Source organism: Anaerobiospirillum sp. NML120511, from assembly GCF_023050955.1.
In the GTDB taxonomy this organism is placed as follows: domain Bacteria; phylum Pseudomonadota; class Gammaproteobacteria; order Enterobacterales; family Succinivibrionaceae; genus Anaerobiospirillum.
Genome location: NZ_JALKIK010000026.1, coordinates 1 through 57,671, shown reverse-complemented (window position 1 = coordinate 57,671; position 57,671 = coordinate 1). Strand labels below are relative to the sequence as shown.

General features: G+C 47.3%; 29 protein-coding genes. 10 read left to right on the top strand and 19 right to left on the bottom strand.

The window, feature by feature from the left end; genetic code table 11:
• Positions 1-1,375: 1,375 nt before the first annotated feature.
• Entirely contained in the window at positions 1,376-4,708 is a 3,333-nt protein-coding gene (locus MXE39_RS08355; protein WP_246978403.1) for a hypothetical protein, read from the top strand.
• Between the two features lie 487 nt (positions 4,709-5,195).
• Here the strand turns inward: MXE39_RS08355 and MXE39_RS13100 are convergent, their stop codons facing one another.
• Positions 5,196-6,410 (bottom strand): FkbM family methyltransferase, encoded by a 1,215-nt coding sequence (locus tag MXE39_RS13100; RefSeq protein WP_246978405.1) that lies wholly within the window; start codon positions 6,408-6,410, stop codon positions 5,196-5,198.
• Between the two features lie 2,951 nt (positions 6,411-9,361).
• Between MXE39_RS13100 and MXE39_RS08345 the strand changes: the two genes are divergently transcribed.
• From MXE39_RS08345 to MXE39_RS08325, 5 genes are all read left to right on the top strand, one after another.
• A complete protein-coding gene (locus MXE39_RS08345; RefSeq protein WP_246978407.1) occupies positions 9,362-11,452 on the top strand; it encodes a methyl-accepting chemotaxis protein in 2,091 nt (696 codons plus the stop codon).
• Positions 11,453-12,796: 1,344 nt separating this feature from the next.
• Positions 12,797-14,794, top strand: coding sequence for a methyl-accepting chemotaxis protein (locus tag MXE39_RS08340; protein WP_246978409.1), 1,998 nt, complete (start codon positions 12,797-12,799; stop codon positions 14,792-14,794).
• A 3,042-nt stretch (positions 14,795-17,836) separates the two neighbouring features.
• On the top strand, positions 17,837-19,840 hold the full coding sequence (locus MXE39_RS08335; RefSeq protein ID WP_246978410.1) for a methyl-accepting chemotaxis protein: 2,004 nt from the start codon (positions 17,837-17,839) through the stop codon (positions 19,838-19,840).
• 605 nt (positions 19,841-20,445) lie between these two features.
• Positions 20,446-20,592, top strand: coding sequence for a hypothetical protein (locus MXE39_RS08330; protein ID WP_246978412.1), 147 nt, complete (start codon positions 20,446-20,448; stop codon positions 20,590-20,592).
• 1,376 nt (positions 20,593-21,968) lie between these two features.
• Positions 21,969-27,917 (top strand): autotransporter outer membrane beta-barrel domain-containing protein, encoded by a 5,949-nt coding sequence (locus MXE39_RS08325; protein ID WP_246978414.1) that lies wholly within the window; start codon positions 21,969-21,971, stop codon positions 27,915-27,917.
• A gap of 301 nt (positions 27,918-28,218) precedes the next feature.
• On the opposite strand, the gene MXE39_RS08320 is transcribed toward MXE39_RS08325, so the two are convergent.
• The 5 genes from MXE39_RS08320 to MXE39_RS08300 form a co-directional block, all read right to left on the bottom strand.
• The gene (locus tag MXE39_RS08320; protein ID WP_247073972.1) at positions 28,219-28,425 is read right to left on the bottom strand and encodes a hypothetical protein; all 207 of its coding nucleotides are present in this window, start codon (positions 28,423-28,425) and stop codon (positions 28,219-28,221) included.
• Between the two features lie 263 nt (positions 28,426-28,688).
• Entirely contained in the window at positions 28,689-28,991 is a 303-nt protein-coding gene (locus MXE39_RS08315) for a hypothetical protein (RefSeq protein ID WP_247073970.1), read from the bottom strand.
• Between the two features lie 919 nt (positions 28,992-29,910).
• Positions 29,911-30,315: a hypothetical protein gene (locus MXE39_RS08310; RefSeq protein ID WP_246978416.1), complete on the bottom strand. Its 405-nt coding sequence runs from the start codon at positions 30,313-30,315 to the stop codon at positions 29,911-29,913.
• Positions 30,316-30,701: 386 nt separating this feature from the next.
• Positions 30,702-31,394 (bottom strand): response regulator, encoded by a 693-nt coding sequence (locus MXE39_RS08305; protein WP_246978417.1) that lies wholly within the window; start codon positions 31,392-31,394, stop codon positions 30,702-30,704.
• A gap of 611 nt (positions 31,395-32,005) precedes the next feature.
• Positions 32,006-35,395, bottom strand: coding sequence for an ATP-binding protein (locus MXE39_RS08300; protein ID WP_246978419.1), 3,390 nt, complete (start codon positions 35,393-35,395; stop codon positions 32,006-32,008).
• A gap of 3,281 nt (positions 35,396-38,676) precedes the next feature.
• Here MXE39_RS08300 and MXE39_RS08295 point away from each other — a divergent pair.
• The gene (locus MXE39_RS08295) at positions 38,677-39,003 is read left to right on the top strand and encodes a helix-turn-helix transcriptional regulator (RefSeq protein WP_247073968.1); all 327 of its coding nucleotides are present in this window, start codon (positions 38,677-38,679) and stop codon (positions 39,001-39,003) included.
• A gap of 162 nt (positions 39,004-39,165) precedes the next feature.
• A complete protein-coding gene (locus MXE39_RS08290) occupies positions 39,166-40,662 on the top strand; it encodes an integrase family protein (RefSeq protein ID WP_247073966.1) in 1,497 nt (498 codons plus the stop codon).
• Between the two features lie 317 nt (positions 40,663-40,979).
• Here the strand turns inward: MXE39_RS08290 and MXE39_RS08285 are convergent, their stop codons facing one another.
• Positions 40,980-42,578, bottom strand: coding sequence for a hypothetical protein (locus MXE39_RS08285; protein WP_247073964.1), 1,599 nt, complete (start codon positions 42,576-42,578; stop codon positions 40,980-40,982).
• A gap of 494 nt (positions 42,579-43,072) precedes the next feature.
• Between MXE39_RS08285 and MXE39_RS08280 the strand changes: the two genes are divergently transcribed.
• A complete protein-coding gene (locus tag MXE39_RS08280) occupies positions 43,073-43,396 on the top strand; it encodes a hypothetical protein (protein WP_247073962.1) in 324 nt (107 codons plus the stop codon).
• Between the two features lie 29 nt (positions 43,397-43,425).
• Positions 43,426-44,544: a zincin-like metallopeptidase domain-containing protein gene (locus tag MXE39_RS08275; protein ID WP_247073960.1), complete on the top strand. Its 1,119-nt coding sequence runs from the start codon at positions 43,426-43,428 to the stop codon at positions 44,542-44,544.
• 592 nt (positions 44,545-45,136) lie between these two features.
• Here the strand turns inward: MXE39_RS08275 and MXE39_RS08270 are convergent.
• The 12 genes from MXE39_RS08270 to MXE39_RS08215 form a co-directional block, all read right to left on the bottom strand.
• Positions 45,137-46,141 (bottom strand): hypothetical protein, encoded by a 1,005-nt coding sequence (locus MXE39_RS08270; protein ID WP_247073958.1) that lies wholly within the window; start codon positions 46,139-46,141, stop codon positions 45,137-45,139.
• A 69-nt stretch (positions 46,142-46,210) separates the two neighbouring features.
• Positions 46,211-46,537: a hypothetical protein gene (locus MXE39_RS08265; protein WP_247073956.1), complete on the bottom strand. Its 327-nt coding sequence runs from the start codon at positions 46,535-46,537 to the stop codon at positions 46,211-46,213.
• A gap of 86 nt (positions 46,538-46,623) precedes the next feature.
• A complete protein-coding gene (locus MXE39_RS08260; protein ID WP_247073954.1) occupies positions 46,624-48,774 on the bottom strand; it encodes a hypothetical protein in 2,151 nt (716 codons plus the stop codon).
• Between the two features lie 71 nt (positions 48,775-48,845).
• Complete coding sequence (locus tag MXE39_RS08255) at positions 48,846-49,262, bottom strand: hypothetical protein (RefSeq protein WP_247073952.1); 417 nt, start codon at positions 49,260-49,262, stop codon at positions 48,846-48,848.
• Positions 49,263-49,494: 232 nt separating this feature from the next.
• Positions 49,495-50,181 (bottom strand): hypothetical protein, encoded by a 687-nt coding sequence (locus MXE39_RS08250; protein ID WP_247073950.1) that lies wholly within the window; start codon positions 50,179-50,181, stop codon positions 49,495-49,497.
• A 105-nt stretch (positions 50,182-50,286) separates the two neighbouring features.
• On the bottom strand, positions 50,287-51,480 hold the full coding sequence (locus MXE39_RS08245) for a relaxase/mobilization nuclease domain-containing protein (protein WP_247073948.1): 1,194 nt from the start codon (positions 51,478-51,480) through the stop codon (positions 50,287-50,289).
• A gap of 16 nt (positions 51,481-51,496) precedes the next feature.
• On the bottom strand, positions 51,497-52,816 hold the full coding sequence (locus tag MXE39_RS08240; protein WP_247073946.1) for a hypothetical protein: 1,320 nt from the start codon (positions 52,814-52,816) through the stop codon (positions 51,497-51,499).
• Positions 52,817-52,885: 69 nt separating this feature from the next.
• Complete coding sequence (locus MXE39_RS08235) at positions 52,886-54,190, bottom strand: hypothetical protein (protein ID WP_247073944.1); 1,305 nt, start codon at positions 54,188-54,190, stop codon at positions 52,886-52,888.
• Positions 54,191-54,405: 215 nt separating this feature from the next.
• Positions 54,406-56,241: a DNA topoisomerase 3 gene (locus MXE39_RS08230; RefSeq protein WP_247073942.1), complete on the bottom strand. Its 1,836-nt coding sequence runs from the start codon at positions 56,239-56,241 to the stop codon at positions 54,406-54,408.
• Between the two features lie 12 nt (positions 56,242-56,253).
• Complete coding sequence (locus MXE39_RS08225; protein ID WP_247073940.1) at positions 56,254-56,829, bottom strand: hypothetical protein; 576 nt, start codon at positions 56,827-56,829, stop codon at positions 56,254-56,256.
• 11 nt (positions 56,830-56,840) lie between these two features.
• On the bottom strand, positions 56,841-57,260 hold the full coding sequence (locus MXE39_RS08220; protein ID WP_247073938.1) for a single-stranded DNA-binding protein: 420 nt from the start codon (positions 57,258-57,260) through the stop codon (positions 56,841-56,843).
• 74 nt (positions 57,261-57,334) lie between these two features.
• Positions 57,335-57,671, bottom strand: a 337-nt coding sequence (locus tag MXE39_RS08215; RefSeq protein WP_247073936.1) for a hypothetical protein, incomplete at its 5' end; no start/stop codon positions are given.

The window sequence follows — 57,671 nt, the reverse complement described above, 5'->3', positions numbered from 1 at the left end:
CATGCAGGCGACTGTTCCTTAAGAGAAACCTGTAGCTGACGCACCTCCATACACGTTACAAAACTTTAGATTGTAAACATCTCAAAGATCAGCAGTAACAGCTGCACTGCCCACTCACCTCTAAATCAAAGCCAAAGCCAAATCCACCCTTTGATCATGGGTTTAGGAACGTTTTAGGCTTGGAGTTGGGAGTTATGCCAGGGCAAAGAATCCGGGCAGAGCATCTGAGCTGATAACCAGGTCAGACCTCTGGTGCAATGCAGGCTTCAAGGCGTGTGCTTTTGCCGGTTCTGACTGTATTTTCTGTGTGCCTTTATAACATGTAAGAGACTTATGCGAGTCATGTGGTTAATAAGTCAGACTCAGCACTTTATGCAGTGAGCTCAGGCGTATGGAATTATGTTTCAATTCAAGTATGTCCTGCTCTACTCGTGCTCAGCAAAAAATACTGTCTAAAATATTTTATTATTAATTATTTCAGACCCTGCATGCTCTGTCAGATATGCTGGCGCAGCAGGGCCTGACTGTTTTTATGGTCCGGTATCAATCCAGCTCAAGTGATAACTTGCTGGCAAGTTCATCCTTGCATTGCCTTTCTTTGCTCTTATCAAACTGACCGAAATTTATTTTTCCAGCCCCAGCGACCTTCCAGCACTGATACTGACAGTCATCTGGAGCTGCTCTGTACAGAGCAGCACTGCACTTCATTTGCTGTATGTGCATGACATATGTGCTGGGCACTGCCCTTTGCTGCCCTGTTCGCGCATGCGTTTTGGCCTGTAGTGGCAGCGTAGTCGGATGGTGTTGAAGATGGGCACGTGGCGTGGGAGGGTTGCAACTAATGCAGTTATTTGCCACAAGAGGGGCTAAATTAAGGCCATGGCCATGGATATTGTGTACAATAATCATGTACCTGCTTATGCATGACCTGCACTGATATTGAGATACGGTAAAATTTAGCTCCTGACAGAGCAAGACTGCATGCAGTTGATGTCCCCGCAATGGGGAGGCTGTGTACTTATGCATCAGGTGCCGGGCAGATATCAGTTATGCTGATACCTGAAAAACTTTATAAAACTGCAGATAAAACACCTCGCCTGTTACTGATATGAACAAGGCTTCAGAACAGCAGGCGTACTGTAGCAGACAGTTGCTGCATACAGTTGTGGCAGACAGCTTTGGCTGACAGTTGCTACATACAGTTGTGGCTGACAGCTTTGGCTGACAGCAGTGCGGTGGTATACACTCACTTGCTGTACGAGAGCTGACGGCTTCTTTACCGGACAGCACTGCAGTGGCAAATGATAGAATTATTAATATCCAAGGCATATTTACAGGAAAGTCTGTAAAGGACTGACCTGTCATAACATTTGATATGACAACACTTACTTTCCCTATTAAGTCTTTCTGCTTTGTAGACAAAGTTGAAGACAGAAAGCTGATACTTACACGTGTTGCCGACCTGGTTGATGGCCAGTGGGTGGCACCTGATATCAATAACAATATCCCTCTCAGATACGAAAACAGAGTAAGCATCTTTGCCCGAAATCTTGGTGAACAGCCAGGAGATGCAGGTATCTGGGAATGGAGCTGTAAACCTTCCCCTGATGACTCACGCTTTGACCATGTAACATCAAACAGAATTTCCGGCAGCCCTGTTCAGATGATACTTGTAGACAGTAAGAGCGAACTGCAGGCCATGGTAGATCAGCTTAAGACAGGCATAAACATTAACACTCCTGTCTTTCGTCTCGATACTGTCTTTGCTGTCAGAACAGGAGGCGGCTACTCAACCGTTCTGGTAAGGGCCGGTGAATTTGAATACAACGGTTCAGCGGTCAGACTCAGCCCTGAGGCCAATGCCTATCTGCCTTGCTATACCTTCAGTGAAAAAGATGTTCTGACCATATACGATTTCTATAATTATCGTATGCTCAGAAAGGACGAACTGCCAGCGACAGATAAGACTATTGGCCTGTCTGATCCGGCTCCTGTAATCAGGGAAATGTTCCTCGATCGTCTGTCATGGTCATTTTTCCGTGATGTCGGACTGGGCAGCAAAAAAGACTGGGCCAATGTCAAATCCATTATGGAGAACATCCTGACTCCATCGCTTACCGATGAGGTCGCTACAAGTATTGGCTGCAGCAAAGAGACCTCAGCTCAGCTGATCAGAGACATGATCAGTAATGCTGACAAGGCCTTTGAAGCCAAGGACTTTGACATTGAGCTTCTTAACAATGTTATTGCCAATAACGACAGCATTCTGGAGATCTGCGCTCCGGCCCTGAAGAAGCGCTACAGCGAATTTGAAACCGCACTGCTTGATCATTCAGAGAACTCTCTGAAAAATATCTCTGCCAATATTGCCAGGATTGAGGAGCAACTGACCACCAGCCCTCCGGCTAATGCAGATGAACTCAGGAACAGCAAAGATGAAACCTCCCTGTGGTCATCACGTCTTGATGTGGCAAGACTTCTCAAAGAAGTCGATCAGAAGAAGGCTGCTCTTGAGTCTGAGCTTGAGGAAATCAGGAAAAATTCCGAGTCCATCAAAAACAGGGCATTAAAAGACAAGGCCGCCATGGAAGAGGCAGAGTCCGCCCGTAAAGAGCTGGACAGGCTTAAAAACGAGTATGACCGACTTTCAAAGGAGCATGACAGGCTCACAAAAGAGCTTGAAAAGCAGAAAAAGGATGCTGCCAGGGACCTCAAAGACAAGGATCAGGAAATCGCCAAAATTCAAAAGGAGAGGGACAGGCTGATCATTGAGAATACGTCTTTGCTCAACACGGCTAACGAGAATCATGACATCATTGAGAACGGTTTGCGTTATGCTCAAGAGACAAATGAAGAGAATCTTGAATTAATCAAAAAGTATAAGGCGAATTACCGCTCCCTTAGCGCTCTTCTTGTGGACTATCATAATTCCAACACCAGCGCAATTGACTTGATAATCGCTATATTTGAAACCAAACCAAAGCTCACCAAGTCAGAGCGTGATACGCTTAAACACCTCAAAGATCAAAAGGAAAAAATGACCAGGCTGGTCATGTTCCTTGAAGATGAAATTGAATGTTCAGAGCCAGACTCAGACTCACATATTGAGCTCAGTGAGGCAGCCACCGATACTGCCGGAGCCGTAACCGGCAAAGCTGACTCGAAGACAGCTGAGGAAGAGAACAGCCAAGCAGATATGGAGAGCGATGCCGAAGAAGGCAGCGAAGTTGCCACAGGCAAAGACAGAACCACAATGAGCTCACGCTCTTTATTCTCCAGTCTTCTCAATAAGGACTCCTCCGACAGCAGCAGTGCCGAAAGCAGAACTGCCGTCCCAGCCACAGCAGGAGGTGACAAATCATCCGCAAGTGATGGCTCAAGCAAGAGCAAGGTCAGTGGTAACCGCACTGTCAAAGCCGGCATTGCTGACACTGATGTCTGCGCAGCAGGATCTGTCTGTGATGACAGCGATGATGCCGCTCCGGCTGTTGCCCCTGGCGGAAGCGTAGCAGCGTCCCCTGCAGCGGTAGCCATGACCGGAAACACAGTAGCTAAGACCTCGCAGATTCAGGGACAGCATGTTCAGGAACAGCATTCTCAGGACAGCTTGTTTGGCTGCCGCTTTGCCCCGGCTGTTCCTGACAGCATGTGGTATATCGCTCCATCTGGCCTTACCTGTGAGCATGTTGCAGCCGGTACCTCAGAGCTGCTCGATGTTCTTCGTGAAAAAGTGGGCAGCGGTCAGGCAGACTTTGAGCTTCCTGCTGCAAGAGCTCTGGAGAAGCCACAGGACTTTATTGATGTTCTGCACAGCAATCTGAGCTCAGAGCCTTGCATGAACACCAGCACTGGCAGAAAGACAGTGCCTTTTGTCGAGAGCAAAATGGCTCTCATGCTCTCCTGCTGGCTGTTTGCCCACAGATTCAACAGATATCCTCTGCTGATCTGCGGTCAGGGATCCCGTGGTATTGCTCAGGCCTTTGCCCTGTCAGGCAACATGGACCTCATTGAGGTTACCCCGGGTCAAACCGGCAGCAGTACCGATCTGGCAGCAGCGCTTAGTTCACCTGCAGTACGAGACTCCTTGCCTGAGTCTGAGCTCTTTGTGAACAATCCATTCACCTCCCCTGAGTGGTACAACATGATGCTCTGGCTTAATGAGCACAACTGTACCAATGCCATCATCAGCGCCCCTCAGAGCGATGAGCTGGTCAACAATGCTCAGTCCATTATGAGCTGCTGCTGCCCTGTGCTCAGTGAGCTCTTTGTCAGTGACAGCGAAAACTGCTCTGCTTTCAACTGTGCAACCATGAAGGCTCCAGCAGACAGCACTGGCGAGTATGGTTCCCATATCTGGCAGACTGAGGAGTCAGAAGAGGACGGCAAACTGCTGTTTGCCGCCTCTGAAAAACTCAACCTCAGTCCGGCAGCACTGCGCAATATGCAGAACATGCTCTTCTGTGCCCGCCAGATGTACAAGCAGCAGAGAGGATCCATCAGCGTTGATGACGCCCGTATGATGGAGCTTCTGTTCTTTGTAGCACCTGCCGCCGCACTGACAGGTGATCACGAAGTGCTCGGTGAGTGCATGAGAGGACGTAAGGTTATGAGCATGCTGACACCGCAGGCCCGCCAGGCACTCAACCACCTGCACAGAACAGCAGAGCAGCGCGCCATGCGTGCCAAAGGACAGATATCACTGTTCTAGCATTATCTGCACAGCAGGGCTATCAGGCCAGGCTGCGCAGACCGCGCCACCCTGAAGGCCAGTAATGCAGGCAGCCCCCATGCAGCAGCATACAGGAGGCCATCACCGGCCATTGCATGCCGCCTGGCCAGCTCCTCATGGCAAGCAGCCCATCCATATGACAGGCGGCATGACCTGGCCGTGCTTTGACTGTTCCCTGCTCAGTGCCTGCACAAATGATCCATGGCTGGCAAGGGCGGCACAGGTTTGAGTGCACGGATGTGCAGATCGAAAAAAGGCAGATATCCTCGGATATCTGCCTTTTTCTTTCTCAACTGGCTGGCATTCAGACGCCATCTGAACTCCGCAGCCATATGCATTCAGACCCTGTCTAAGCTACTCAGCCATGTGCTTTCACGCGCCATCTGAGCTCCGCTGTCCTGTGCATTCAGACACCATGTGCTTCCAGCAGCCGGGAGCCAGGACTCAGACGGCGGCACTCATGGCGCTATTCCTGCCAGGCAATGAGCACCAGCTCGTAGAGCGGGTTGCCAAAGCAGGAGCGGCGCAGACGGAATTTGTAGCCCAGATTGAGGCTTTCAAGCCAGCCCTTGAGCTCATAGAACTCATGAGGATTGTGATAACAGGCAATTACCAGAAGAGGCTTCTGTTCAATAATTGTCTGACGGGCACCTTCTAAAATAGGCTCTTCGTAGCCCTCCACATCAAGCTTGAGCAGGCCCACTTCGAGATTTCTCTCCTTAACAAAGCTGTCGAGGGTAATAACCTCAATCTGCTCGTAGAGCTCATCTACCTGAAAGTCGCGGGTCAGAGTAGCCATGGAGTCACGCTCACCCTGAATCTTGCTCACGCGCAGGCTGCCTGGCTCAGCTCCCAGGCCTTTGTTAATTGCCTCTACGTGTCCTGCCTTAATATCGTCTTCAAAGGTTGTGGTCAGTTCTTTGAAATTGGCCCCTACCGGCTCAAAGCTGATGACATGAGACTCAGAGAAGAAGTGACGGAACACGGCAATGGTGTCGCCGATAAAGCCGCCACCATCGATGATGTTTTTGCCTTTGACGCGGTTGATTACTTCACCAGGCAAGTCGTACATGCCATACATGTTGGTGACAGATGAGCCCCACTCCAGATTCACGTTGTTGAGAAATGGGACAGTTCCGGAGTCGTACAGCTTCTGGTAGTGGTTGAGCAGAGCACGGTCAGCATCTGTCCAGGTAAGATCATTTTTGACCAGCACTGAGCTGCCACCGGCTGCAAGTTCACACAGCATCATATGCCTGTCTACATAAGCACAGGAAATACCGTCCATGCCCTCTTTGAGCTTAGCCAGAACCTCTTCCATATTGTGAGTCTGGTGATATTTGCGGAACTCAGCTGACCATCCGCTCTGAAGCACAGAGTAATTATCAAGCACATGCTGGCCAAATTCAGCCACATTCATGGCCTTTGCCTGTCCATTCTTATCAGAGAGCACAGCTACCGGCTTTGCAGAAACACTGACAGTAGCCTCTGCAACAGCTCCGGCGCCAGTGTCAGCACTGTCATCAGCACCTGCAGCAACAGTACCATGAGCAGCGGCTGCAGATGCAGCCTGCTCAGCAGCTGCCTGCTCTTCCTGCACAGCTGGAGACATATCTGACTTCGATGCCTTTGCAGCCTGATTTACGGAGCTGCTGTTCTTCTTCCTGTTTTTTGCTGCCACACTAAAATCCTCGCGCGCCTCGATACCAGGCGCCTCAATCTTCAACCTGCAGGCCCTCAAGCCCAAAAATCATGCTGTGCCATACCTGACCTGGTCAGTCCAGGCCAGTACAGACAAGGTCAGTCCAGGCCAGTACAGACAAGGTCAGTACAAGCCTGGCCATTACGGGCAGATCCGGCTTACGCCAGCCAATACTGATAAATCCTGTAAGGCCGGGGCTCAATCTCAGGAGCTTTCTGCTACCCTGTTGATGACACAGTGCCGCTTATCATAACCCAGCCTGCCCCTGCTTGCCATAATGGCCATTACATAAGGGATTGGCATACACCAAAATCCGGACGCCCAAAAGGTAAAGCAGCTTAAACAAGAGTGCAGGCAGACTATAGTGCTGCTCGAGGGCGGACCATGACATAAACTGCTACGGGCCCAGCAGATGTGCCAGGAGGCCGCATCTTCCACCTCCACGGTAGATTGGCAAAGGCAAAGTCGTTGGGGTATGCATGGTCCTGCAAGGCAATGAGGCTAACAGTATGAGTTCAACCATAGGCAAGAGCCTGAAAGGGCATGAATACACAGGTGTGCCAAAGGTCTCAGATACTGTACTGGCAGCCAAATTAAGTCGTTTGCTGCCTGCGCAGGAGCTCTGTTGACGACCTCCTGAGGATGTGGGCGACGTTCTGCGAGGGGATAAGGGCATTGGTCCGTTAAGGCTAATGGACCATGGTATGTGCAGGGCCGTGAGCATGTCATGGCTCGCAGGTTATGAGCATTTCATGGGGCGCAAAGCTGTGTACAGCCAGGCCTGACTGGCCTTCCCGGCAAAATGGTATGGGGTCTGACCTGCTCGCGTACATTACAGGAATCTATCCATGGTAGACAGGCAGCCATTCATGTTAGCAGTCAGCGTTATGAGCATACTTACACGCTTGCGAATACCTATGCCTTGTAAGGTTCAGAACGTGCTATTGCTCAGTAATGGCACGGCCTTAAAGAGGGATATGATGATGGAGATGGAACTTAGGAGTAATGTGGGGCGTGGCTATGAGCAGTCTGAGCAAATTGCAAGTTGGGTGCTATGGCTGATCTGATATGAGGCGCTACATGTTCAGAATAATAAATAGATGATTATTAACCTGTCGTACAGGCTGTATCGAGATGCTGTACCATGCGGGGTGGGCAGAGCACGCCTGAATTTAACAGCTGTTTTCTCTGTTTTGTAAGGCATTAAACGAGCATAAAAGCTGATATAAATCACATTTAATCATATGTTAAAGCCGGGGGTTCACACCATGAGCCTTGCACTGTTTCAGGGAATAGTCATATGCAAATGTATTCCGCAGTTATGCGTATTTTTTACTTTTTTACGCGTTAGACATTTCGTCAAATACCAATTGGCTGAATCCTGATTTTATGAGACTTGCAGCCATTTCCATAGTTACACCATTCCAAACATTATGCGATACTTTTACCATGACTGTTTGCTTTTTATACGCTCAATAAGATGCATACGAAAGTATAATACGGAATGCTCTGTGTTCACTTGTGCACTGCACGCTATTGCGATAATGCATGCCCTTCAGGCTTATAAACAGACTGACCTCAGGCGTGCCTGAAAGCTTTACTGGAGCCCCGGTCAAGCTTAATAATACTTTTTCACAAGTAAACACTGGCGCGATTTGCCCCTGCTATCAGTAGTGAATTATGCCCGTACCTCCATGCCACATGTTGTATAACGGGTATAAGCGACACTGACCATTCCTGCGCTTCTTTCCATGTCATGTTCATGTATGAAGGGCTGATGCACCAGTAAATGTAGCGGCATAAACTGTGTGATCGGCCTTACTCTGGTGATGCCCTGCCTGCCTGAATAATTCACATGCATCAGGGCTGTATGGCTCTGAATATTGGCTATAAGAACTGAGCATAAAGAGCAAAGGGACTGCCTGCAGCTTAAAAAGTCATGTTCATCAGGCCCCTGTTCAGTACCAGTACCTGATCATCTGTTGCTGACCACTCCGTCATTGCCTTACGAGAGCAATGAGTTTCAGACAAACAGTATTTTCAGACAACAGAAATTCTGACTAATAACATAAGCGCTCAGTCCTCACCTGGTCCTGATGGCTGTCCATAATCTTTGAAGACCACTACGGTTACCTGGGATTGCCTGTGTACCTGCCTTATGCTGTGCTGCAATCCCTCTGAATCCCAATACACGCTGTTACCAGCATTACAGCAGTGACAGCAGCAAAAGCCCAGCCCCTGCTCCTTTGACTCACATCGAGCACATGCTGTTCCTTATTCCTGTTAAGCCCGTTGAGCCTGTGCAGGCTTTATAACTTACGAAGCTCGTGAAGCTCATTAAGATCAAGGCCAGACAGAGCAGGCTGGCTAAGACTTCTGTCATGGTCATGGGGTTATGGAGCTGCACTCCTGCATACACGCAGTTATTTAATTAATCTGTGTGACTGTGAGGGTCATGTGTCCCTCCTCTGCACTGATTAAAAGCTTTTCTTTGCAGTATCCAATGCCGTACTTAACTCGGTCATTGCAACCTGTATGCAATGATTGACGCAGCACCGGCAAAGAACTGTTTCCTTTTAGTTTTGTCCTGGGTCTGCTGCATGATGCGGACCTTAATACAAGGTGTTATACAACCTTTACGCTGTGTAAGCTTATCTTCACCCTTTCCCCTTTTATGGCGCAGTCAGTGCGCCATGGCAGCACCATGCCAGTCAGGCATGGTACCAGTACTCAGCGCCATGCCAGTAAGGCACAGTGCCTGGGCTCAGCAATGCCTGGGCACAGCAGCGTCCGGCACAGGTGCTGCAACAGCATGAAGCCGGTCCGTTGTGCTGTCCGACTCCGTAAGGAGACGCCTGTTGCGGGCTGGCTGACTGTTTTTTGGAGAATGTGAAAGATAGGCACAGCATGTTCCTATGTGAGGAGCTGACATGTCAGCGCTTAATAACAATTTGTCATCAAGTGCCCCATCCTATGCTGCCGAGTCTGCAGGCAGCTCCGCCAGTGCCGGCAGTGCCGGCGGTGAGCATCGCAGTTCGCTGGTAAAGCGCATTGCTGCTATTTCTGTAGCTGCAGCTCTGCTGGCTTTTATTTCCATCACGGCTGTGTTCTACCGCATTTCATCGGCACTGATTGAAAATGAAATCATTATCAAGCAGCTTCCGGCTGAAACCAGTCTGATCGCCAGCAATATCCGCGCACAGATCGATCCTTATATCCATCTGTCCCGCTCCATGGCAGGCTCCGTATACACAATTGACTGGATGAAAAAAGGCGAACCTGATTCAGGTCAGGCTCTTTTTGAGTCCAACAGCCGTTCCCTGCGTGAACGCAACAATCTGTTCTCCACCTTCATGGCCTCTTTCGTAAACAATGTTTACTACTTCAATGGCAAGAGCAATGGCGCTCTTGATATTGACGGTCGTGACTCATGGCTAAAAGGTATCATGAACAGTCCTGATGAATTTGTTCTCAATATGGACAAAGACAGAAACACAGGCAATCTGGCACTGTTCGTCAACTACAAGATGTTTGATGACCAGGGCAAACTCATTGGTATTACCGGCGCTGCCGCACAGCTCAATATACTCAAGGAAATGATTGCCAGCCAGAAACTGGGCAAGACTGGTGAGTTCTTCTGCATTGACGAAAGTGGTCTGATTCAGCTGCATGCCAACCAGAGCTACATTCTCAATACCAATGTCAATGAGATTGAGCCGGGCATGTTAGAAGTCATCAAAAATACGGTAGACAATCCAGGTCACTCGTCTTTCTTTACCTCTCAGAAAGATGGCCAGGACTATATCATCGTAGCCATCAAAGACCCTGAGCTTGACTGGATTATCGTAGGACGTCTGCTTGAGTCAGAGGTTATGGCCCCGCTCAAGAACATTCTGATTCAGTCCACCATAGTCATTATGGTGATGATTGTGGCCCTGTTGATCTTCAATTCCTATATTTCCCGTATTCTCAACCGCAGACTCAATCTGCTGCAGCTTAATATCTCCAATTTCTCCGATTACTTTGAGCGCAAAACCGGTTCGCCAAATCTCAAGCGCGCCAGTACCAATGATGAAATTGGTGTAGCCGTCCAGACCCTGTGTAACATGGGTGACCGTATCGAGGCCGGCCTTAAGGACAATATGGCTGCCATGAATGCTGTACAGGAAACGATTGACAACGTAAATCAGGGCAATCTGCACTCCCAGGTAGGCTATCGCAGTCAGGATCAGTACATTTCCGTCCTTATTGACTCGCTCGATCACACCATTGCCACTGTGAATACCGTTATTACCGAGGCCTCCACTGTTCTTGGTTCCTATGCTCAGAACAACTTCACCGCCCGTGTTGAGAGCCATGGTTTTGAAGGTCAGTACCACAGCCTGATGAATGGCATTAACCGTCTGGGTGAGGCCATGTGTGAGCTGCTGCGTGACCACAAGGAGCTCTCAGATGATCTAAAGGTCAAATCAGGTCAGCAGACTGAGGCCGTATCCACAGTAGCTTCAGCTCTCAAGCAGCAGCTGTCCCTGATTGATGGTACTCTCAATGCTACCCGCACCATCACCGACTCCAATGTCGAGGTAGGACGCCGTACCAATGAGATTGAGGAAAATGCCTCCCGCATTCAGAATGTGGTAGCCACTATCCGTGAGGTAGCCGAGCAGACCAATCTGCTGGCCCTTAACGCCGCCATCGAGGCTGCCCGTGCCGGTGAACATGGCCGTGGCTTTGCCGTGGTAGCTGATGAAGTACGCTCTCTGGCTGGCGTTACCCAGAGCAGCCTCAATGACATTATCTCCATCTCGGAAAAGCTTATTGAGAACATCCATACTCTCAAGTCTTCAGTACAGACTCAGGCCCAGTCCATTGAGCTTATTGAGCACTCCTCTGATGAGCTGCGCAGCAACAGCCAGAACAACGCTACTCTGGTAAATGATGCCCAGAACATCACCCTTGAGCTCGACGCCATTGCCGAGCGCATCTCCCACGAGGTGTCCTCAAAGAAGTTTGAGGTCTGACGGCCCCACCGGCCACAGTTCAGCCATGGGCATGGCAATGCCCATGGCAATGACCATGGCCAAAGGCATGAGCACGCATGTCAGGTTGCAGCCCCACGGCCATATGATCCGAACCTGCCCCTGCCCCTGCCCCTGCCAGGGATTTAGCTTCAGGGCAGAGCAGATACAAAAAGAGCATTCCCGATGCGCCTGTATTGGGAATGCTCTTTTTTCATGCGTATATTTTTTGAACAGTTGTGCGCACAATGCTCATAAAAGTGTCAGACCTGCAGACGCCCCTGTTTTATATGCAGTCATAATCAGGCCTTAGCAGCACCTGTCTGATGGCTGTAATATTTGCTGTTCCCTGATCACAAATACGGAAAAGAAAAGTAGCTAAAATCGCCCGGACTAATATAATGCTTTGTTCAATTAGACAAACTGACATAAAGGCCAGACTGACCTGACGGTCAGCAAAGACCTGGACCAGCAACTGACCAGGCCACATACTTCATAAACCTTGCTGTTTAATCTCTGTGAAAATTCAGCAGGCAGCTCAGCTGTTATACACTGGTATCAGAACAGTCTGCTGGCAGTCATGACCGGTCTTACGCTGGCCTGACGTCCTTGCGCAGTGACCTGCGTGGACTGCAAAAGCACCCAACTATGGTTTTATCTTAGGGAGTCAGACTGATTCAGCTCATTAAGGTCAGCGGTCTGTACCTTAAAAAGAATCTTAACTGCAGGAAGCTCCGATCAGGTGCACTGCAGATTTTGCCTTTGTACTTTATTTTGCTCTTCGCTGCTTTGTAGTGCAGCGGGCATTTACCGTGATGCCATGTGCAGAGCCCCAAGCGGCCTGCATGACATGCTTTAAACTGTTTTCTATGCTGTTTGTAAAAGAGCTGGTGGCAAGCCATGCTCAACGCAGTTCTGTATGCAACATTCAAAAGGTTTTGTAACGCGGCTGCAGATGACACACTGTCAGTGGCCGTAATGAATTATTGTAGTTACCTTTCCAGTTTTTCCCTGCAGGCCCGTCCTGCTTTTGTTTTATTTACCCCGTACCACTGCTCCGGAGCTGCCTTGCTGCTCCTGCACTCATAATTTTAAGTACTGCAGTCGCAGGTGCAGCTTCAGCTGCGCATCGGCGGCATCGGCTGCGCATCGGGTGCGCAGGCAGCGTCATGTTAAGCATGCTGTCCGCATAATGCGTGATGCAGATGCCGGTCAGATACTGAAATTATGATGTCTCTTTTCTTCCTTTGTAAAGCGGCAGCATCTCAAGGCCATGTAACATGATGGAACATGGATGTGGTACGGATACATTCTTAACTCTTATATCTTCCATCTTCAGGAGCCGTCATGGTCAGAAATTCTCTGGTCCGTCGCATCGCCTTTTCCAGTGTCCTGTCGAGCCTGCTGGCAATTATAGCCATCACGGCCGTTTTCTATCAGATTTCGGTATCGCTTATCCGTCAGGAAATTCTCCGTGAGAAGCTTCCGGCTCAGGTAAGACTGGTGGGGGCCAATATCCACGCTGAGATCGATCCCTATATTCAGCTCTCCCGATCCATGGCCCGTTCCCGCTATGTCATCAACTGGATGCAAAACGGTCATGATGAGGCCGGCTGGAAACTCTATCAGGATGATGTGGATACCCTGAAAAAAGAGTATGGCCTGTATTCTACTTTCCTTGCTACCTTCACCAAAAATATCTACATCTACAATGGCCGCAGTGAGGGCCCTCTGCAGTTCCAGGGACGTGACGCCTGGCTCAATGAAACCTTGCAGAGCCCTGAGCGCTACGTAGTTAACACTGATGTGGATGATGTGACCAACGAGCTTGCCCTGTACATCAACTACAAGGTTTTTGATGACAATGGCAAGGTAATCGGTGTAGCCGGTGCATCAGCCAATATCAACGATCTCATTTCCATGATCTCCCGCATGAATCTCGGCGGTGGCGGTTCTACTTTCTGTATTGCTGACGATGGTGTTGTTCAGCTTCACTCCAATGCCAAATACATTCTCCAGGCAAAGACTGATGACATCTACCCTGGTCTTTACTCAATTGTCAGGGACATTGTTTCCAAAAAGAGCAAGCTCCCATATGCTGCCTACACAGATCCCAAGGATGGCCGGGAGTACATTGTTCAGGCTTACCGTGACAATGAGCTTGAGTGGACCATTATCGGCATGATTCCACGTGAGGAAGTTACTGCCCCTCTGCTTCTTATTATTGAGTCTGCAGGTGTGGTCGGTCTGCTCACCATCATCATGATCGCCATCTTCAACTTCTTCATCTTCAGACTGCTGCGTGGTCGTCTTGCCCTGCTCTCTTACAACATGAAGGCACTGTCTGACTTCTTTGACCGCAAGACCACTGCGCCTGATTTCCGCCGTGCCCGTGTCCCTGATGAAATCGGCGATACCATTGATACCATGTGCAGCATTGGTGAGCGAATGCAGGCTGGTATTACTGACAATGTCAAGTCCATTGACTCGGTACAGAAAGCCGTTGATGACGTAGGCTCAGGCCGTCTCAATACCAGAGTAGAATATACTCCTCAGGATGACTATGCCGCTGCCCTGGTAAGATCCTTTAACGGCACCATTGCCAGTGTAAACGATCTGCTCAGTGCTGTTATGGATCTGCTCCACCAGTTTGAAAACAATGACTTTCGTGGCCGTATGGACTCCTCATCTGCTCAGGGTACCTACAAGGAACTGATAGACGGTATTAACCGTGTGGGTGAGGCCATGAGCACAGTGCTGGCTGCCGACAGGGCCCTGTCAGACTCCCTGCGTCAGAAGTCCCAGCAGCAGACTGTTTCTGTACAGGCTATTGCCAAGTCCATTGAAGATCAGCTGCGCCTTATCGATAACACCATGGCCGCTGCCAGATCTATTACTGACTCCAACGAGGAAGTAGGTCACCGTACCAGAGAGATTGAGGATAATGCTGCCCGCATCCAGAACGTGGTGGCCTCCATCCGTGATGTGGCAGATCAGACCAATCTGCTGGCACTCAATGCTGCCATTGAGGCAGCCCGTGCCGGTGAGCATGGTCGTGGCTTTGCCGTAGTAGCTGATGAAGTACGAGCTCTGGCCGGTGTCACCCAGAACAGCCTTAATGACATCATCCAGATCTCAAGCCAGCTCATTGAAAACATCAACACCCTCAAGAGCTCAGTACAGTCTCAGGCTCACTCCATCACGATGATTGAGACATCATCCGAGGATCTGCGTGCCAACAGTCAGAGCAACTCCAACCTGATTGCCGACACTCAGAACATTACTCAGGAACTCGACGAGATTGCCGAGCAGATCAGCCAGGAAGTCTCCCACAAGACCTTCTAAGTACCGCGCCCACCCGGGCCACAGCACCGCCGCCCTGGCAACATGCCGGGCGGCCGCTACCAGGGCCACAGTGTTACCACTGTGGCCCTTTGTTTTGTCTGCAAAACCACTAATCAACGGCCCAGCATGCCGCCCTGCCAGCTGCCATGCCTGCTCTCATGCCGATGGTCATGCCGTCTGCACTGCCAGTTGCCCGTCAACCAGACTGACATCCCCTATACGACATAACGCTTTACAAAATTAATAATCTGTCTGTATTTTTTCAGCAGTTCATTATTATCTTTGCCCGCCAACCATGGCGGCATCATCACGTAACCTTTACAAAACGTATTACAGATTAATCTGTTCAACAGTACACGTTGAGCGATTGCGCAACTTAAGGCCACCGATATGAGCTCATACCATGCCTGTGGCATGTGTCATGCCACACCACAGCACACAATACCTGCCTCAGCGTGCCAGCCTCCTGCACCTGTCTTAATGCCTGAACCTTGCCATACAAATCCAGCCAGGCCAAGGCGTATGTCGAAATATTAGCGCCCTGCTATCCCCGTCTCAATGGCAATGTCTGGGGATTAGTGTTTTACTTTCAGCGCCCTGCAATATGGGCCATGCTATCCCTTGCCTGCCATGGAAGCACTGCGCTCCCGAACAAACAGGACATGGGCGCGAGAATACTGACATTACTGCCCAGCCTTTCTTAGCTCATATCAGTTTACATAATTAAAAGTAAAGCGTTTTTACAGCAACAGGCATTTTGGATTTCAGAAACAACTTGCGGCTCAGTCCCTATACTCAACTGCACTCCAGCAGCAGACTCCTGTAGAGGCAGCAACGCCGACTCGCATCGAAAACACAGGTACACAGCTCCCTCCCGCAGACACCTTAGCGGCTTTTGCAGCTGACGATGCTGATAGAGCTTCAGTTGCTGTTACAGTTGTATACGCATTTGAAGATGCTTCATAAATTAGCTTATGACCTTATGGCGGTCGGCAGCGCATCCAGTCACTGCTCTGCACATATGCAGGCAGCCGCCCTCATGTCATTAAATGGGATGCAATGCGCTGCAAGGCAGTGCGACGCCAGACAATGCGCTGCAAGGCAGTGCGACGCCAGACAATGCTATGCAATGCGCTGCAAGGCAATGCTGTGTCATGTCACCCCTTGCCACTGCAGATGAGTTAAGGATTTATCACCTGCTCATGCTGTCCTCACCGATAAAGGAGGGCACGGCAGTTCAATCCATGTCTGAAAATGATATACATGCGTGAGTGGCGGAGAATGTCAGATTAATCGGCAAGCCGTTCATTTAGGGGGTTTTGGTGCTGTCTGGCAAGGTGTAGCCGCTTCAGAAGCGTTGGCCAGTGCCAGCCACGCAGCGCAGCTTTCAGATAGATGGCTGAGTGATTCCGCACATACAGAGGTGATTCAGGTAAGGCACCTGCACATGGTGTGAGTACGGGACAACAGCCGGTCAGGAGCAGATGCAGATGCAGATGCAGATGCAGATTGGGCAGATGGGAGCGTGGCGTGCTGAGAGCAGGTTAAGCGGGGCGGTAATGCTTCATATGGGTATGCCGCGTTGCCTGGTGCTGTTATGGCTGAATCATATGGTCATTCATCTGACTTGCGGGATGCTCTCTGGTCTGTTTGAGAAAGGAGAACGCAGAGACTCTATGGCCTGAAATTATGGCAGCAAAAGATGGAAGTATGTTTCGTATTTTGGGCTGGATCTTTACGCACATGTATTCAAGTACTTTTGGAAAAAAAACGGTCGGTTTTATGTATCAAGAGCACTTGTAGTACAAGATATTAATGGCATGATTTTATGAATGGCGCAATTGGCCTTTATATGCGCAAAAGGCATAGTTATCAGCTTTATTAGGTAATATCTATATTGTGACCAGTACTTGTACGGCAGTTTTGAATGCCTAGATATAAACTTTTTGTTGAAAATGTGCCCTGATACGTACTTTAGGGTTTGATTTGGCGTTATCATATGCTCCGCCAGTTAGCGAAAATTATTTTCATTTTTTTACTCTGAGGATCTCATTTCTCAGAGCTGATTACAGGCTAAATGCTGCCGCAAAATGTTGCACTGCTGCCGGAGCTGTCCAAAATATGGACATGGTTAATGATTACTGGCTCCCTATGGCAAAAGACCTCTCACGTGCCCTGTGGAACCTCCTTGATTATTGTCGCAGAGGTGGTCACTGCTGCGTCATGGTCCAGAGCGAAGTATGTGTTCATGCGAGCATATGATGCCGGTGCCGTCATGACAGTCTGAGCACCTATTCGACACTGCCTGATTTCTGAGGTTTCAGGCATTCATACTGTATATCCCGTAAGGCTGAGTCCTTGCAGCCTCAAAGAACGTTTACTGTAGGACATTAATAACGCTGACATCCCTTAAGAGCATTATGGCCTTAGGCAAGTCGGCTGTGCTGTTTTGCTTTTCCTTGCAGCTGCTTCAGCTGAACATTGCCGACAGACACCTGTACTTGTGTGTTTAACCTTACTGTCTCAAGAAGTACCGGGTGGGATGAGTATTTTCTCCAATCAGGAAAGGCAATTTATTGTAAGTGTCTGAGGTCCTGAGCAAAGAGTAATGAGCGCGGCTGTGCTCATGCCGCTGCGCGGCTGGAGCATGTGACAGCGGCACAGGTGCCTGCAGCTTAAGCTGCTGCGCTGCGGCTGCGGCAGCAAATGCTGTATGGCAGCCGGGCGGCATGGCTGCAGCTCAGCTGCAGAACAGCTGCAGCAGATCCGCCTCTGGGCGGTGCCTGTCATAAGTTCATAGTGCGCGTTTAATTGATGCTCAGGAAACAGGAAACAATCGCCCCACAGCCAGGTTATGAGGCTTGCCGCACAACGCGGCTGTGGAGTGACAAACCTTGCTGATGCAGGCTGACTGCAGTACCGATCAGACAGACAACGATCGACAGACAGAAAAGAAAGAAGCTGCTGTGTGAGCACTACAGCTGCCGGCAGTACGTATATTGTGGTTGTAAAGATTGCGCAACAGGCGCAGTGGAGCTAGTCATGGCCTCTGATAGCAAACAGAAATCCCTGGTCAAAAGGATCTCTGCCATTTCCACAGGATCTGCAGTTCTGGCCTTCGTAGTGATCGCCGCCGTGTTCTTCATGGTCTCGACCTCACTGATGAAAGAAGAGATCGTACACAAACAGCTGCCGGTAGAAACCCAGCTTATTGCCGGTCATATCAAGGCAATGGTCGATCCCCACATTGCCCTGGCCCGCTCCATGGCCACCTCAACCTATACCATTGAAGCTGCCCGTCATACTGCAGACAAAGAGCTTATTGGCGCCTTCTTTAAAGAGCGCGAGTATATACGCAAGAACTACGGCCTGTACTCATCATTCCTTGCTACTCTGGTCACCAGCGAATATCTGTACAATGGCGAAAATATCGGCAAGCTGCAGATGAATGGCCGTGACTCCTGGATTCAGGCTGTTTTCAATCATGAAAACGACTATGTGGTAAATGTCGACTTTGACAGCTTCAAAAAGCAGCTGGTCATGTTCATCAATTACAAGGTTTTTGATGAGAGCGGCAAGCTTATCGGCGTTACCGGAGCATCAACTGAAGCCAATGAGCTTATTACCAGCATCAGCAAGGAAAAACTGGGCGACAGCGGCACATTCTTCTGCACCAATGAGCAGGGTGTCATTCAGCTCCACCCTGTTCAGGAATACATTCTCAAAAAGAAAATCGATGATGTGGATCCGGGCATTTTTGCAGCTGTACAGCGTGCTCTGAACAGCCCGGACCACAGCACCTACTACACCTCATCTGTCGATGGCGAGGAGTATGTGGTAGTAGCCGTAAAGGATCAGACTCTCGACTGGATTATTGCCGGCAAGGTCTCAGTAGATGAGGTCATGGCCCCGGTACGTCTCATGCTCTTTGAGACTTCCCTGGTTATTCTGGTAGCTGCTGTGCTCTTCCTCATGCTCAGCCTCTATCAGACCAGTATTCTTACCCGTCGCCTGAGCCTTCTGAGCATCAATACCAGTGCCTTCTTTGACTTCTTCCAGCATCGTACTGAAAAGGCCAGGCTGATCCGTGCCCGCAATCTTGATGAAATTGGTACTGCTGTAAATATGCTGTGCGACATGAGTGAGGCCATTGAAAAATCCATGATCGATAACAGCAAGGCCATCGCAGCTGTTAAAAACACCATTGATGAAGTCAACAATGGTCACCTCGACTCCCGCGTTAACTACAAGTGCCAGGATCCTTATACCAGCACTCTTATTGAGTCCCTGGATGAGACCATTGAGACCGTTAACCACGTTCTTGATAACGCAGTATCTGTACTGGAGAGCTATGCAGGTAACGACTTTACCGCGCGTGTGGACAACAACGGCTATCAGGGCCGTTACCAGTCACTGCTTGAGGGTATTAACCGTGCAGGTGAGACCATGTGCCAGATGCTTGAAAGTCAGAAGCACCTGTCAGATGACCTGCGTGTCAAATCAACCCAGCAAACTGATGCCGTCAATGAAATCACTGAGGCTCTTAACAACCAGCTGATGCTGATTGATACCACCATGACTGCAACAGCCAACATCACCGACTCCAATAAAGATGTAGGTGAGCGTACTGAGCATATTGCCAACAATGCCGCCCGTATTCAGAACGTGGTTGCCTCCATTCGTGATGTGGCTGATCAGACCAATCTGCTGGCGCTTAACGCTGCCATTGAAGCTGCCCGTGCCGGCGAGCATGGCCGTGGTTTTGCCGTGGTAGCTGACGAAGTTCGCGCTCTTGCCGGTGTCACCCAGAACAGCCTTAACGATATCGTGCAGATTTCAGACAAGCTTCTTGAGAATATCCGCACCTTGCGCAACTCAGTGCAGTCCCAGACCAGCTTCATCAATGAAATCGAGGTCTCAGCTGATGAGCTGCGCACCAGCTCTCATGGCAATGCCTCACTGGTAAAGGGCTCGAGCGAAATTACCATGCAGCTTGAATCCATTGCCGACTCCATTGGCCACGCCATTTCAGACAAGCGCTTCTAGCCCGCCCTGCCCTGCCATGCCATGCCAGGCCAGGCCATGACAGCCACTGCCAGGCCATGCCATGCCATGCCATGCCGGCCCCGCCATCCTTCGCCCGGCGGACAGGCCCGATCAGCCGGCCCTTTGCTGGACCGGCGGGGCTGGTCGTTCGATAGGCTGCAAGGCAAGGCTGTCCCTGGCAGGGAGCACGTTTAAGCCTCTGGCTCGTGCAAAAGCCATAATGATTTCACTGCGCAGCCGCCAGGGCTCACTGAGCTGTCGCTCAGCTGCGCTGATAACCTTTTCTTTTCTGTTGTACAGGTCGCGCCCCACCGGGGTCGCGGCCTTTTTTCATTCTGAATACGCACTATCAGGGCCGCCTGTCGCTCAGAGCAGTTGCGGCCCTGTCATCACTGCATTCGCGGCCCACCCTTCGTATGCCTGAGGAGTGTACGCGCCGCTGAAGCCGGTCGTGGCTTTGTTGCGGTAGCCGATAAGGCTCGTGCCCTTGCAAGCGCCTCCCAGAACAGCCTCAACAACATCATCTCCATGCCAGGCATCTGTTGCAGAACACCGGTACACTCAAGCAGTCTGTTCAGGTTTAGACCAACTCCATCAGCCTGATTGTGTCTTCGTCTGATGCCCTGAGCGTCAACAGCCGTAACAATGCCACCATGATTTCCCAGACCTGCGCCGTATATCAGGAGCTTGACAATATGGCTAACCGCATCCCTGCGACGTGTCCTCCAAGAGCTTCTAATACCATCAGCTAAAATCAATACCACAACTGACATGGCATCCCCAGCTGCCAGCAAAAGCCCGCTTCCTGTAATAAACAGAAAGCGGGATTTTCACTTTATAAAACACATTATAAAGGTCATCAAACCAGACCACGTACCAGCCCCACGCAGCTTCTCTTCCCCTGACCACACTGCTCCGCGTCCCGGCCCATAACAGCTCAGCGCTCTGCGCTAATCACCTCGTCCTTAGCAGCTCTGCCTGCTCCATGCACCAGCGCCATACCTGAAAATACTCCACAAGAACTGCTGCCATGCAGCAAATACACCATCTGGCACTGAGATGAAGCTCCTTATCGCAAGTAACACCTCAGCCAGCTTCACCAGGGATACATTGCTACGCCCAGAGATGCACACAGGTACGCATTACCATAAAGTTAACCCACTCAACATAAAGTATGGAGCGCGCAGCCACATGGAACATACTTAAGACCAGAAAGAATTTCCATCAAGCTGCCCGGCAGGTAAAAGGAAAGGTCCAGGGACAGTCACAGAAGGTCAATACAGTATACTTTTTCTTTTCAGACTGACGCACCGCCGCCTGCTCAAACTAACACCGAATACACAATCGCAAGCGTTTACGGTTTTGCGGTAATACAAGATTATAAATATTTATATAAATTATTTACTCAATGTTCGCGCACTATAAACACCCCTCTATAACAACGTATTTATCGCATTTTCTCGGTTTTTATATAGATAATGTTTGATCTATAGGGATGGGTAGTGCCATTTCTGGAGTAAAAAAGTATTGGACATCTGGTTCGTGCACGGTGTTAGAATAGGCGCGTTTGAAGCCGCAAAATGTCTGCGGCAATGCACGACAGAAAGGTTTCTGATGTCGCGCTTGCCTGGAATTATTATCAGCTTCGTCCGGGTCCTTATGAGGCCCAGTTTAACGAAGTATTCCGCAGGGTCATCTTGACCATAGACATTAAGCGAAGAGCTGATCTGATGTTATTGCACTGTCTGGCATCGGTCAGCTGTGATCAGAGGATAGACTCTGATCGAGGCTTAATCATGGACAAAAGATTATCTACGCTTTAGCCGTCCATGACAGCCCGTGGTCATAACGACCTGAACGAAAAACGTTAGAATCTGTCAGCCAGGCCAGCCGGACCCATCAATTCTCAGTCCGGCAGCCCGTGATTTTCATTTAGTACCTGTTTCATCACGAAAACAGAACATGCTTACCTGCCGCCCCTGGATCTGTAAACCCGGGAGTTCTTCAATACCTGCCTGAGCACTGCTACAACAGCTGCACAGGAGTATATGTCAAGACTGGCACCATGCATTTCTGGGACAGCTGCCTGCCTGGTCGGGATTCAAATTATCCAAGCGAAAAACGAAACATGAAACTTTCCAACAACGCCATCAAATTCCTGATGGCTCAGTATCGCGCAATCTACAAGAACGCCTACGTCAAGGGTCTTGCAACTGCCGTCATCCTGACCGCCGGCCTCGCCGCCGCCCAGGCTCAGGCTGCAACAACTATCAGCAAGCTCACCGATCTGGCATCTGGCGATGCAGTTGAGCTTAATGGTGACTCAGCCAAACTCGCCGTTGAAGGCAGCGGCACTGGCGCTAAGTGGGACCGTGTAGTTACTATTAAAGGTGATACCAAAAACCTTACTGCAAACTTCATCAAGTCTAAAACCGCAGACCTTGGCCTGACCGGTACTGGTACTCTTACATTAGAAGAGACCACAAATGCAGCTAACGGCCTGCTTTTAGATGCCTCCGGTGGTAATCTCTCTATACTTCTATCTGAGGTGAACCTTAACGGCGGTACTATCAAGGTCAGCAATAGCGCTCACAAAGCTTCTCTGTCTGCTGACACCATCAACATCGGCATGTCCGGAACCAAGGCTTCCAACATCATTGTTGGCGATGCAACCCAGACTGATGTAACAAAATCTGCAGTTTTAGGCAGCTCAGCCGCTGTAATCAACCTTGGTAAGAGTGGCTCTATTACCATTTCCGGTAAAACCAATGCCGGATCTGCTGTAGTTGAGGGTCAGCTCAACGGTACTGGTGGTACTGTTCTTTTCACTGCAGAAAACGCTGGTACTTTAAAGACCTGGGGTTCTTCAGACGACCTGAACATTACTGTTAAGGCTGGCACTACAAGCGGCGCAAGAGCAACTGTTGAGCTTGCAGATCTCCCTGCAACCAATGACAAGAATGAAGGCCTGCTGACCATTCAGTCCGGCAACCTTACTATCGAAGGCGCTGATACAGCAGATAAAGCTGGTTTACTTACCCTTGCAAAGGGCACTATTGATCTTGGTGAAAAGGTAGTCATTAAGACTCCTACTGCTGATAAAGCTAAGATCGTTATTGGCTCTGGCGATAATGTTTCCACACTCAAGGCAACCAAGACACAGCTGTCCTCTTTCCTTTCTGGAAATAAAGGCACTGTTAATGTTACCGCTAAGAGCACCATATTCTTAAAGCCAGAAGGTGAAGCCACTTCCGTAGACATAGGCGGACTGAAGTTTAAGAACGGCACTGATGAAGCAGGCAGCCTTAACTTTGCTGATGGTGGCACCATTGCAGCTGACAATATGCTTGTTTCTGCCGCTCTGGCCGGCACTGCCACCAATACTATCATCAAGGCAAATGACACCTTAACCATTGGCAAGGACTCAACTTTCAAGACTGGTCTTGGTGTTAAGTCAGCTCAGGCTAAGAACCTGACTCTGGCCTCTACTGATGCTTTTGAGCTTGACAAGAGCATCACCCTCCAGGCTCTGAGCACAGAAGCTGCTGTAAACAACGTAGTAAAGGCAGAGACCGGCAAAATCACCGGCAAGGCTCTCCTCAAGACCGGTGGCTCCATCGTAGTCAACGGTGGTGACTACACTGCATCTGGCGATATCACCGTTTCCGGTGGCAGCCTCGAGGTTAAGAATGCTGATGTTGCAGGTTCCAGCACAACAGCTTCATCCTCAACCCTGACTCTCGCTGCAGGCTCAAAGCTGATTCTTGACCACAAGACTGAGGCTAATGACGCTGTTAAGGTCAGCGGAAAGGGCTCCGTACTCGACCTCACCAAGGCCGAAGTTGTTTATGCAGACCCTGCTCTTGTTACAGGAAGCCAGCAAAAGGTCACCCTGACTGCAGACGGTGCAACCATCCGCATTCAGAGCAAAGATCTCCAGCATCTGATGACAACTGCAGACACAAAAGGCGCAATCTTTGACATCAAGTCCAAGGGTGGCGCGCTTGAGGTAGTTGGCGACACTGAGCTCAAGGCAGGTGTATTTAAGAACGCAAACCGTGGTATTAAGCTTGGCACCAGCGGCTCTCTGTCTGTTGATGGCGCTCTTACCATTAGCAATGTAGAAGCAGCCGGTATCGATCTTGGTGCTGACCAGGCAACCAAGGCTGTTATCACTGCCAACAACATTATCGTTAACAAGGCCGACTCACTGCAGGATACAGATCCTGTTACTCTGAAGTCTGGCACCTACACTGTAGTCAGTGGTCTGGAAGGCGGTACCTCTGCTGGCTTTGCCATTGACTCAAAGGCTGCCCTGAACCTGGGTAACCTCAAGCAGGACGCCAAGGGTGCATGGTCTACTGACAATACCGAAGGCGGCGCTGTAGATGCTGCTCTTGAGGTTAAGACTGACGGTGCTCTGAATGTTCAGGCCGGTTCCTGGAACCTTGCTGGTCTTAAGGTAAGCGCCGGTGCTGCTACCGTAGGTAACGCTGCTGCCCTCAAGGATAAGGACGGCAAGGACCTGGCTGTTTCCCTGAAGACCGCCTCAATGGACCTGGCTGGTGGCAAGACCACTGTTTACGCCAATGCTGATGTAAACACTACTACCCTGAGTGCTTCTGGATCCGCTCTTGAAGTAAGCGGCTCCATGACCATCAACGGTAACAGCAATACTGACAAGGACGGCGGCAAGGCAATTAACGGCCTGCAGCTGGCTGCCAGCTCTGTAAACCTGTCCAGCGGCGGTAAGCTCACCTTTGGCTCCAACATTGCCAACAGCGAGTACACCGATGCAGCAAGCGGCGATGGTGTCTTTATCTTCACCAAGAGCGGCTCCAGCATCACCGGTGTTCAGGTAAATGATTCTGTTATTGCTCAGAACGCAATTACTGCAGCTCAGGGCTCAGAGATTACCTTCCAGTTTGGTGAAGACAAGATCTTCAACAAGGATGGTCTGAAGTCCCTCAAGCAGGAAATCCTTGCTACCCCTGACGCTTTCAAGGGTGTTATCAACCTGGGCTCCGGTAATATCGAGGCTCTTAAGGTTGAGAAGGATGAGAGCGGCAACAGCGTAGTTTCATGGAGCGGCAGCGCTGCTGACTATGCTGATGTTCTGCCTAACATCACCAATGATGAGTACAAGAATGCTCAGCTTACCGGCATCAGCGGCTCTGTTGTAACCGGTCACTGGGGTTCTTTCAACTGCCCAACTGCTACTGGTGCTTTCAAGGTAGATAAGAACACCTCCCTGAACAATGCTGCTACTGTTGGCAATGACAAGATCTTTACTGTTGGCAGCGGCGGCAAGGCCATGGGTATTACCGTTGAGGCCAACTCTGTTCTGGCTCTGAACAACGGCGGTAAGGCAGGTGTTCTGACCCTGGGTTCCGGCTCTGAGCTGGCTATCAATGCCTCTGGCGATGCCGTCACCGAGCTTGAGGGACTCAAGGCTGAAAAGGGCTCCGTAAGCATCGACGGTAACACCGTTGTTGCCAAGGACTTCAAGGCCGGCGAGCTTACCTTAAACCGTGATCTGACCGTCAAGTCCGGCACTGCCACTATCGGCATGCTGACCTCCACCGCTGAGAAGGCTGGCAACCTCAAGGTTGACGTTCTCAAGGTTGAGGGCAACGGCTCTGAAGCTGGCAAGATCGACTATGCAGGTTCCATCGAGGCCAACAAGGCTACCTTCGGTGACGAGGCTGCACTTTCCGGCAACCTCAAGTTAGGCGAGTCTTCCTTCACCAGGGAAGTTACCCTCTCCGGTAAGACCAATGCACTGGGCAAGACCAGCTTTGCTGATACAGCCACTGTATCCGGTGGTCAGACTGCTGCTACTGAGGTTTCCCTGAGTGCAGGCAAGACCCTGAACGTCAAGGGTGGCGCTGACTTTACTGCTGATGTTCTGACCGCTGGCAGCGGCTCTGTAATCATGGCCGGTTCTGCTGCTGTTAAGGCTGAGGGTCAGACTCCAGCTGTTGAGGGTACCTCCGGCTTCATTACTGTAGGCCGTGTTGACCTCAAGGGCGGTGAGATTGTTGCCGATCCTGACTACGGTACTGCTTCTTCCATCGTTGCTGTTAAGGCCTTCGGTACAGCCGAGCAGGCTGACGGCACCAAGAGCGGTTTCAATGCCGGCGTTATCAACGGTAAGGTCTACGCTCTGAAGAACTCCATCATTGCTATCGGTTCTGGCAGCAAGGATGAGGTTGTTTCTACCTTCGGCAAGTACTTTGACGAGAATGGCTCTCTGCGTGAGGCTACTGGCACTGCCTCTGAGGTAAGCGCTGTTGCTTTCGTCAACGGCTCCGTAAAGATCGACAGCGGCTCCAGCATTGTTGTTGACAGCGCTGTTGACAACAAGAGCTACAAGGAAAACGCTGCTCAGACCGCTTACGGCTCCAACTCCGTATACCTTGGCAAGAACTCCGCTCTGGCTGTTCACCTGGATGCCATTGGCTCTGACAAGGCTGCCATTACCCTGGGTGCTACCGACGCTACCATTAAGGCTGCCGATACTTCTGCCCGCATTCTGCTGGCAGGTAAGGGCTTCTCTGTAAACAAGAAGCTGGACCTCTTTGACGGCGCTGCACCTGATGCCAAGGTGACTCTCCAGATCGGTGACGCTGCTGAAGCAGCTGCTGATGGTAAGGCCGCTCTGGCTGTTGAGACCATCAACGGTCTGTACCGTGGTGAGCTTGTTGCCGGTGAGGTTCAGGATGGTATTACCCTGAAGTTTGACAGTAATGCAGCTGCTCAGCGCTTCAGCTCCATCTCCGAGCCAGTTCGTCAGTCCCTCTTTGCCTACGCTAACGGCTATGTAAACGCTGATGCCGCTACCGAGGCTGAAAAGGGTCAGGTTCGCGGTGCTCTGGTAAGCGACTTTGTTGCTCAGGATGGCAAGGTATACGCCAAGGGTGCTGATGGCAAGGCTGACACTCAGATGTCAGAGGCTCTGCTGAACAAGAAGCTCGAAGAGGCTGGTCTGTACAATGCCAGGACCCGTTCCCTGAACTTCGTTGCTGACGAGCAGGGTAATGTCTACCAGGCCGCTGACAACAGCGTTCTCAACTACGTACTGGGCAACTCCAGCACTGGTGTTGAGGCTGAGGCTGCTGCACGTTTAGCTGACCTTGGCGGTGCTTCCTTAAGCGCTTACAAGGCCAACAACACCGCCTCTGACGCCATTGCTGCCCGCATGGGTATGGGCGTAGCCGGTGCTGTAACCTCCGCTGCCAACGGTGCAGGTTCTGCCCTGTGGGTAACCCCAACCTACAGAAACTCCGAGTCCGACAGCTTCAATGCTGACGGTGCTACCTACGGTGTTGATATGGATCTGTTCGGCGTAGCTCTGGGTGCAGACTTCGCTGTAATGCCAAATCTCTCCGCCGGTATGATGTTCCATGTAGGTTCCGGTTCTGCTGATGGTCAGGGTGTCGGCTCTGCAGTCAAGAACGACTTTGACTACTACGGCTTCGGCGCTTACGCTGGCTACACCATGGATGCATTCACTGTTACTGCTGATGTCACCTGGACCAGCACTGACAACGATGTTGAGGCCAACTACGACCTGGGCAAGATGTCTGCTTCCATGGACAGCAAGGCTCTGGCTGTAGGCGTAACCGGTCAGTACGACCTTGAGTTCAGCGGTGTTGAGGTAAGCCCACACGCCGGTCTGCGCTTCACCCGTCTGACCCTGGGCGACTACACTGTAGCTCTGGATAACGGCTCTGCTGTTGATTACGATGCCGAAGACATGAACATCATCTCCATCCCTGTCGGTGTAACCATCGGTAAGGAATACGCCACCGAGACCTGGACCATCAGGCCAGTCTTTGACGTAACCCTGACCGGTAACTTCGGCGACAAGGAAAGCAAGGGCACCGCTTCCTGGAGCGGCTCCAACCTGTCAGCTGATCTTACCTCCGAGATCCTCGACGGCTTCACCTGGAGCACCTCTGCTGGTGTTGCCGCCCAGTCTGGCAACCTCGGCATGGGCATTGGTCTGAACTACACCGGTTCTTCCAATGTCACCGACTTTGGTGCCAATGCTACCGTACGTTACGTATTCTAATTAACCTGATATCTGCAGCTTAAGCTGCAGACCCTAAGGTCAGGCAGGATAATACTTTACAAAATATTTAGTTTATCTCTGTCTGACCAATATCAGGAGTTTTACTGTGCAGCCGGGGACTCCCCTGACAGTCAGGAATCAGCAGCCTTTGTACGGTAACGGCAAGCACTGCACAAAGCAGCTCTGATCTCAGACCAGCCATGGAGCATGCCTCTGCGCTGCCCTAAGTGCGTAAGCCTGAGGGCCGGGATTATCCCGTTGTAAAACTGCGTAACTGAATAAAAGGCCATCTGTGCCACGCTTAAGGCGTGATGCAGGTGGCCTTTTTCTTTGCTCCATATTCAAAGAGGCAACCCGGTTGAAGATAAAACCGTTTAAAAGCCGCCCCGTCCGCCAAGAAGCAATTATCCACCACTCCAGCCATGCATGGTCTCACCGCTTCGATGGCGAAAATACCGAATAAATCAGAAAATGCATACATTGAAAATTCATACATCCAGTAGTGCATGCATGACTGTGTGTGCATATAAATCAGTACTTCACTTATAGTTTTAGAAAGTGATACGATTATTTCCTTAAAGCCCTGACATAAAGCAAGTCAGGCTGACTTGCTGACTGGCAGGCAGACTAACTGACTGACTGACTGGCTGGCAGACTGACTGACTTGCAGGCAGCCACTTGTACAGATAGCCACGTCTGCACCAGCCTGCATGGTACGGTGATGCCAATACAGTTTTGACATTACTCCAAGATGGATATTCAGGCCGCTGACTATGATGTTTGAGTATGAGCGGCATCCCCGTAATCTGAGCGTATGAACATTACGCTTAGCATCTGTATGAATGATTTGCCGTAAGTTCCATGGGCTTTACAGCCGTGAACATGTGCTATAACCTCTGTCATGACTTGGCAATATTGTTTGTCACTCCATGCACTGACTATGATGTTTGTCATTTCTATCATGCCCACTGTTCCTGATGGCATAAGATCTTCATTGCTTACGGAGAAAAGACCGCTTCCTGAAAGTAAAGAAAGCGGGCTTTTCACTTTATAAAACACATTGCAAAGAAACATAGCACTGAACACATCGCATTAAGCTATACTGCATTGCGCTATACAGCATTGATCTGTATAGCATCGCGCTGTAATATCCCCTGCAGTTGCTCTATATTCAGCTCCCAGCATAACGACGTAGTACACGCTCTCACACCACTGTACACCTGATTCTCCTGATAAGATCATGCATTGCTGTGCAGTTACAGGCGAGGATAGACAGACTCATACTTTGCCATTCATCACGACATTCAAACGACGTTCATCACTGTCAGCATCCTGCGTTGTCATTCGTCCAGGGTCCTGTACGGTCACTCGCTGCGGCAGAAATGCACTCCAGCGGCCTTTGCTGCGCAGTAGCCTGCTCTCATTAAGCCCTGCCGTTGACCAAACTTGCCTGTAAGCTGACTGGAGTCTGCCAGATGGCTTAAATGGAGCCCTGTATCAGCTGACGACGCGGTTGACTCCACAAGAGCATATGTCTCTCCATCTGCATCAGAATCAGCAAAAGCACTGCAGCTGCTTCTTCACTTTACATGCTGCAGATAAAGCAAAGGCAGGAATATTCCTGCCTTCTTTGTCTTATGTTACTGGCTATCAAGGTAAGTCATGTCAGCTGCAGCCTGTCCTGGTGAGCTGATGATGCTTCCGGACTATTCCCAGCCGCGTTTTTCCTGTCACACACTGCATTGTCACGCTGTGCCATGCAATGCCTTTTGTAATGCAGCACGGATCATTCATGCTATTGCGTGCTGCTGCAGCTGCTTCATGCTACTGCGTGCAGCTTCAGCTGCTTCTTGCTACTGCGTGATGATTCAGCTACTGCGTTATGATTCAGCTGCTGTGTGATGCTTCAGCTGCTTAAGTTACTTCATGGCACATCATGGCACTTCCCTGTATGTTGGCGCTGCGGCTCACAGGTCTGGGTGCCGGGCCTGGGTCACCTGGTGGAGCCGAAGTTGCGCAGGGCGTTCCACATGCCCTTGACTGCCGCACCGGCGGCGCAGGCCATAATCATGTATTTAAAGCTCTGGTAGACCATTACGGCGTGCTTGAGATTGCTTTCAAAGATCTCTGGCTCAATGCCTTCCTTGTTGGCATTGATATACATGAGCTCGCCGTAAAAGGCCCATGGAATAAGGGCAATGGCACCAAAGAATACGGCTGATGGACGGCGCTTTTCCTTATGAAGCAGCATCATGCCATAGAGCAGCCAGGCTGAGGCGACAGCGAGCACTGCATATTCAAGTATGCTCTGGGGAGTAAGCGGGGCACTGATATAGGCCACGGCATAGAGGGCTACCATATATGAGCCATTGAGCATGATGGGACGATAATCTTCCATCTTAATAAATCCCTGAATACTGTTGCTGTGCAGCCGGGCAACCTGAACATATCAGGTAATCCCACGGCGGCAACTGCCATAAAAATGAACCCGGCATATGCCGGGCGGTTATCTGTCCTGCGCCATGCTGTCAGGATCACTGGCGCCTCCACTCTCATCAGGCCTGCCATGTATTCACTCAATCTGACACAGTTGCTGCTCGCTATCATGCGACTCTGTCTTGATCAATCAGGTACTGCCATACTGCAGTTTCTGCACTGGTCTTGTGCCGGTACAGGATCGCTCTGTGGATAGACACAGCGTGCCTTTGCCAGGCATGACCTGCTTTGCAGGTCTGCTGTGCAGGCCTGGCATGGTCAGGTAATTTGCAGGGTCCTGGGCTGTTATCAGTTGATGACCAGGCGGTAGCCTACACCTGTTTCGGTGATAAGAATGGCCGGTGTGGATGGATCATCTTCGAGCTTGGCGCGCAGACGGCCCATGTAAATGCGCAGATAGTGAGGGTGCTCTACATATTCGGCGCCCCAGACGCGCTGCATAAGGTAGCGCTGGGTCAGTACCTTGTTGCTCTCGGCAATCATTGCTGTAAGCAGGCGCATTTCAATCTTGGTCAGGTGCACCATCTGATCGTTCTTGGTAACGATCATCTTAACGGTATCAACAGTTACGTTGGTGCCCAGGTTGATAATGGAATTGTCGGTATGCTCCTTGAGTATGGTCTGACGGCGCATCTGTACGCGGATACGGCCCAGCAGCTCGGAAATACCAAAAGGCTTGGTTACATAATCATCAGCGCCGCTGTCCAGGGCCTGCACCTTCTGCTGCTCATCAGAGCGGGCGGAGAGCACGATAATAGGCACCATGGAGTAATTGCGCAGCTCCTTGATTAAAAAGAGACCATCGCCATCAGGAAGACCAAGATCGAGAACTACCAGATCAGGGGTGCGGGTAGCCGCTTCTATATTGCCCTGTTTAAGGGTACTGGCAGTGTAGACTGTATATCCCTCGTCCGTAAGCACGGTGTATAAAGTCTTGAGAATATGCTCTTCATCTTCAATAACCAGAATAGTAGCGCTCATAAGCCTGTCTCCTGAGCAGTAGATTAATCACGCCACAGCAGCTCCGGCCTCACGGGCTATGCTGGTGCAGCCCCTGTAATGTATCACGTCAGTCGACTTTTGTTAAAGCCGCCTGCACCGACAAAACACTTTTAAGGCCTAATTCTCAAAGCTCATCACACTGTACGCCCCGACCAGCAGCACTTACACGGCTATTTCACAGAGAAATTCAACTTTACGGCACAAAGCCCGGCCCTGCTTTCATCAGCCCTGCAGTTTTCAGTATGCAGTGCCGTGCAGATCTGTCGCATGCCAGGCGCATGGATGGCGCCTGGATGTCTTATACCTCACGCCTGTTCAGATCATGTATCTTTCATGCTTTACTTATGGCATAGAGCTTCATCTGTGCTTAAGGCATGGAGGCAGGACGCCCCGTCAATTGATGCTGCTGACGGTGCCGCTATGGGACCATACAGCTTCAGCAGAAGCAGCGTCAGCGCACAGCAAAGGTCAGGGCACAGGCTCCTGTGCAGGCAGCATCTGGTCAATGCAAGGCGGGAAGCATGTCAGGATGCATTGAGGGAGGCATGGAGCAGTGCAAGGCGGAATTCCTGCTGGGACGCTGTCTTTGCCTAACCAATGATGATATCGTCCCACTTACCTTTCTTGCGAGGGCCGCCACCGGCGGCCTCAAGGGCGGCACGGGCTGCAGCCTGTGCAGCTTCAGATGGCACATCTGTGACTGCAGCTGACGGGTCATCTGTAGCGCTCATGCTCATAAGAGCAACATCATCAGGGTCATCGGTGCTCATTACATCACTGGCTGCTCCGGCAGAAGCGGCTGCCGCAGCGTCAGATGATGCGGCGGTGGTGGCAGGGACTGAGGCTGCTGTCTTTGATGGCTTTTTGCTGAGCGGGCTGTCTATGTCGGCATCACCAGAGGCCTCAATCTTTTTGAGCATGAGATCCTCGTCATCAAGCTCTGGAGGAGCCACGTATGGCAGAGCCAGGGTAAAGCAGGCACCGCCCATGTCTGAGCGTGATGCCGTGATTTCAGCATCGTGGACACTGGCAATGGTCTTAACAATGGCAAGACCAAGACCAACACCGGCTACATGGCTTTCTTTCTGGCCACGTTTGAAAGGATCGAAGATCCTGCTGGCTGAGCCATCATCAGGCAGGCCCGGACCATTGTCTGAAATGGCCATGGTCACTCTGCCATCTTTGAGGGCTGCGCTGATGACAATCTTTGAGCCCTCTGGGCAGTACTTGGTGGCATTATCAAGGATATTGGCCAGCACGCGCTCGAGCAGTACAGGATCGCCATAGAACAGCGGACACTCAGGATCAATGGCTGTGCTTACCTCATAGCGCTTGAGTCTGTCCTTGAGTGTGGCCTTGGCCATGCCTATGAGCTCATCAGCCGGGATCCAGGTCTTCTTGAGGGTTACCGAATCATTTTGCAGACGGGCCATTTCAATTAGATTGCTCATCAGGGTAACAATCCGCTGGGAGCTGTCCACGAGCTCGCGGGCCTCCATCTCGGCTGCGGTCATATCCTGTTTGCGGATACGGTTAAGCAGAGTCTCGGCATTGTTCATAAGCGATGTCAGTGGAGTACGCAGATCATGAGACAGAGACTGCAGCAGTGAGGTACGCAGACGGGCCGCCTCCATATTCATCAATGTCTGGCGTGACTCCTCCACTGAGCTCAGACGCTCCAGTGTCTGAGCGGTAAGACTCATCAGAGCCAGAATCACACGCTGAGTGCCCGGATCCGACCAGCGCTCTCTTACCGGCAGCTGCAACACAGCCACGCCCAACACAGCTGTAGGAATGACCAGAGGCAGGTAAATATTGTTGTCGTCAGCGCGCAGCGGTGGCATCACTCTTTCGTTGCCAGGCCAGGTAAAATTGAGATCAGGCAGCAATGCGGCCTCTTTTCTGTTTTGCAGACACCAGTGCACTACCTTCTCATCAACATTATCAAGACGGGCCTGCTGGCGGGTAAGAGTCTGATCCTTTTCATGGTAGCTCCAGAACTCACACTCAATGCCCAGATTGGAGTGCATGGTTGAGGTCATGATATTGAATACAGCACGTTCATCCACTACTGAGGCCATGTTACGGGCAGCTTCATAGAGCATGCGCGTCTGCTGCTCACGCATATTGGCCTCAAAGGTCATTTCCTGGCGGTGAGAAATAAGACGGGCAGCAACCATGTTTACAATCAGTATTACCAGGAATGACCAGAAATACTGAATATCACGGGCAATGAGCGATCCGCGTGGCTCTACCATCCACAGGTCAAAGAAGAAGATGGAAACAAAGGCCGACAGCGAGGCTGCAATGGTGCCGTAGCGTACTGAGAAGTAAAAGCTTAGCAGCATATAGCCCATGGCAAAGTTGGTACGGTGTACCATGCCATACAGAGGGTAGAATATGCCTGTGAGAACGAGATTGCCCAGCAGCACCTGCCATATACCCATACTGCGGCCGTCACTGCGGCGGAACATACTGGTAAAGCGGTGCAGCAGTGGGGGCACCTTGACCTGATAGGCCAGAGAAAGAATGCTCAGCTCAGGGGCAATTTCCTTGAGAGAGCGGGACACACGGGAAAAACGCCACTTGCCCGCTGGAATAATGGCCACAATGGACAGATTATGCGAACGGGCATAGCCACTGACAGCCTGAGCATAGGATCCGGTTACAGTATCGGTAACAGCACCAAGTGACTGGGCAAAGTTAAGCATTTCATTGATGGCAAGGCGCTCACGTGAGCTCAGCTCATTTTTCTTAACCCATATGCAGTGCCAGCCTCCGGAAAGAGTATGGGCAATACGGGCAGCCTGACGTATGGCATCAAAGTCAGTTACATACTCAAGAACCAGCAGCAGGCCGAAATTGGTGTCACGTACTGATGAGTGGGCTGTTATATGGCGGCTGAGCTTGGCATCACTGTCCACACGTGAGGTCATAATTCGCATGGTCAGCTCACGCAGGGCAATGAGGTTGCTCTTCTTGAAGTAATTGTGATGGGCTTTCTCCAGAGGCCCGGTCATGGTCAGTTTGCCTGAGTTAAGACGGTCAATGAGGTCATCTGGAGTAAAGTCGACAAGGCGGATTTCATCGGCACGATCAAAAATGCTGTCAGGAACGGTCTCAGCTACCTCAATACCGGTAACACGGGACACAATATCCTTCATACTGTCCAGATTCTCAATATTGAGAGTGGAGTAGACATTGATGCCCTCATCAAGCAGCTCATCTATATCCTGCCAGCGCTTTTTATGCACAGAATAAGGCGGATTGGTGACAGGCATAACATCAACGAGCACAGTATCAGGACGGCGCATGATAATACGTGCAATGTCCAGCTTGTCGTAGGCAAAGCCGTTGGCGCTGACCTTCATGCGCTCGATGATTTCAAAATTGCTGACCAGACTGGAAATATCAGCTCTGTTCTGATTTTCAATCCAGCCAATCACAATATCTTCGCCCTGACGGCTCTTTTCAGCAGCCTCAGAGAGCATGGCAAAGGTCTTACCTACACCCGGTGCCGCACCAAGGAAGATCTTGAGCTTGCCACGCTCATTACGGCGCGGCATGATGCTGGCCCCCTGGGAGTCATCGCTGTCTGCAGATCCGCAATCATCTCCCCCGTCCCCATATCCCGCAGCATCATCACTACCGGCACCAGCATAGTCATTATCACTGTCTGACAGTGCCTCAGCCCTGTCTCGTCTCATTTTCATGGAGCCCTGTGAACCATCTCCATTGACAGATCCATCACTCATCCCCTGACCGGCAGACACGCACTCAGCTCCCTTTTGGTCAGCCGGACCTGCAAAATTGCCGGCCGGAATAAGGCAGCTGTAGGCATCATCCATATCGGAAATGCGGAAGTCATCAGAGTCATCAATATCGGCAGGACGTACAGCACCGGCTTCCATCTGCTCAAGCTCTCTGAGCTTAAGTTCCTCGAGGTTCTGAGGGCGTTTGTTCCTGCTGCTGAATGACATAATCACCTCTGTATAAAAATCCGTACCTTTCATGCCCGCCCCAGCCACGCAGGGCACACGACCATCATACCCTGCGACCGCACCGCCAGCGTCGGCAGCTGACATGGAATCAGTCATTGGGAGTTGCCCCTGCGCCTGCATGGGCGGGCCTTACAGGGCCACTACAGGCAGACAAGGTCAGGCAAAGACCTGAGACAGGCCTGACACTTTGCTCCTTTTGAGCCTTAACTGCGGCCTCAAAGGATACTTATGACCACATAATAAGGTCAGCCACATACCCTGTAAAGGCAGTACCTGTTAAGCACAATCAGCACCGGGACTGCGAACATCACAGCACGAGCTGATAACGCTGTATTTACACACTCCACTCCATGAAAACATATGACCTGACGGCCCGCTTACCCCACTTAAACCACAGACCAGCTCTGAGCCGGGCAACAAGCGCCTCCCGCCCGGAACAGAGAGCCCTTAGACATCTGTGCAAACAGACCACAGGCAGCGGCAACGGCAACGACAACGGCAACGGCAACGGCAACGGCAACGGCAACGACTGTCCCGCTCAGGTAACCGTGATGCAAACAATATAAACAGGATGGATGAGGCAGTGAACCGTTGAGTATCGCAATAATGGCATCTGGAATGTACTGTACTGAACAGGCTCTCAAACAGTCCGCCGTGGGGAACAGCCTGTCATGAGCAGGCAACCAGGAACGGTCCGAAGGAAACAGGCACTTTCGCGCTTTATGTATGTATACAGAAGGGAAAATTGCGTCAGCAGCTCAAAACGATACATTTGTAAATATAGAGATGAGAATGACACATTTTGAACAATGCGATTTGTATGGGAAAGGTGTAAGAAAAAAAAGGTATATAAGGGATGGATGGCGAGTGCCTAGATAAATAATTTTGAGGGAAAAATGAGATTTTTTGTTCAGGAGGGTGTACTATGACAAGGAAGCCGCGAGCTGAGAGCTGAAGAACGTCCTGCCGCTCATCATGAAGTTTGACTGCAAAGTCTACGCACAGAGCAGTTACCACTGACAGCAAGCAGGCTCACGACAAACTAGCTCTGCTAAAGAAAAAAGAGGCCCCTCAGGTGCCGGACTGCTCAGACTGAGTTAGAAGTCTGCAGCCCTTTACAGCATGTGAGAAATGAACACCAAGGCCTCATTTGCTCTAGCATTGGTTAGCGTTTAGCTAGTGAGTGCATTGTAGAAAAGCACATATATAATGTGTATTAAGATTCACTGAAAGCGTGTAAACGAGATATAAAAATAAAAATAAACAGGCAAAAACTATGGTCTTAAAACCATTACTGCCTGAATACCAGGATAACAGAGAACCCCCTAATATAAGCCATTTACAGACTCCTGCCACTGGCTCATCCTGCTGAGCCTGTCTGTAAAAAAAATTTACATCGTTTACATTCAGCCCCTACATTTTTACTGAAAAAACAGCTCTCCCACCCCAAATATTGCACCATGTTCATCAATATGAGCCCCAAACACCACTTTTGCCCTGAATAAGCCATTTAAAGCCATAAAACTGTCGATGAACAATCATGTTCTCAGGACCGATCCGCAACATGCTGTTTACATCCCCTGACAGCATTCAACAATTCCTATATATCTCACACACCTCAAACTCCCCGCACTCTTCCCACCAGGCAATGGCCAGTCAATACGGGCAGCACCGGTCATGGCGTTGACTCCATACATCGGATGGAAGTCCGGTGAATAACGGGAATTCCCAAAATCGACCTGCCTCTGACTGCAAACAGTCTTTGCCAGACGCCAACATTCTGTTTACATCACTACAGCACTTCGCCAGCTGCCAACACTCTGTTTACATCACTACAGCACTTCGCCAGCTGCCAACACTCTGTTTACATCACTACAGCACTTCGCCAGCTGCCAACACTCCGTTTACATCACTACAGCACTTCGTCAGCTGACAACACTCTGTTTACAGCAATACTCTGCCTTTGCCAGACGCCAACATTTTGTTTACATCACTCCAGCACTTCGTCAGCTGACAACACTCTGTTTACAGCAATACTCTGCCTTTGCCAGACGCCAACATTCTGTTTACAGCAATACCCTGCCTTTGCCAGCCCCAACATTCTGTTTGCAGCAATACCCGGCCTTTGCCAGACGCCAACCTTTTGTTTGCAGCAATACCCGGCCTTTGCCAGACGCCAACATTTTGTTTACATCACTGCCCGACATTTCCCTGAACAACCACATAAATGTAAACAATCAGCCCGGGCTCCGGCCATTTAGCTCATCTATATATCAGCCCCATTCATGTAGCTGAACACCTTGTAAATAAAGAGGCAACACAAACAGCTGGACTATCCCTGCCAGCCGAACGACTTTAGGCCCATCAGGCCTTACGACTTACCACAGTGCTGCATGTATGGCCAACTGAATTGACTTATGGACAGATAAACGGATGGCAGGTCGTATGCACGGATCGTCGGCTAACATGTACAAGCTGCTTTGACACACTCCAAATCCCAGCACCTGTCTACACTCCATGCAGTGACGATCCAGCCCCTGCTTTGGCCCATGTTCGTGCAGGCTCTGACATACCCTAAGCGTTATGCCGCACCAGACGCAGATAAGTCAGCTCGCTCCCACAATAAATAAGCAACCAGGGATCGGGCGGCAAGAAAGAGAATGGTCTGCGGGGCAACGGCTGCCAGGTGCAGACATGTAAGGAGGCAGAAGAGGGATGCGGTCAGCTTATTTACAGGAATGATCTATTACCGTACAGTCTCATACAGATAAGCAATACATGACAATGTGAGTAGCTGACTGGCCGATAGGGAAGAGCGGCGCTGGCCTATTGGCTTGTCGATTGGCTGGCTGTGCTCAGGGGCAGCGCAGTTGGCGCCATAAACAGGGGGACGCTCAGCGGGCAGCGCAAAGCTGACATGATGGTCTTGATGAGGATACTTGCTTTTGTGTAAACTGGTGGTAAGGATACTCAGTTGGATATCGAAAAGGTGAACAGCAGAAAGGACGGTATGCAGGAAACCGCATGTAAATCACAGATGTGGTGCTGGATACACGATTGACGGCCCATAATAAAATCCCTTTTTTTTCCAAAAAAAGACTGACTTATTTGTGAATATTAAGAAGAAATTTAACTTCATCACAAAGATCAGTCTTTTTTATTTAAAAAAACTATTATACAGTGGATAATCTGCTAAAGCTTTAACCAAGTTTATCCTTGATGGCACTATTCTACCATGGAACAGAGTTAAAGGGGTTATTATGGTTGTTATTAAATGCACAAACTGGTATAAAGAACTTGATGTTCCTACCAGAAAGAAATTGGCAGCCTGCTGTGGGATCCAGAAGAGTCATTTAGATAAAATATTTAACTCTAAGCGGGAGCCAACTTTAGAAACATCCCTTGTTGTTATAATGTTTTCTCAAGGGTATATCTCTATTGACGATATGATGCCATCTCTTCGAGATGATCTGAAATGTTTCATAAACTCTTTGAGAGTTACCCCAAGGAAAAGAGCTAGAGCGACACCTGTCTGTGCCGCTGATTCCAGGAGAACAGTTCATGATCAAAGAATTACAAACATGTAATATATACGCCCGCCAGGCGCTTTCAACGCGGAGAAAAGACAGATGTTTCCTGACTTGTATCGGATGCATCAAGCTTTTGGCGTGCGCCTGTCAGGCGCATGTTAGATTCACGTGCTGCGTCAAGTTGTATATTAGCACAGTTAGTGAAGAGGTCAATCAATTATGCCAAAAATTGCTACAGAACTCTCGTATTTAGACATCAAAAATATGGATAAGTGCGGGACATTTGCCATTGGTTATGTATCTGGGCTTTCAATAAGAATCTCTTCTGTAGGAGCAAGAAAAACATATGTTTTTCGATACAAGTTTGATAATAAAGAATCTTATATCAAAATCGGTAACTTTCATCATATAGATATAAAAACGGCAATTGATGATGCTTACAAATACCAGGACTGTCTTGATAAGGGCTTGGATCCTAAGATCCTGCAGAAGGTAAATCATGCAAGGTTTCGTACCGACATTCTAAGCATGGAGCAATCTCTTCATGGACAAGAGCTATATTTTTCCAATAGAAGCAATAGAAATCCTCAGTATCAATTAGATCAGGTAAGAAGTATTGCCAGCAACGCTGATGATGATGTTGTTAAGGCGAAGAATAAAGAGAGTAATAGTAATACCTGCAAAATAATAACAATTGAAGCTGCTGTATACCAATATCTTGACTATTTAGAAGCAATGCAGGCTTTTGAAAACAATAGACGTGGTTATTCTGAAAGAAAGGGAATGGTTAAAAATCACATCTTCAATAAGATAGCTCCATCTACAATTCTTAGCACTATTGAGGCTACGGATTTTAATAATTGCATTTCCGCTATCTGGTCAAAGCACGCAAGTCTAAGCAGCAAGCTCTACAACTTTATCATCAACTTTATTGACTGGGCAACGGCGAACAATTACTACGATGATCTTATGTTTAAGAGTCATTTAAAAACTCTTATGGCTCCTTATAGGAAGAGGAAAGCAAGTTCAGGGCACAATCCCTGTCTTGATTTTAAGCAGATACCGTACTTCGTCAAAGTTCTTTGGGAGAATGGCTCAATATCAGCTATGTGCTTTATTTTTTCGATACTTACTGCTGCAAGATCTCAAGCAGTAAGGATGCTTACATGGAAGCAGCTTGATCTTGACAATTGTCTTTGGCACATACCTCTTGAGAACGACAAGTCAAAAGTAAAGGACAGAATAAGAACTATTATTCTTTCTCCGCAAGCAGTAGCGCTTGCAAAACACATTAACAAGTCGTTCTTTGCAGATGGCGCTGATAGCGATAGCTTTGTTTTCAAGCAGAAGACCAATAAAAACTGTCTGTCAGACAATGCTTTCAGATCGTTGATTCTTAACTTGAATAAAGCCCAGACAGGAAAAGGTCTTGAACCTTTTGTAGACAAAAACTGTCTTGATGAGGCTGGGAGGCCAAGGGTAATAACTCAGCACGGAACAGCAAGGTCTACTTTTAAGACATGGAGTAAGAGTGATGAACTGGGTAATCTAAGTAAGTTTAACCAGGAGGCAGTAGAAATTTGCCTGCTTCACTCACGGAACGACCCATTACGGGGAGCTTATGACAGATCTACTCTTGTTATGGAAAGAAATAAAGTGATGAGTGCATGGGGGAAATACTGTTGCTCGCTTATACCGGAGTTTAAGTTTGTCTAATTGCGTAGCCAGCAGAATGCCGTGTTGTGCCCCTCTGCACTGCTGCTGGTATTCCTGGTAGATCTTACGAAGAGACTAATCATAGCTTGCGGGAAGGAGGGCGACTTTCCGGCAGCTTCTGTCACCTTATGAAGGGGCTCTACCTACCGCCTGGTAACACTCTTTCCCGCTTACCATCCAATCCGGCACAATCCTCCTTATGCTTTTAGCCAGGCAAGCTTAATCAACAGCAGCCTTAACTTAATAATCTTAGGGCTTACGGGAAAGAGGTCTATTCTCATGAGGCTATGCCTAAAATCAATTCAGTCAAGAAAAGATCACCTTCCCTTAGAGCATAATGCAACCTCATCCTTTTCAGGGGTGACATTCTTTGTTTTTATCTTCTTTTCTGAGAGTGATTTAACAATAGCTTTTGCCAGATCGCCAAAAGATGAATCCTTACTCATATCTGAAGCCTCTCTTCCAGTCGTGATCTTTAATAAGGCCGAGTTGCAACTCTCAAAGAATCCATCTAAGCTTCTAAATATTGTGGAGTCATTTGGGTCCTTTAAATTACTATTGAAAAGATTTTCAAGACTGCCAGGAAGATCATGGGCTAATAAAGTAAGTTCATCCCTTAAACCTCTATATGATGTGCTTATTTCGTTTTCGGCCTTATTTATATTGGAAAAACCATCCATGGCTCCATATACACGCATATCTGACTGAGCCAGCTTCTTGAAAGCAGATAAAACTTGGAGAGCTGAGCTAAAACCCTTATGACACTTAACCCAGTACTCTGGTACAGAGCTATAATCATCATCCAATGAATTCTTGATTTTATCCTTGATCAGTTTATTATCCAGCTTATATTCAATGTAATAGGCAGTATCCACAAAAGCTTCTCGAGAGGGGTTTTTTGCAAATTCGCGAATATAATTTTTTAACTCTACGGGGAGGCATGCGCTATCAATGTTGCTTGTGATTCTGTTCATTGCATCTTTGTTATGCTCCCATACTTCCGGTATCAAAGGGTGTTGATAATAAATATTGTCCTTAAAACATAGTTCCGTTATCTTATTTAAGTTTTGGTATGCCCGAGAATTAAAAAAATCATCAGTATTTAGCTGCAGGGTGGTCTCCAGGATAGAAAGATATTTTTGATCGCTAACCCTACTAACATCAAATGGGCAAGGATTATTCATAAAGCTGGTGAAGTACCCGTTTATAAAAGTGTCAGGATTAATACTATCAAAGCAATCTTTTATTTTATTTAATGATTCCATGTCTGGAACCTCTATAAAGTTATTAATAACTGTTGAAATTGATGGTTCATGGTCGAAAAGCGTAGAGAAATGTCCTGCGATTCGAAGAGCTTCAGAAAAATGCTTTAAATTCTTTTTTGCTTCTTCGATCTGTGAGGTAGCTCTATCACGATCAATATTCTCAAAAGGTTTGCTAAGATCTTTGCCAAAAACGGCTACCATATAGTCTTTTGTTGTTTCACGTATTAATTTAGAAGAAATTGCCTCCCATGATCTAATCGCGGCTGCTATTTTTTCTTTCTTTGGAGAGTTTTCTGTTCCTCGAGTGACAGGCATTATTTTGAGTATAAAGCTGTCCAGTTTGTTGGTTTTCTTGTATTCACCAACCAAGTCCAACGTCGCATTAAAGAAGAGACCTTTAGGAACAAATAAATTACCCATGACTTTATTTCTGACATTTGTTTTTAACATGTCATCAAAGAGTTGGTTCGGAAATGATTTATATGCAGGAGTTTCTTTCAATATGTCGGGAAGTTCATAGCTGTCCATGATTTCCTTAGCAAGGCGAACATAGACTTCATTTTTATAGTATTCGTCACCAAAGTAGTTTTGGTAATGAAGCTTATGTAACTTATAAATGCGATAGTATTCATCTTTAACTTTATGGTCCATAAAAGCTAACTCCTTAGATAAAACAGATAGAATCGGCTTCCCCACGCACAGCGTGTGGTCAGTATGGTGGAGAGTCTATATCTCTCCTTATCTTCCATGTATGTGCTTAATGCACAAGCATAAAGCTGGGAAGCAGCACCAGCTACCCCAAACTTTCTCTTTTCCCGCCAGCTAAATCTGCAGCAGCACACCCTCCTTATGCTTTTAGCCAGGCAAGCTTAATCAACAGCAGCCTTAACTTAATGAAGGCTCATCTTAGGGCCAACGGGAAAGAGGTGTATTGTTGCCGAATTCCCGTCCAGTGTATCAGCGACTTTATCCCCCGTCTTAAATGGCCCTCTCCCCGTAATACTATGTGCAGCTCTTGCTGCAGAGCACATTCTTGCCTACAGGCCTCTCCGTGGCACCAGCTGCATCAAACTCAAAAATTTATAATAAAAAGTCTTTTTGCCAGATCATGGTTTGATAAAATTAGCTTATGCTAAAGCGAACTAGTGATTTCTTATTTATGTGATTTTATGGTGAATATTATGACTGATTTAAACAACTCTGATTCAACTGCTGAGATAGTTGCAACTTATTCTGCCACCTTTAAAACCCTAGCCCAAGCTGCTCAAGAGCGCCTTGCGCAACATCCTGAACTCTGGAAAGAGTTTATTGATGTTGATTCCAGCAACTGGAGTGAGGATATGATTAAAGACATGGATGAGTTGGGTTTTCGTTTAGATGACCCAGATAATAGCGAAACTCTTGAAGGTGCTTATGCTGAGTTTGAGATTGAGTGCCGAGCTAAAGAAGCTCTAGCTAATCAGAACTAACCTGGTACTAGTTTATTGAGGACTAATTTATGGCTTATAAGCAGACTGCAAAATCCAACACCAATACAAAAGATAATAATGTTGTCAAGGAGTATGCTGACATTTTCATCAAAGCGTTGAAAGAGGAAAAATTACCTTGGTCAAAAGGATTTTCTGATACTAAGCCTTTTAATCCCTTATCTGGCACTGAATACTCTGGGTTTAACTATTTTAGACTTCAATTTTCTGCCACGGCACAAAATTTTGAGGATCCACGCTGGATGACATATCCTCAAGCTGGCTGTTTGGGAGGGTATGTGAAAAAAGGGGAAAAAGGTACCAAAATTATTTCTCCCTTTAATACTCTAGAGCTTGATGAGAACAATAAACCAATACCATTAATGAAAGATGGTAAACCCGTTGTTGATGACGAGGGCAAAACTGTATTTCAACAGCGTTTGGCATTTAAAGCCATAACAGTTTTTAATGTTGAACAGATCAATAATATAGAGCTGCCTCCTATACAAAGACCACTCTACAATATCACCCCCAATGAGCGTTTTGACTCCTTTATAAAAAACAGCGGTGCTAATGTTATCTTTAAAACTAATCTCCAAAGCTGCCATTACAATTTAGGACAAGATGCTATTTTCATGGTTCCCCAAGAGAATTGGAAAAATCCTGTTGAATATATGTCAACCTTGTTACATGAGATGGGTCATTGGACTGGACATCAAAGCCGCTTAGCTAGACCTATGGAGGGTAGCTTTGGTAGTCAAAGCTATGCTAAAGAGGAGTTAGTAGCTGAGATTTGCGCCTCAATGATGAAAAGCCGCCTTGATATAGACAAGGAAAATCTTGGTGTTTCGGACAATAACAAAGCTTACATTCAAAGCTGGATTCAGGCTTTAAACAACAATCCTGAGGAGATTGTAAAAGCTTGCTCTGCTGCTTATAAGGTTCATGAGTTTCTAAAACAATATGATCCTGTTAAGGACATTGTCCAAGAGAAAATTGATCTCTCTGATAAAGAGCCTGACTACTCTAAAACCACTGCCTCTAAAGTTATTGCTAAGACCAATGAGATGGTTGCTAACAAGGCTATTGAAATGCAAGCTACCAACACTCGAACCATCATACAAAACGAGCCTAAAGATCTTGTGCGTTAATTGCCTATGTTGCATATACCCGTATACAGAAGCCAGCTAAATCTGTAGCAGCGCCGTCCTCCTTATGCTTTTAGCCAGGCAAGATTAATCAACAGCAGCCTTAACTTAATGAAGGCTCATCTTAGGGCCAACGGGAAAGAGGTCTATTGTTACCAACTTCCCGTCCAGTGTAGCAGCTACTTTAACCCCCACCTTAAATGGCGCTCTCCCCGTAATACTATGTGCAGCTCTTGCTGCAGAGCACATTCTTGCCTACAGGCCTCTCCGTGGCACCAGCTGCATCAAACTTCACTGCCTGCACTCACTCGTCGGGATAAAGCTGGGAAGCAGCACCAGCTACCCCAAACTTTCTCTTTTCCCGCCAGCTAAATCTGCAGCAGCACACCCTCCTTATGCTTTTAGCCAGGCAAGCTTAATCAACAGCAGCCTTAACTTAACGAAGGCTCATCTTAGGGCCAACGGGAAAGAGGTGTATTGTCACTGACAAACTGCGAGTCCAGTGCAGCAGCTACTTTAACCCCCACCTTAAATGGCGCTCTCCCCGTAAGACTATGTGGAACCCTTTGATGCATAGAGCTGCTACAGCGGCCAATTACCTTTCCTTTTCTGGCCTTGGCTTAACAGTAATAGAGCTTTGAACTATTTCTGGTGAGCCTTTTATCTTGTTAAGTAACTCAGAAGCTCTTTTAAAAACCGCGTTATTTTTAATAGATTCAAATATCGAGATTGAAGTTGTTTCTTTCATCTGTTTGATATTAAAAATATCCATTGTTTTTTTACAGTAGTCACATGCTTTACCTGCCTGTTCACCGGCTCTTTTTATTTGATGATCTGAGAGGTTCAGGGCTAGATCAGCCATGTCTGCAAGGTCTTCTCTATTGGGCAAGAAGCCAAACATTGAAGCTATTTGGGCTCCTCCTATCTTTCTGGTAAGCATCTCTTCATTTTGGCTATACACAAGTCTTTCCATTCTCTTCGTAGAGCTTGTTGCAGCAATAAGGTTTTCACATGTGAATTTGACAAAAGACTCTGTATTTTTAAATTTGCCTATAGGCGGCAGGTTAATTGTATTATCTGACAGGTTAAACGCATTTCTTTTAAGACAGCCATCGCCAGTTAAATCAAGGTCTGAGTTAAAGCGGATATTGTATATATCTTTAGTGTTGTTCAAGAAGTCTTCAAATTTCATATGAAGGCTTGCGGGGAGAGGTGCGAGTTGCAGTTCCGGTATGTGCGCAACCTGCTCAGCGTTGTAGTAGGCTCCTATGGCATTCTCTTTATCAGAGCTGGTAAATGGTTGAATCTTACTGTCCATATCAATATCGAGGGTTTCAATAAGTCTTGCTGATATAAAACGTGAATCAGTAAAACCTTTCTCTTTCATGAACATCATCATTTCATAGGCATCTACCTTATCGAAGGGCTCACCGGAAAATGCGTCATGAGGCGGAGTTCTGTCGAAGTCTCTTTTAAACTGGTTCATGCCCAGATCAAATTCAGCTTCGTGGTGATACCTGAAGTCAGGTTCAGGCCAGAGATCAATAGGAGTATGAGAGTTCTCTCTTAGATATTCAGTAATGCTTTTTACATATTTCATATGTTGAATCCAAAAAAAATAGGGCAGAAAGGCCCTATTGAACATATGACTACACTGTTAAGTAAATGACTACAAATTCAGTGATTCTTGAGCTCGTTGGTCAAGTTCAAATCTGTATAAATCATAGTATAGAGTTTCCCGGTAAACATTAAAGATAGAGAGGGGGGTTTTACTGTTTAACGCCATATAAGCAGCATCATCATATTTGTAGCCAGTCAATTGTATAAAGTCATCTGCTGCATAGTCATCGGTAAGCAGCCTTTCTCTTCCAGACTGCGCCATTATAACCATGAAAGTAGCAGCGTTTGCCAGCCGCTCCATGGTCCTTTTTTCAAGCTTAAGCTTTTCTCTGTCCTTTTCAGTAATGTAAGGGCTGGTGAATACTCTATTGTTCATACATGTATCTAACGGTAAAGCAACTGCCCTACTGGGCAGCTGCCGTTAATTGAGGAATAAAACACACGAATGATAAGGCCAGAATATTAACGTTCCATACCTTTCTTCACATCATTGGTCTTTTCCTGCTGCTTATTGTTTTTAACAAAGTCAATAATCGCATCCTTAAGATTGGTTAAAGTAAGTTTTTGAATTTCCTTAAAATCTATTCCCTTAGCTAGGCAAGTATCAACATTAATATCCAGCTTATTGAAGATGAACTTTTTTACGCTTTCAGATAGTTTACCTAATTTGCGCTGAGGCTCTGACTTGGCAGGTTCAGCAGGAGCTTCCTTGGCCTGTGGCTCTGACTTGGCAGCTTCAGCAGGAGCTTCCTTGGCCTGTGGCTCTGACTTGACAGGTTCGGCTGGGGCTTCCTTGGCCTGAGGCTCTGACTTGGCAGGTTCAGCAGGAGCTTCCTTAGCCTGTGGCTCTGGCTTGGCAGGTTCAGCATGAGTTTCCTTAGCCTGTGGCTCTGACTTGGCAGGTTCAGCAGGAGCTTCCTTGGCCTGTGGCTCTGACTTGGCAGGTTCAGCAGGCGCTTCCTTAGCCTGTGGCTCTGACTTGGCAGGTTCAGCAGGCGCTTCCTTAGCCTGTGGCTCTGGCTTAGCAGGTTCAGCTGGAGCTTCCTTAGCCTGTGGCTCTGGCTTAGCAGGTTCAGCTGGAGCTTCCTTAGCCTGTGGCTCTAATTGTTTTTGGAACTCACGCTCCAAAAATTTATTGATAGTTTCAGACGTATCAAAAGGAAGACTTTTGTTGCAATCAAGAACTCCCTTTTCTAACTTCCGGACTTCTTCAAGGTCTATTCCTTCAAACTCAGCAATATTAAAAAGTCTATCTGCTCTCTTTTCACCAGAAAAGAAAGCTTTGAATCCAGGGTTGAGTCTAGCGTCATCGGGATGGTAATAATTTGATTTCTCGTCTAATAAGACTGCAGCATTAATATCCGCATCCTTTTTAAGGTGACCTCCTAAATGTCTAGCATCATATTCAGTAAGCCATATATTATCAGGGTAATTTTTTTCTGCTCTTATTTGGCAAGTCTTAAGATTTGTTTCTAATCCTGTATCTAATTTTGAATGGAAGCTAGGTTGTCCATATACATCGCCATCTACGAGGACGGGGCGAGTCATTAAATAAACTGATGGCTCTAATTTACCATCCTTGTTAATCATTGGAGAAAGATCATCGACTCCTTGTTTCTTCATATCTGTTTTAAAATTGTCCAAAACCGCACTATGTGATTCTGGCTTGGCAGGTTCAGCAGGAGTCTCCTTAGCCTGTGGCTCTGGCTTGGCAGGTTCAGCTTTAACTGGCTCGGAAAGAGCAAGAACCTCTTTTTCTAATGCTTTATCATATTCTTTACAAAAGGTCTTAAATATCTCTCTTACAGCATCACTAGTCAATTCAAATGAGCCAAGTGGGTTACCTGTTGGTATACGCGAGAGCTCATTATAGATGGTGCTAAGTTCTTCTCCATTCTTTTTTATAGTTTCCGCTACATCTCTAGGCATTGAAGCTATAAGATCAGGACTTGCTTTTATCTGACCTGGACCTTCTTTTGGAAGACCAAATTGTTCTGCGATAAAGTATGGCAGTAATGCTTTTACAGTTTCTATGTTTTTATTGTTAACGTATGACTCAGGGGCTTCACGGTTGAAACGCTTAGCCGAGGCAATAATAGCTTTCTCGAGTATCTCTGGGTTATTTTCTATAAAGTGGCTAGAAATTAATTTTGTATTCTCTCTGATAAATTCACGTTGATTAGAAAACTCATTAAGAGGTTTGAACTTTATATAATCAGAAAAAGGCTCGATAAATTCATTGAATGCCCTCAGGTTCTCGTTGTTTTTAACCTGATCAAACTCTCTTAGATAGTTAGTGTCAATGTGTGTTTGAGATCCTTTAAAGATATCAGTTTTAGTTCGGGCGGCACCAATCTTTTCTAGACTTTCTACAATTTTACGCTGTTCTTCGGAAAGATCAGAAAATCTGACAACTAAAGTGCCTTCCATGCCTTTTTCATAGTTTCCTATAGGCTCTTTTGTTAATGCATCGATTACGTTGTCAACAGTAGATCTTATACCTGTAAAATTATTCTCAAGATCGTTACTGGCAGAGGATAAGCTAAAGCCAAACTCTTTTGCACTTCTGGCAAAAGGAAAACGTTTTGAATCATGATCTTTAAACTTAAACATAGTGTTCCTATATGTACAGAGCCCATCATATAAAAAATACATGATGGGCATAATATAATGAAAGTCTAATTTTAGATTTTAGAGCTAACGGCTTCTTTTGCTCTTTGTTCCAATTCAAATTTAGCAAGGACAGCCTCAAAGGAACGTTTGTCTCCAGATGGAATAGTTCCATCACTTACTGTCTTCTTGTATATCTCAATAAATCTTGGCATTTCAGTTGGTTCAGGGATGTCAAATCCAATTTCCGGGATAGGGCGATACATTACATTAAAGTGTTTTCCAGCTTCTAATGCAAGAGCTGGGTTTGCGTCAATTCTTTTTAGAGCTGCAGCAGCAAGAAGTTCATTTGCAGCAATTTTATTTGCCTTCTCCCTGTAAAAACCCTCAATTTCAGCATCGAGCCTGGCGTTGACTTCTTTGTTCTTCTCGCGCCATTCATTAGTACCAGCTACAGAAAGTTTTAGAGAGGCGGTATTACTATCAGACATTGCTTAACCTCATAATTACGTCGTTGTCTTCAGCAGGAGGTCTGCTGAGTCGTTGGGAAAATAATATCAATTAATAAAACAAATGACAAGCGCCTCATGTGACTCATATCTCATTTTAATAAATAATCTCAAATAAAGACCATGTGATTATAGAGCAAGAACGTCAACTAAAGACCTGGATTCAGGCACAGCAAATACTTCAAAGATTAAATATATTAACCGGTTTTTATTGCTATTTTTCCAACATTTTCATTGCAATTCTAGCCGCAACAGCTGACTTATCTGCGTTTTTATTTAGATCTTTGCCTGTTATAACTCTTGCCATATCAGATGCTATATTACAGGTATTGTTAAGAATTTTGGTAATGCTTTGCCTGGGGATAGCAAGTAATTTATTTGCAATGCTTTTAATATGTTCTGGCTTTGGATCTTCACCTGTAATTTGCCACCGCATATCCAGCAGAGTTATATCGTTAGCAAGAACAGCTGTAATCCCATTTTCAAACTTCATATCTTTTAAAGCTTTTATATCCTCTGGTACTTTATCCTGGTGTTTACCAATTACCGAGCTCTGCAGAAAGTCCATGCTTATAAAAGCATCCTGACTCCCATCTCTACCTGACAGCATTATGATATCGGAACTGATATCAAAATCCACTCTTAAAGTGCCTCTAACAGAATCAAGCTGGTTTATTCTTATCAGCCTCTTATCTGTCTTATCTTCCATGTATTTGCTTAATACATCAAGCTCTTCATTTGCTACAGGGCAGAGTAATCCTGTAAACGCATCAAGGTATCCTTGGCTTGGTTTAGTAACATTATCAGAATATCCGTGTGCATAGGGCTGATTGTGGGAGGAAATGCTGTTTATTAACTCCCTTTCAACATTATGCTTTAAAGCAAGATAGTCAAATTTCATAGACAAACTCCTGGGGTAACTATAATTGTTGCTGCAGCCAGCAGCTGCGGTAGCAGCACCAATCGCAGCAGTAACTTCCTTTAAATAAATGAATGAAGGTAAACTTCACTGCCTGCGGGAAGAGGTGGTTTTGGATGTTTCTGAGTGCTCCTGCTGGGGAGCTTGCTGCTCTGTTTCTGCACGAGATGCACGTGCACGAGCTTGTGCCGCTTTGTATCTGGCTATGGTCCGTTTGCTAAGGGGCAGGCGGGAAGAAGGTACGGGCACCTGCTGGCCACTTTGCTCCAGGGCGTCGATTGTCCTCACCAGATCGCTGGCGGCGTCACTGACCTCTTTCATTCGCTGCTCAGCAGCATCAACCATGGCCTTTTGTATGGCTGTTGGCGGAGCCTGGCGGGTTATCTGGCCGGTTCGTCTTTCAAGGTGAATACGCTCGCTTGATTTGCCTCTTCCGTACTTCATGCGTTCGATGCGCCTCGTGGCATTCATCTCAATGCCGTTCTCTCTGGCAATCGCGGCGTAACGCTCCCGCATTAGCCGAAAATCGTCATTACGCACGTCTAATCTTTTCCCTTCGTCATTCACTGCTCTGATCAGGAAGTGAACATGCGGGTGATCCGGCTCATTGGGAGTATCATCAGTTTTCGCATGGAGCACAAAGACATAATGAAATCCGTTGACTGCAAAAAACTCATGCCCGAACTGCCGGGCAGTATTCGTCAGTGCCTTGTGGTCAGTACCAGGAGGGGCTGAAAGAATCATGCGCCTGGCAGCTGCTGGAAGTTTGTCTGTGTATCTCGGGTCATCTTTGTCTGCTGGCAAACCATCAGCACTTTCCCAGCCCTCAACCATGGCTTCCAACACCTCCTTGTCCAGGTCCCAGCCATCGTTGTTTTCGACATCTACCAGACCATTACGGGCAATGTACAAGGCTGCCTGTTTGAGGTGTCTGCCTGTCTTGATGCCACGGCTTGGTTTGTCGAACTTAATTACTGCTTCTGGCGTGTTGTGCACAACGCCCTCAAATTTGGATACCGTGCTCAGGCCGGAGCCCTTGCTGTAAGCAGGTGTTCGCCTGAACGAAGAAGCCCTCCTTCCTGCAGAAGATACCTTTCTCCCGCCTGCCTTTTTAGAACCTGTCAGATGCAGGTAAACGCCACCGCTTTGCTTTTGCAGTCTGGCTTTTTTGATTGGCTTAAAAAGCGGGTCGTCTTCATAGTTGTGCTGGAAATGAGCTTCAAGTGCTTTTTCCAGTCTCTTCTGAGCACGCTCAAAATCCCGGATCTCCTTTGTGCTCATACATTCTCCTGTCGTATTACCTTTCCATAGTTACGCTTTTTGCTGCTTTTGACGAAGGTGTATCTAATGCTGCAGAAGACTTTTTGGCTGTAATTGCTTTTGCTAAGTCACGGAACTTATCATCAATGCTGTCTTGAACAGCAATGGTATCCCTATTGGCACGTGCTTGTGCATTCCAGGATTCACAGAACTGGTCCCACAGGCCAGGTCTATTGGCCGAAGAACTTATGGTCTTATTTAAGTCTATGTTCTTAAGATAAACAGGTATTCGGGAGGAAAGTTCTATAAGAGTGTCATAGTCTTTTTCCGATATCAATCTTTCCATGACAGAAAGAATTCTGTCTTTTGGTTTAAAAGGTTTAATTTGCAGGTTTTTCCGATTTGCTCTTGTATCAAAGACAAACTTGCGGTCCCAATTTGAAAATATTGACAAATCTTTCTTATCTAAAGTAACGCCAAGCTGAGCTGTAATCATCATTGCGGAGGATGCCATAACTAAGTTACTGGCTCTATCGGTATAAGCTTCAGAGCTCCATTTATTACCAGAGTCTGATAATTCTTTGCATTTAACGAAACCCAGCTCGTTCATAAATTTAAAGGCGTCAGGATCGCCTCCGCCGTGGAAAAGCTCTCTTGTGGCAACCTGGGCACAGATAATTGCCCCAGCTCTTAAAAAGTCATTTTCAGATTTAAAGTATTTTGGTGAGGGGATAACAAAATTACTGCCATTGTATTCATGAAAGCCAAAGTCCAGTCTGGAATTTAATGGCTGAAATTGAAGCCTTATAGTAGGGTCGGAATAATTATCTGTAAAATCTAACTTGATATTCAGGTGATCTAGCCATTTTTCAAGCTTGTTAAAAGCAGGCTCAAGCTCTGCTCTTACTTCGTTTGTATTCAGAGCATTAGGTTGCTTAATATCACGAGTAAGGTAATTAACAAATTTAGGAGTCCAGTCATCCTTTGCGCCATTATGATGCTTATACTCCTTAAAAAGCTCCAGATAACCACCGTTCTCTGGATTAAGAGGGTCTTTTATCAGCAGCTCGCCATTGTTCCTGTTGAGAACTTTATCTAAACATGCCAACGAAAATTTAAATTCCCGTCCAGGTAAGTCATCTCCTGTACCCAAGGTCAGACTGTCGCCTGCAAACAAATAGGCCCCTCCTCTAATAGGAATACCATATTCTTTAACCATCAAGCATCCGTCGTTAGTTATACCGAAATATGTGTTAGCTAAGTCAATTTTAAATTTGTTCCTTCCGGCATGAACATTTATTATTGGGAACCTGGCAGTTATTTCTTCCCATGTATAATCAGCTTTTGAAATCTGCACATCAATTCTCCTATCACTATATTTTATGGTTCGGCAGCGATATACGGGGAGGCATATTGCTGCGGCTTACTACCTTTCCATAGTTACGCTTTTTGCTGCTTTTGACGATGGTGTATCTAATGCTGCAGAAGACTTTTTGGCTGTAATTGCTTTTGCTAAATCATTGAGTTTTGCTCTAAAACTATCATCATTTGATGTAATGCTTCTGTCTTGTATTTGATTATTGCTCCGAGATTCACAGAACTTTTCCCAGAGGCTTGCTTCGTTTTTGGAGGAGGCTATGTTTTTATCAACATCCAGATTCTTTAGATATGCGGGAATTCGTGATGAAAGATCTATTAACGAGTTGTAATCTTCTTCCTTTATTAGTCTGCTCTGATACAGGTAGCTGTCCACTGAATCTTTGATAATGCTCTTTAGATTGTCCCTGTTCTCAGTTGTATCAAATACAAGCTTTCTGTCCCAATTAGAAAAATGTGCTAAATCAGTTTTATCTAAAGTAACACCGAGCTGGGCTGTGATCATCATTGCGGAGGATGCCATCACTAAATTATGAGCTCTGCTATCAATTGTTTTTCCTTTAATGTTGCGGGGAAATGAATTGTGTTTAACTACCTCTAATTTATTGATAAATTTCAGATCTTTGTCCTTACTGCCGTGAAAAACTTTGTTAATAGTAAATTGTGCGCAAACAATAGCCCCTGCTCTTAGGAAGTCGTTTTCAGATTTAAACATATCCATGGTGGGGAAAGAGACGTAGTGTTTTTGCTTGTCAGATTTTGGAGATACCCCAAACTCACTGTGTGAGTGAAAGTACGGTGAAGGGTAACGTTCGTGCCTTTCACTATCGTTAAGAATTAACTCTACATTTAAGTGATTAAGCCAGTTTTCCAGCTTATCAAAAGGAGCTTTGTAATGATTATTGTCCTTATTGATATCAGTTGGCGTAATTGACATGTATGGTTTAGCGATATTGACATCAAACCTTGGGCTCCAGTCATCTGCTTTTCCGTTGTGACACCTGCACGCTTTGAAGACTTCTAAATAGCCACCATTCTCCGGATGAAGAGGGTCTCTTATCTTAAGCTCACCATTAGTGTCCAGCACATTGTTAAACCTGGCTAATGGTAACTCGACATGTAACAATCTGGATTCAGGATCATCATAAATCATTGGGTCGCATGGCAAGCAGCTGACAAAGTTTTCAACTACTGGTAATACAACAGGAAGTTCGAGTGCCAAATTGCCCTCATTATCTAATTCATAGCGTCCTACCGTATCTACAAGAAAAGTTACATTATCTATATGGAACTTAATTGTTGGAGGACAAAGACCATCTTCTAACCATATATAGTCATCTTTGGAAATAAGCATATCAAAGCTCCTTTGTTTTCAATCATGCGCTGTGTTCTGCACCAGCAGCTGCGGTCTTCCCGGATGATTTAGCGAAGACGCTTATTATGGCAGGCCGGGAGAAATGTTTTGCTTACTCAGCTGTGAGTTTCCACTATGGCTTTGTGGGAACTATGGTATTAAAAAGGGCAGAGAGCAAATAAACCCTCCACCCTTAAGACGTAATTAAAGGATAATCATTTAATTTTAGTGCCTTTAGCAAGATTAACCTGCTTGACTACAAAAGGCCTGACAACCTTATTTTCAAAGTCAGATATACTCATTTTTCCTTTTTCAATTTCACTGAAATTGCACTCATATATTGCCGTAAGAACCGGGTTCTTTATGATATCTGGAAGGTGTGTGAGAAACTTCAGTGCTTTATCAGTAATTTTTAAGACCTTGCGTTCAACTTTCAAGTAGCCCTTACGTTTAAGCTCCTCAATAATTTCGGCCCTGGTTGCAGACGTACCAATACCATCCCCGTCTTTAAGATATTTCTTATGCTCAGGATGAGAGACGGTACTTGAAATATTCTCCATTGCTTTAATAAGGCTACCCTCATTATAAGCAGCAGGAGGACGCGTTCTGTCTTTGTTGATAGTGGCAGTTACCAGCTCCACTGTATCACCCTTACGGCATGCGGGAAGACGTTGAGTGTTATGTGTGGGGCCTTGATTAAGTACCTGCCTGTAACCACTTCTCAGCAGTACTGAGCCAGAAGCTTTAAGAACAAGAGGGCCTGCAGCCATTTTAATGTCTGTTGTTGATACCACAGGCTTGATAAAAAACTGAGCAAGGTAAACTCTTACTATGTAAGAGTATATCTTATGCTCGTCCTCGCTGAGTCTTGATTTATCTAAAACCTGAGTTGTAGGAATAATTCCATGGTGAGCTGTAATTTTGCTGTCATTCCAGGTACGGGACTTGATATCCGGGTTGGCTTTTAAGATCAGATCTGAAAGGTCCGGGTTTACCTGGAAAAGGGCTTTTAAAACATCAGGAGCCTCTTTATGCTGAGCTTCAGGAAGGTAAGAGCAGTCAGACCTTGGGTAAGTTGTAAGTCTGTGTGTCTCATACAATGACTGACAAACCTCAAGTGTTTTCGAAGCCGAGAAACCAAACTTATCTGCCGCATACTTCTGGATATCGGCCAATGATAACGAAAGAGGATGTTGAAGCTCGGTCTTATCCTCCTTTACTTCAGTAACCCTGATTTCTTTACACTTATTAAGGTTATCAAGCAGAGCCTGAGCAGAGTGCCCATTAGTGAGGTAGCCTGATTTATCCAGAACGCCCAGTCCATCCAAATCAAGGTCAGCCATAAACTTAATGCCGTCATACTCCAGCTGAGCCTTAATTTTAAAGAATGTGTTAGAGACAAAGCTCTTTATTTCCTTATCACGAGCAGCAACAAGGTTTAATGTAGGAGTCTGTACTCTTCCTATACTGACAAGTTCATTAGCGGCCGAGAGGGTAAAAGCTCTGGAAAGATTCATGCCTATAAGCCAGTCGGCACGCTGCCTTGCTCTTGCAGCATTGGCCATTCCCTCATAGTGTTTGTTCGGCTTTAAAGACGAAAGAGCCTTCCTGACAGAAGCCATATCCTGAGCACTTGAAAGATAACGAAGAGCAGGCTTTTTGTATTTGAAGTGTTCGAGTATTTCATCAACAAGCAGCTGTCCCTCTCGGTCAGGGTCCCCACAGTTGACGACAACTGAGCATGCTTTAATCAGCTTGCCTATCGTTGTAAGCTGACTGCGTGCAGCTTTGTCGCTTTTAGGGATATTTACCCATCTTTGAGGAAAGACGGGTAAATCTTCGTAGCGCCATATCTTTTTATTCTTACTGTTAACCGGGACGCTTGAGCCAAGGTAGTGATCCGGCTCAGCCAGCTCCAGCATATGGCCAAAACACCATGTGACCCGGTCACCATTAAGCGCAATATAATAGCCTTTCTCCTTGGACCTAAGCCCCAGAGCATCAATAATACATCTGGCAACAGAAGGCTTCTCAGCAATGAAAAGTCTCACCTTAATCACCCTTTATTCAATATATCTCTTGCCTACAATTTCACCATCGACAAGAACATCAACATAAATGCGTGTAGGCGCTAAGTGTTTAGTATATTGTTTATCGCCGACCTCAATAGTCTCGTATGGATGGCGCTTTTCTTTACTTTCAAAGACACGAGCTGGAGTTGTTGCTACAGCCTGGCAATATGAGACTTCCGTGACCTCATTCTTAGCAGACCATCTTGTACATTTATTAAAAGCAGGCATATGTACTTCAAAAGCTGTTTCGTAGCTTACAGTTGAATTTTGAGCCTGATCTACTTTCTGCGCGAGATCATCAGGAATCTTTTCCTGACAGTAGCTTATATGAGGAAGCGGAGTATAAATAATAGCTCCGCGGCTGTCTGTCTTAGTAGTTCGCTCCAGAAAAGCCTCATGAGGCTTTTTGCAGGATGGGCCAGGAAACCCTTGTGGAAGGCAAAGATAGATTGCGCACTCATTATTTCGATCCGACATAATGCCTGGATTAGCTGAAAAAGCAGCACCTGGAGCTGAAAAAAGCGCGACTGCGGTTATAGATGCAAAGATGTGTTTGACCCTTTTCATATGTGTACTCTCTACTTATTTTTCATGTATGTATTGTCTTTTTGAGCTTTCTCAAAGGTAATACCTTTAATACCGGGCTGGAGCAGATCAAGCAGTATCTTCTTTGCATTGATAGTTAAAGACTTTTTAACCTCTCCATCACTGGTGGTGTAACTGTCCTCTTTAACCTTTCCTGACACAGATACAGCCATTCCATCAGCTAGTATTTCAGCAAGCGGGAAAGAGTTTTCATTGAAGCAGTTAATCTGATACCAGGTAGAGACAAACTTCTGATCAGAGTTTTCAACATATTCAGGATGAAAGCCCCTGAAGGTCAGCAGGCCAACTTGCTTGCCAGCATTATCTCCTGACTTGGGTGTAATGGTTTTATGCTCAGGTTTATTAAAAATAATAATTCTATAGTTCTCTACATTTTCAAGGTTATCAGACATAAAGCTCTCCTTAAAGATAATTGTTTAAGATGCCATGTAACCGGGATAAATGATTACAAGCCAGTATATTAGACCTAGTCATTTGTGTCATCAACAAAGATGAAGTTCTTAGAAAAACTGTGCTTTTCTTCATCTGAGTTATCAAGGTCCATAAGAGGTTTTTTTACCTTTTCCTTTATATTAGCCCCTGTAGCGCCATCCGATGCTGGAGCAGTTGTGGACTCTGTTTCAGCAGCTGCCAGGGACTCTGTATCGTTATCAGTACCCGATGCTGCAGCGGCTTCGGACTCTGTTTCAGCAGCTGCCAGGGACTCTGTATCGTTATCAGTACCCGATGCTGCAGCGGCTTCGGACTCTGTTTCAGCAGCTGCCAGGGACTCTGTATCGTTATCAGTACCCGATGCTGCAGCG

Bases quoted from the DNA above. Each gene is read 5' to 3' on its own strand.
- MXE39_RS08355 (WP_246978403.1), top strand. From the start codon at position 1,376: ATGACAACACTTACTTTCCCTATTAAGTCTTTCTGCTTTGTAGACAAA.
- MXE39_RS08345 (WP_246978407.1), top strand. From the start codon at position 9,362: ATGTCAGCGCTTAATAACAATTTGTCATCAAGTGCCCCATCCTATGCT.
- MXE39_RS08340 (WP_246978409.1), top strand. From the start codon at position 12,797: ATGGTCAGAAATTCTCTGGTCCGTCGCATCGCCTTTTCCAGTGTCCTG.
- MXE39_RS08335 (WP_246978410.1), top strand. From the start codon at position 17,837: ATGGCCTCTGATAGCAAACAGAAATCCCTGGTCAAAAGGATCTCTGCC.
- MXE39_RS08325 (WP_246978414.1), top strand. From the start codon at position 21,969: ATGAAACTTTCCAACAACGCCATCAAATTCCTGATGGCTCAGTATCGC.
- MXE39_RS08320 (WP_247073972.1), bottom strand. From the start codon at position 28,425: ATGCACTACTGGATGTATGAATTTTCAATGTATGCATTTTCTGATTTA.
- MXE39_RS08315 (WP_247073970.1), bottom strand. From the start codon at position 28,991: ATGTTTCTTTGCAATGTGTTTTATAAAGTGAAAAGCCCGCTTTCTTTA.
- MXE39_RS08310 (WP_246978416.1), bottom strand. From the start codon at position 30,315: ATGGAAGATTATCGTCCCATCATGCTCAATGGCTCATATATGGTAGCC.
- MXE39_RS08305 (WP_246978417.1), bottom strand. From the start codon at position 31,394: ATGAGCGCTACTATTCTGGTTATTGAAGATGAAGAGCATATTCTCAAG.
- MXE39_RS08300 (WP_246978419.1), bottom strand. From the start codon at position 35,395: ATGTCATTCAGCAGCAGGAACAAACGCCCTCAGAACCTCGAGGAACTT.
- MXE39_RS08295 (WP_247073968.1), top strand. From the start codon at position 38,677: ATGGTTGTTATTAAATGCACAAACTGGTATAAAGAACTTGATGTTCCT.
- MXE39_RS08290 (WP_247073966.1), top strand. From the start codon at position 39,166: ATGCCAAAAATTGCTACAGAACTCTCGTATTTAGACATCAAAAATATG.
- MXE39_RS08285 (WP_247073964.1), bottom strand. From the start codon at position 42,578: ATGGACCATAAAGTTAAAGATGAATACTATCGCATTTATAAGTTACAT.
- MXE39_RS08275 (WP_247073960.1), top strand. From the start codon at position 43,426: ATGGCTTATAAGCAGACTGCAAAATCCAACACCAATACAAAAGATAAT.
- MXE39_RS08270 (WP_247073958.1), bottom strand. From the start codon at position 46,141: ATGAAATATGTAAAAAGCATTACTGAATATCTAAGAGAGAACTCTCAT.
- MXE39_RS08265 (WP_247073956.1), bottom strand. From the start codon at position 46,537: ATGAACAATAGAGTATTCACCAGCCCTTACATTACTGAAAAGGACAGA.
- MXE39_RS08260 (WP_247073954.1), bottom strand. From the start codon at position 48,774: ATGTTTAAGTTTAAAGATCATGATTCAAAACGTTTTCCTTTTGCCAGA.
- MXE39_RS08255 (WP_247073952.1), bottom strand. From the start codon at position 49,262: ATGTCTGATAGTAATACCGCCTCTCTAAAACTTTCTGTAGCTGGTACT.
- MXE39_RS08250 (WP_247073950.1), bottom strand. From the start codon at position 50,181: ATGAAATTTGACTATCTTGCTTTAAAGCATAATGTTGAAAGGGAGTTA.
- MXE39_RS08245 (WP_247073948.1), bottom strand. From the start codon at position 51,480: ATGAGCACAAAGGAGATCCGGGATTTTGAGCGTGCTCAGAAGAGACTG.
- MXE39_RS08235 (WP_247073944.1), bottom strand. From the start codon at position 54,190: ATGCTTATTTCCAAAGATGACTATATATGGTTAGAAGATGGTCTTTGT.
- MXE39_RS08225 (WP_247073940.1), bottom strand. From the start codon at position 56,829: ATGAAAAGGGTCAAACACATCTTTGCATCTATAACCGCAGTCGCGCTT.
- MXE39_RS08220 (WP_247073938.1), bottom strand. From the start codon at position 57,260: ATGTCTGATAACCTTGAAAATGTAGAGAACTATAGAATTATTATTTTT.